A 55,656-nucleotide genomic window follows, 5' to 3' on the forward strand; every position below is an offset into this window, starting at 1 on the left:
TCGGTACGTCCGTCGAGGCCAACAGTCGTCTCGGCGGACGGGCGACAGTCAGCTCGCCCTAAAGTCTGGAACGCTGGAGCCGAAGAGCGGATTCACCGCCTACCCTGATGGGTTCGAGGCCGAGTTCACGGACAAGCCCCTCCCTCAAAGCGCCGAAGGCGCTTAGGGTGGGGTAGTTGACCCGAAGACCTCTTCGTAACCGGACTCAAGCACGCGTACTACACCGAACAGCGACTCCTCGACGCGCTCGAGGAGGTCTCCTCGAGTTCCTCGAGCGAGGAGCTCCGGAGCGGGTTCGCCGAGCACCGCGAGGAGACCGAGATTCACGTCGACCGCATCGAGGACGTGTTCGACCAACTCGACGTCGAGGCCGAAGCCGAGGAAGACCCAGTCGTCGAGGGGATGATCGAGGCCCACGAGGAGTTCATGGGCAAGGATCCCAGCGATCAGGCTATCGACCGATTCAACATCGCCGCGGGCCAGAAGTCCGAACACTACGAGATTTCGGTCTACGGCAACCTCATCCCGATGGCCGACCAGCTCGGGATGGACGACGCCGCCGACACCTTAGAGGAGACGCTTCGAGAGGAGCAGCACGAACTCGAGACCCTCTCGGAGATGGGCGAGCAGTTCGATTACGGCGAACTCGAGGCATAGATCTGGCACTCGAGTATGTGGCGTCCGCGTCAGTCCACGTTCACTTTTTCGCAGTCGGTATGGACTCGAACAGTCGGTCGAGTAGGTATGCGGGTATCGAGTGAGTCTGCTGGTGGCTCGAATGCCCTCTAAAAGTTCGTCCAGACGTATCCAACGGAGAGTATCCTGCTCACGCTGGCGGCGATGCGTGCCACATCCTCCCCAGCTGATTCGTTCGCTCACGGGTCGTTCCTCCCCGTTCGCTTTCCGAGGTTCTCACTCCGCTCGAACCTCGCTTTCGCTCGGTCGGAACGACAGCGCGCGCCACCGCACGTGGTTGGTCTCCCCGTCGACTAGAGTCGATCCGTGCTCACGTCTACGCCCGGCGGCGTCACGAGCAGGAAGCCCCGGAAGTGGACGAGGTTGCCGCCTGACTCCTTGATGTCGCGGGCGAAACCCGACGCTAGTTCGTTCACGTCGCCGTCGACGTTGAGGACGAGCACGTTCCCCTTCGAGATCGCCTCGAGCCACTCCTCGGGCGGCGTCGTTCCATCGAGCATGCCGAGGATGATGCTGCCCTCGATGTCGATCTCTTCGTCGATGTGCTCCTCGACGGTCCGTAAGTCGAGGTCGAAATCGCTCATACCGGGTGGGTCGGACCGGGGTGAGAAAAACGTTCGCCTCCAACCTTTTGCGCTGCAGTCTATTGCGAGCGAGGCACTCTCGCCTCGCTCGCAATGTCCCTCGGCAAAAGGTTGATCAAAAGCCTCCTCCCTCCGTTTCGGCTCGCTACACGACCCTTCACATCGGTCGTCGGCCCGCTCGCTCACTGACTCGCGGCTTCGCCGCTCGTCTTCCCGCGGCGCGTAGCGCCGCGCCTTCGTTCGCTCGCGGAGGCCAGGAGTGTGCCCCGTGGATGGTTTCGCGTACGGAGCGCTCAGTTCTGCGGGAACTCCTTGTGGAACCCGCGGAACTCCGTGTGGTGGGCCTCCTCGTCGGCGAGAATCGTCACCGCGACGTCTTCGGTAACGGGATCGTTCGCCTCCGAAGCGGCCTTGTGGAGCGCGCGGTAGGTCTCCATCGCGTCGTCTTCGGCCTCGAGGACGCCCTCGATGACCGACTGGACGTCCGTCGTGTCCTCGGGCGGCTGGAGGCTGTGCTGGTTGGCCTCGAAGGCTTCCGACCCCGGCGGCGATTCGTCGAGCTGCTTCAGGCGCTCGCCGAGCATCTGTGCGTGCTCGAGTTCCTCCTGGACGTCTTCCTCGAGGCTCGCTTTGACCTCCTCGGCGTGGACGCCGTCGAGGACGATGGCGTTGGTCAGGTAGTTCATCACGGTCTCGAGTTCGTCGATGTAGGCCTCCGTCAGGAGGTCCGTAATCTCGTCGGTTGTCATGCCGAGATGGCTACCACGCGGGGGTCCTAAGTACTCACACCCGCGCATGCCTGTCGTTTTGCTATCGCCGATCGGTTGGACCACCTGCGGTGGCGCGCGCCGTGTCGCGGTGAGCCGAGGGCGAACCGCGAGACGGACGCGCGAGGGATGAGAGAGCGAACCGCGGCGCATAGCGCCGCGGTGGCGCGAGCGAATCGGCTGGGGAGGACGTGGAACTCATCGTTGCCAGTGCAACAGGTTGCTCACCCTCGTACCCCGCTGTCAGCGTCTGCAGTTGATCGACGCCTCACCAAACCTAACTACTTCGAGTTCGTAACTTCGAGTCCACACTCTCGAGACCGTACACTCTTGCCCGCATTGTCCGTATCACCGTTCATGCGCGAACTCGACGACACGGACCTCGAGATCCTCGACCTCCTCCTCGAGAACGCCCGCCGACCGTACAAGGAGATCGCCGAGCGGGTCGATCTCACGCCGCCGGCCGTCTCGGACCGTATCTCGCGTCTCGAAGAGCAGGGCATCGTCCAGGGGTTTACGATCGACGTCGACCGGGAGAAACTGCGCGGCGAGGTGCCCGTCTTGGTCGAACTCGAGGCGAAACCCGAGGCCATCGACGACGTCTACGCGGCCGCCGCGGAACTTCCGGGCGTCGACTCCGTTTCGGAGGCGATGGACGGCCGCGTGATCGTTCGCGCGACGGTGCCCGACGCGACCGCGCGCTCGTGGCTCGAGTCCGAACTCGACCTCGCGTGGCTCTCGGGGTACGACGTCACGCTGCTCGCCCGCTCGGATCGCGTCGCCGGGCTCTCGGCGGCGGGCTTCTCGCTCGAGTGCGTCGTCTGCGGCAAGCAGATTACGGGCGACGGCGTCACGCGAACCGTCGGCGGCGAGGTGAAGACGTTCTGCTGTCCGTCGTGTGAGGCCCGGTACGTCGAGGAGTACGAGTCGCGTTGGGAGGCCCTCGAGTGAACGAGTGCAGGCACCGCTTGGCGGCTCCGCGTTCCCGTTCGATCGGCGTTCGGACGGCCCCCGTGGTGGACGAACGAACAACCGATCCCCATTATTCGTGAGAACCTGTCCTCGAGTGTCACATTTGCCGTAACTTTGTGCCCACACGTCCATTGAGGTGCGCGCGCCAACACTGAGGTGCCCGACCGGGCGACGTTCCGGGTCAAATCGGGCGATGAACGGTTCGGTTTCGAAACGAAAAACAGTATGATACTAGGAGCATGACTCTATATTAGGCCGTTGATGTCGTGCGGTTTTCCGACCCGGACGGCGGATTATGTGATTGTCTCACACCAGTGATCGCCTCTCACAGCGTCAAGTTTATATACGACGTCGCACCTCGGGTTCAAATACAATGTCTTCACCAGACAACCCGTCCTCTGACACCAGTCAGGGGGGTCGAGTTCTTCCAGGGCACGTTAGATTCCACTGACGAAATAGAGTCAGCACGTGTTTTCGATACGACCCTCCGGGACGGCGAACAGTCGCCCGGAACTTCGTTCTCCTACGACGACAAACGGCAGATCGCGTCCATCCTGGACGAGATGGGGACCCACGTCATCGAGGCAGGGTTCCCGGTCAACTCGGACGCCGAGTTCGAGGCCGTTCGTGATATCGCGTCATCGACCCAGACGACGACCTGCGGGTTAGCCCGCGTCGTCGATGGGGACATCGAAGCCGCACTGGATTCCGGTGTCGAAATGGTGCACACGTTCGTCAGCACCAGCGACGTCCAGATCGAGGATTCGATGCACGCGACCAGGGACGAAGTTGTACAGCGCGCAGTCGACTCGGTCGAACGCGTCGTCGAAACGGGAACCACCTGCATGTTCTCGCCGATGGACGCGACGCGAACCGACGAGGCGTTCCTGATGGACGTGATCGAGGCGGTCACGGACGCAGGAGTCGACTGGATCAACATTCCGGACACGTGTGGCGTCGCCACGCCGACGCGGTTTAAGGCCATGATCGAGAAGGTCTGTGCCCACACCGACGCGCGGATCGACGTCCACACGCACGACGACTTCGGGCTGGCCACCGCCAACGCGCTTGCCGGCATCGAAGCGGGCGCGGATCAGGCCCAGGTCTCGGTCAACTCTATCGGCGAGCGGGCCGGTAACGCCGCCTACGAGGAGTACGTGATGGCCGTCGAGTCGCTCTACCAGACCGACACGGGGATCGACACGACGCGAATCACCGAACTCTCCGAGATCGTCGAGGAGAAAAGCCAGATGGAGACGCCGGGGAACAAGCCGATCGTCGGCGACAACGCCTTCTCCCACGAGAGCGGGATCCACGCCGCCGGCGTCATCGAAAACTCCGACACCTTCGAACCCGGCGTGATGACGCCGGAGATGGTCGGTGCCACGCGAAAGCTCGTCATGGGCAAACACACCGGCACCCACTCGGTCCGCGAGCGACTGGTCGAGCGCGGATTCGACCCGTCGGAAGACCAGGTCAGAGCGGTCACCCGCCGCGTCAAAGACTACGGCGCGGAGAAGCGCCGCGTCACGGTCGACGACTTAGAGCGCTTCGCCGAAGAGGCCGGCGTCGAACGCGGACAACAGGAGGAAGAGGAGGTGCGCGTCTGAGGGATGTCCGCCACGTTTGCCACCGGCCGCGAGCCTTTGCTGTCGCGCTCGAGCGGTCGAACGTCCGCGATTCACGGCTCTCGCAACAATTGCAAGATCCGTGGGACTCGCAACCATTATGAGCCTCGAGCAACCTACGGTAACAGTAATGACGGTCCGCGCTTCCCAGTCGGCTCGCACGCACGCAGCCGGCGGCAGCGCGTTCGCTTCGATTCGTATTGTAGGGGCGCTCTCGCCCCACCTCTAGTACCTCGTAGCTCCGGACCGGAATTCGTCGCATCGTTTTCACAGCGACACGTAATCCAACAGATGACAGCATACCACACACCCAGCACAGGCACACCGGATCGCCACACGGCGGCGGGAGGCAATCGATGAGCGAACGCGCAGCAAAAATAACCCCGGCGGATTCGGAGGAAGAGGCGGACGACCAGATCACCGACAGCGCGGCACCGGATGCGGCCACCGAGGTCGACGAGGACGCCGACGCGACGTCGGCCCCCGAGCCGGTCACGACCGGTGCGGAATCCGTCGTTCGCGCGCTAGAGAACGCCGGCGTCGAGTACGCCTTCGGCGTGCAAGGCGGGGCGATCATGCCCGTCTACGACGCGCTCTACGACTCGGACATCACCCACGTGACGATGGCCCACGAACAGGGCGCATCCCACGCGGCGGACGCCTACGGCATCGTCTCTGGCGAGCCGGGCGTCTGTCTGGCGACCTCGGGGCCGGGCGCGACGAACCTCGTGACCGGCATCGCGGACGCCGACATGGACTCGGATCCGATGCTCGCGCTCACGGGGCAGGTGCCGACGGAGTTCGTCGGCAACGACGCGTTCCAGGAGACCGACACGACGGGCGTCACGACGCCGGTCACGAAGGACAACACCTTCTCGTCGGATCCGGACCGCGTCGGCAGCGACGTCAGCGAGGCGTTCGCGCTCGCCCGCGAAGGGCGACCCGGACCGACGCTGGTCGACCTGCCGAAGGACGTGACGAAAGCCGAGACGGACCGCGAACCCGACGCGCCGAAGACGCCCGACACCTACCACGTCCAGGAGCGGGCCGACCCGGAGACCGTCGAGGCCGCGGCCGAACGGATCGAGACCGCTGACCGTCCGGTCATGCTGCTCGGCGGCGGCGTCATCAAGGGCGAGGCCAGTGAGGCCTGTCGCGAGTTCGCCATCGAACACGAGATTCCGGTCGTCACCACGATGCCCGGCATCGGCTCGTTCCCGGAGGACCACGAGCTCGCGATGGAGATGGCCGGCATGCACGGCACCGGCTATGCCAACATGGCGATCACCCACTGTGACACCATGCTAGCGATCGGGACCCGATTCGACGACCGCCTGACCGGCGGCATCGAGACCTTCGCGCCCGACGCGGAGGTCATCCACGTCGACATCGACCCCGCGGAGATCAGCAAGAATATCCACGCGGACTATCCGCTGATCGGCGACGCCGAGACGGTCGTCGGCCAGCTCAGCGAGGCCGTCGACGCCTCGCCGGCAGCCAAGAAGTGGCGCGTGCAGTGCCAGCAGTGGAAATCCGACTATTCGATGGCCTACGACGCGCCCGAGGACAGACCGGTCCAGCCGGAGTTCGTCGTCGAGGCGTTAGACGAAGCCACCGACGGCGACACCATCGTCACCACCGGCGTCGGCCAACACCAGATGTGGGCCTGCCAGTACTGGACCTACACCGAGCCCCGCACGTGGGTCTCGAGTCACGGGCTCGGAACGATGGGGTACGGCCTCCCCGCGGCCATCGGCGCGCGGCTCGCGGCCGACGACGATCAGGATGTCGTCTGTATCGACGGCGACGGTTCGTTCCTGATGACGCTACAGGGGCTCTCCGTGGCCGTCCGCGAGAACTTGGACATCACGGTCGCCGTGCTCAACAACGAGTACATCGGCATGGTTCGACAGTGGCAGGACGCCTTCTTCGAAGGTCGTCACTCCGCGTCGAACTACAACTGGATGCCCGAGTTCGACAAGCTCGCCGAGGCGTTCGGCGCGGCCGGCTTCCGGATTGACGAGTACGACGACGTCGCGGACACCATCGAGGAGGCCCTCGCCTACGACGGCCCCTCGGTCATCGACGTCCACATCGACCCGCAGGCGAACGTCTACCCGATGGTGCCAAGCGGCGGCGACAACGGCCAGTTCGCACTGGAGGATGATCACCTATGAAGCGCGGACTCGACGGCCCGGCCCCGGAAGAGCGCCCGACCCCTGACGGTCGGCGCAACAAGCAGGGTATTCGTATCGACCCGGCGGTCGAGGCGAAACACGAGCCGCGCCGAACCGTCATCTCGGCGCTGGTCACCCACGAGCCCGGCGTGCTCTCGGACGTCTCGGGACTGTTCTCGAGGCGGCAGTTCAACATCGAGAGCCTGACCGTCGGGCCGACGGAAGACGACGAACGCGCGCGGATCACGGTCGTCGTCGAGGAGCCCGACCCCGGTATCGACCAGATCAAGAAGCAGCTCCGAAAGCTCGTGCCGGTAATCTCGGTGCGAGAGCTCGAGCCCGACGCGATGCGCCGGGAGCTGGCGCTGGTCAAAGTCACTGCCGACGAGCCCGCACAGGTCAACGCCGTCGCGGACATGTACGACGCGACGACCGTTGATTCGAGTCCGGAGACGGCGACCTTCGAGATCACGGGCTCCCGCCAGAAGATCGAAGCCGCGGTCGAGACGTTCGGCCAGTTCGGCGTTCGAGAGATTTCCCGAACCGGCACGACGGCGCTCGCCCGTGGCACCGAAGACACAGCCGCGCCCGTGAGCGCGACGGAATCGACCGCCGACGGGGCGAACCAAGACGGAACCTACACACAGACAGCTGACGATGACTGACGAATTCACCACCGAGATTTACTACGACGACGACGCAGACGTATCGACGCTCGACGACGAGACCGTGGCCGTACTGGGCTACGGGAGCCAGGGCCACGCCCACGCGCTGAACCTCCACGAGAGCGGGGTCGACGTGATCGTCGGTCTCCGCGAGGGATCGGCCTCGCGCGACGCCGCCGAGGCGGACGGGCTGACGGTCGCGACGCCCGACGAAGCAGTAAAGCAGTCGGGCTACATCTCCGTGCTCGTCCCCGACACCGTCCAGGCGTCGGTCTACGAGAACGCGATCGAGCCGAACCTCGAGGCGGGCGACACGCTGCAGTTCGCCCACGGGCTGAACATCCACTACGGCCAGATCGAGCCTCCGGAGGGCGTCGACGTCTCGATGGTCGCCCCGAAGAGTCCGGGCCACCTCGTGCGCCGGAACTACGAGAACGACGAGGGAACGCCGGGGCTGCTGGCGGTCTATCAGGACACGACGGGCGACGCGGAAGAGCGCGCCCTCGCGTACGCGAAGGGAATCGGCTGTACCCGCGCCGGCGTCATCGAGACGACGTTCCAGGAGGAAGTCGAGTCCGACCTCTTCGGCGAGCAGGCCGTCCTCTGTGGCGGCGTCACCTCGCTGGTCAAGCACGGCTACGAGACGCTCGTCGACGCGGGCTACTCGCCCGAGATTGCCTACTTCGAATGTCTGAACGAGCTCAAACTGATCGTCGACCTGATGTACGAGGGCGGCCACGCCGAGATGTGGGATTCCGTCTCCGATACGGCGGAGTACGGTGGTCTCTCCCGCGGCGACCGCATCGTCGACGAGCACGTTCGCGAGAACATGGAGGAGACGCTCGAGGAGATCCAGAACGGCGAGTTCACGCGCGAGTGGATCCTCGAGAATCAGGCCGGCCGACCGAGCTACACGCAGCTTCGCCAGGCCGAGAAGAACCACGAGATCGAGGAGGTCGGCGCCCGACTGCGCGACCTGTTCGCGTGGGCGGAGGAGGACAGCACGGAAGACGAAGAAGACGACTCCGTCCGCGTGCAGGCGGACGACTGAGACCGAACACGATTTGGAACCCATGAGCCAGAACGAGAACACGGACACGATGGGCGACGTCAGCCATACGAACCCGCTCACCGGAGAGACCGCCGGGCGGCTCTTCAGCCGCGGCCCGACCGTCGTCACCGACGGAGGGACCGACGATGAAGAGCCGTCGGCGACCGATCCGAACGAACGCACGGACGAAGAACCGGAGACGATGGCGGACGTCGAACATACGCCGCCACAGGACGCCGACGACGCGAACCGCGTCTTCGAGCGGGGCCCCGCAGAGGAGACAGAATGAGCGAGGGAACGCTGTACGACAAGGTCTGGGATCGACACACGGTAACACGCCTACCAACCGGACAGGACCAGCTGTTCGTCGGACTCCACCTCATTCACGAGGTCACGAGCCCGCAGGCGTTCGGGATGCTCCGCGAGCGCGACCTCGAGGTCGCCTTCCCGAAACTGACCCACGCGACGGTCGATCACATCGTACCGACGGCCGACCAGTCTCGCCCGTACAAGGAGGACGCGGCCGAGGAGATGATGAGCGAACTCGAGGCGAACGTCCGCGACGCGGGCATCGACTTCTCGGATCCGACGACGGGCGATCAAGGGATCGTCCACGTCATCGGTCCGGAGCAGGGACTCACCCAGCCCGGCAAGACAATCGTCTGTGGCGACAGCCACACCTCGACCCACGGCGCCTTCGGCGCGCTCGCGTTCGGGATCGGCACCAGTCAGATTCGGGATGTGCTCGCGACGGGCACCGTCGCGATGGAGAAACAGAAAGTACGCAAGATCCAGGTCGACGGTGAACTCGGCGAGGGCGTCGAAGCGAAGGACATCGTCCTCGAGATCATCCGCCGACTCGGTACCGAAGGCGGCGTCGGCTACGTCTACGAGTACGCCGGCGAGGCCATCGAGAACCTCGGGATGGAGGGGCGGATGTCGATCTGTAACATGTCCATCGAGGGCGGCGCTCGCGCGGGCTACGTCAACCCCGACGAGACCACCTACGAGTGGCTGAAAGAGACCGACTACTTCCAGGACAATCCCGAGAGGTTCGAGGAACTCAAACCCTACTGGGAGTCCATCCGCAGCGACGACGACGCGGAGTACGACGACGTCGTCACCATCGACGCGAACGAACTCGAGCCGGTCGTCACCTGGGGCACCACGCCCGGCCAGGGGATCGGCATCACGGATCCGATCCCGGAACCCGAGGACCTGCCTGCGGACAAGCAGGACACGGCCCGACGCGCTCAGGAACACATGCGCGTCGAACCCGGCGAGACGATGGAAGGATACGAGATCGACGTCGCCTTCCTCGGCTCCTGTACGAACGCCCGACTGCCCGACCTGCGCCGTGCGGCGGCGCTCGTCGAGGGCCAGCAGGTCCACGACGACGTCCGCGCGCTCGTCGTTCCCGGCAGCCAGCGCGTCCAGAAGACCGCCGAGCAGGAGGGACTCAAGGACGTCTTCGAGGAAGCCGGCTTCGAGTGGCGAAACGCCGGCTGTTCGATGTGTCTGGGGATGAACGAGGACCAACTCGAGGGCGACGAGGCCTGTGCCTCCTCCTCGAACCGGAACTTCGTCGGCCGCCAGGGCAGCAAGGACGGACGAACCGTTCTGATGAGCCCGGGAATGGTCGCCGCGGCGGCGATCAACGGGAAAGTCTCTGACGTGCGCGATCTGAAGGAGGTGACGACAGCATGACGCACGAGGACGAGCGGAGCGAGTCCTCGGAACGAGCGAACGGGGAGGAACGACCCGTGAGCCACGCCGCCGAGGTTCGGGAGGTCCGAACCGACGGCGGCGACGAAGTCGAAATTCCGGAAGTCAACTACGTCTCCGGCTCGGCCGTCCCGATTCGGGGCAACGACATCGACACCGACCAGATCATTCCCGCGCGGTTCATGAAGGTCGTCACCTTCGACGGACTGGGCGAGTTCGCGTTCTTCGATCTGCGGTTCGATGACGACGACAACCAGAAGGAACACCCGTTCAACGAGGAGCGGTTCCAGGACTCCTCGGTGATGGTCGTCAACAGCAACTTCGGCTGTGGCTCCTCGAGAGAGCACGCGCCCCAGGCGCTGATGCGCTGGGGGATCGACGCCATCATCGGCGAGAGCTTCGCCGAAATTTTCGCGGGTAACTGTCTGGCACTCGGCATCCCGACCGTGACTGCCGACAGCGAGACGATCCAGGCTCTGCAGGACTGGGTCGACGCGAATCCCGACGGCGAGATCGATATCGACGTTGAGGCCGAGACGGTGACCTACGACGAACAGACGATCGACGTCACCGTCGACGACGCCCAGCGCAAGGCGCTCGTCGAGGGCGTCTGGGACACGACGGCGCTGATGAAGTCCAACGCGGGCGAAGTGCAGAAGAAGGCCGAGGAACTGCCGTACGTCGAGGACACGGCGATTCCTGAAGCGGAGTAGACTCGAGTCGACAACCTCGAAATTGAACGCAGTGGCGGTTCGTTTTTCCATCTGTCGCTCTCGTGTAGCACGTTGTTGATCTCAAACTGTGGCTTTGATAACGTGTTTGAGCGCTTCTCTTCCCGGTTCCCGAAGTAGATTTCGTTGAAGTTGAAATGCTCAGAGATACTTCTCATCGCCGCTGCCGCAGCAGGAATCGGTCTCGACTCCGCTATTGCAAAGGCACTCGCCTACATCCTGGCAGGACTAACTGTTAAGCCCCCGGTCGGAATCCCTGTCTACTAGAGACCGTGACTCAGTTTGACATCCTCCTCGGCGTTCACGCGGAGGAATCCCGACCGCAGTTGGGATATTAGGGTTTGCAGTCTACCACTCGTTCCTGCGGTTGGAATCCGCTGGACAAGTCGTGAAGGTAGACTCCGGGCTGTGCCAACCAGCCGGTACTCCTATCCCCACCCAAACTGAGTGTAGACTCGGAGTTACTTTGATTCACGTCGAGACGGATGTTCTCCGCCCCGTTCACGTCAGCATTGAATGCCGCGTCACACTCCTCGCACACGTACAACCCACGTTCAACACGCTGACTGTCGTCTTCCCTACCGCATACGCAGCACGTCTTGCTCGTGTCGCGCTCGGACACCTCTACGACTTCGATACCCTTGACCTTCGCCTTGTAGGTGAGAATCGACGTGAAACGGTCGAACGCCCACCCATGCAAGTCGAGGTTGCCGTGCCGACCCCAGTTTTTCGACTCGCCGTTCTCACCCTCTCGGACACCTGCGAGCTTCCCGACGTTGATTCTCCCAACTCCTTTCTTGACACACTGCCGGACGACATGCTTCGCTAACGAGTGGAAGAAGTGGGTCCGGCGTTCTGACCACGTGTGGTGTAGTCGAGTCACCCGTGTACCGCCTGAATCGTCGCACTTTGCAATTTCTTTCGGGAAGTTCTCGATGGTTAGTATTATGACGTGACGGCGCGTATCCACGGGCTAAAGCCCGTGTATTGCGCCTGCTCCGTATATAATCCCACCCACACTCTCATTGCGAGCTATCCAATAGCGGGTACGCCACGTCATGATGCAATACTATTCAAGGCCATCCAGGCCGCGTCGTCCTCCACAGACCAGCTAGTCCTATTGATCGAGACAGAGACGGTTGTTGACGACTACCCCTCAGTCATTCAACAGTTAGATGACAGCTTTTCACGAACCGATCACACTGATGCTGTGAGATACGAAGCAGACGTGTCTACTAGTTCACTAGAAGCGATCCAGTCACTTCTGGAGATGACTGGGACTGCTCGTGTTTACGGCGTAAGGAAAGTCGAACTTGTACGTGACACAGAAACGTATCTTCAATACGTTCCTGAGCACGAAAAGTTCACGATTGATGATGTGTCGTCTAATGGAATTGTCAACGCTGTTCAGAACGCCATCAACGGTGAACCGGCAGTGGTTCTTCCGAACCGTCCAATAGCGGAATGGGAAGATACCGGTGTGGAATGTAGCATCTCTCCACCGTCCCTCTGTCTTGGAAACGTTTGCCACGACCTCTCCCGACTCGCATCGGTTGAATCGTGTCCAGCACAATTGGCAATCGAACTACAATGGTACGAGTCGGAGCAGGGTCGAGTCGGGACGGCAATCAGTTGGATTTCTTCGCGGACCGGCCTGTCACGACCTGACACACTCCATTTCGAATCGACAGCAGAGTTCTCCGAAGTTGAAGCGGTTCTCCAAGCGGTGACATCTGAGATTGGGCAAGAAACACTCTGACTGCGATCCCGTTTTGTTCGCAGAACTCGGCGAGGTCCGGACGGACGAGTTCTATCGTCGAGTGGTTGCTGCTCGAGTCGTGGCCCCTGCTATCACGCCGGAAGCGGCAGAACGCGGCGTACATCGTCATCGATTTCGGCACCTGTCCGAAAGCCAGTGTATGTCCCCGAACCGTGATGTAGCGATGTTCCTCTCGCTGGCGGTGCTCTGGGGCCTCTCCTTTCCGGCGATTTCGGTCGGACTCGAGTCGCTCCCGCCGCTGCTCTTTGCGGCCGCCCGATACGACATCGCGGCGATCTTGCTGCTGGCGGCGGCGATCGTTCGCGTCGATCAGTGGCGACCGACCGCGCGGAACGATCTGGCAGCGGTCGTCGGCGGCGGGGTCTTCCTCGTCGCTGGCAACGGCTTGCTCTTTATCGGCCAGCAGACGGTCCCCAGCGGCGTCGCCGCGATCTTACAGGGGCTGGTGCCGATCGTCACCGCGCTGTGGGCGATCCCGCTGCTGGGCGAGCGACTGTCGGCGATCGGCGCCGTCGGGGCCGCGATCGGGTTTCTGGGCGTCGGGCTGATCGTTCAGCCCGATCCCGCCAATCTGCTGGCCGGCGATACCGCAGCGCGCTTGCTCGTCGTCGGGCAGGTCTGTAGCGTCGCGCTCGGCGGCGTCCTGATCCAGCGAGCCGGTCCGACCCTGCCGCAGCTGCCGCTCGTCGGCTGGTCGATGCTCGTTGGGGCCGTCGTCTTACACCTCGTGAGCCTCGGTGCCGGCGAGTTCTCGCGCGTCGACGCGATCGGGCCCGCCTCGTTCGGTGCCGTGGTCTACCTCGGCGTGTTCGCGACCGCCATCGCCTTCATGATCTACTTCACCATCCTCGAGAAGCACGGCGCGTTCGAGGCGGCGCTGATCGGCTATCTGGTGCCGATCGTCGCGACGGTCGCAGGCGTCGTCCTGCTCGACGAATCGATCGGCGCGCTAACGGTCGTCGGCTTCGGACTGGTCGCCGTTGGCTTCGCCCTGCTCAAGCGTCGGGCGATCGCGGAGGCGGTCGGGGTCTCGAGCGGTGTGGGGAGTCCCTGAGACGGGATCGACAGTTACTGCTACTGCTGGTAGTCGATGGCCGACCTCAGAGCCGGTCGTTGTACTGTCCGCGAGACGACGGTCTCTCCGTGAGTTTGCGGATCCGAAAAGTGAAAAACTACTGAATTACGCGCTCGAGGCGGGCTGGTCGACCTGTGCCTGCAGCTGCTCGAGTTGGCGCTGGAACTGTTCGAACTGGGTCTGGACCTGTTCGGTGATCTCCTCACCCTGTTCGTCGAGCTGTTCTTGGAGCTCCTCGAACTGTGCTTCGGCCCCTTCGACGGCGTCGAGCGTCTGTGCCTCGACGTCGGTGTGGGCCTCCTGCAGGAGATCGAGCTGTTCGGTGAGCACCTCGAGCTGCTCGGCGAGGACGTCGTTGGAGGCGTCGACGCCCGACTCGAGTTCGGCCTCGACGGTCTCGAACGCTTCGGCGTGGTTGGCCTCGAGCTGGTCGAACTGCTCGTCGACGGTCTGGCGGATCTCCGCGACCGCTTCGTCGGTTCCGGGCACCGACGTTTCGAAGGCGTCGAGGTAGCTGTGCATGGCCGAGCGAGTCAGGTCAAATCCCTGCTGCTGGGCGTCCTCCGTGGATTCGATGCCGTCGAGGAACATCGCGTTCGCGCGCTGCTGAGTCTCAACGGTCTGTTCGATGGCCTGCTGGCTCTGTTCGATGGCCTGGCGCTGCATCTCGAGGGTGACGCTGACGGGAGTACTGAATGCTGTCATACTCACTACTTGGCCGGCCAACGGGATAAGGGTTGCCACTAGATGGTATCTAATACCATCAAACACCATATGACGTCCTCAATTGAGACATCCGGTAGTAACACGCCTCGGGTTGCCGATCTCGAGGCGCGGCCCCGCGACCATTGTGCTATCGATACCCTCTTTTCGGCCGCCACGAGATGGTCGAGCATGACTCACGAAATCGCCGTTATCCCGGGCGACGGAATCGGACAGGAAGTCACCCCCGCCGCGGTCGAGGTGCTCGAGGCGCTCGACATCGACTTCGAGTTCGTCGAAGCGGACGCGGGCGACGCCGTCCTCGAGGAGACGGGCGAGGCGCTGCCACAGGAAACGTACGATCTCGCGGCGTCGGCCGACGCGACGCTGTTCGGCGCGGCCGGCGAGACCGCCGCGGACGTCATCCTCCCGCTCCGGGACGCGGTCGACTCCTTCGTCAACATCCGCCCCGCGAAGGCGTATCCGGGAATCGATGCCGTCCGCCCCGAGACGGATCTCGTTTTCCTCCGCGAGAACACCGAGGGCGTCTACTCGGGGCTCGAGGACCGACTCACGCAGGACGTCTCGACGCTCACCCGCGTCGTCACGGAGACCGCCTCGAGAGAGCTGGCGGAGTTCGCCTGCGACTACGTCTCGGACGGCGACGAGCACGACGGCTTCTCCATCGTCCACAAGGCGAACGTCATGCGCGAGACGGACGGCCTCTTTCGGGACACCGTCAAGTCGGTCGCCGACGAGGAGGGCGTCGAGACGGACGAGGTGCTGATGGACGCCTTCGCGACGCGGGTCTGTCTCGACCCCGAACAGTTCGACGTCATCGTCTGTCCGAACCTCGCGGGCGACGTCCTCTCGGACCTCGCCGCCGGCCTCGTCGGCGGACTCGGCCTGCTCCCCTCGGCCAACGTCGGCCCCGACCGCGGGCTGTTCGAACCGGTCCACGGCACCGCACCCGACATCGCCGGTGAGGGCGTCGCGAACCCGGCCGCGACGATCATCTCCGCCGCGATGTTGCTCGAGTACCTCGGCTACGACGTAGAGAGCGAGGCGGTCCACGAGGCCGTCGAGGCGACGCTCGAGGAGGGACCGCGAACCCCGGATCTGGGCGGCGACGCCTCGACCGAGGACGTGACGAACGCGATCATCGAGCGCCTGTAACGGTCGAGCCGCGTTTTTCCGCTCAGATACGGTCCCCCAGCGAAGGCATCGCTGGGATACAGATTCAAGTGGGATCACTGCTTCTGTCCGCGTATCTTCGCCGTGATACCGACCGTCGTTCGATCCGTCCGAGTACGTTCGAATGCTCTCGAGGAGCGACACGTGGTGTCGAGCCGATGACCTCCGCGAACTTCGGCCGAATCGTCGATGACGGACCGCTCTTCGGGGCCTGTCGGCCCGGCCACCTCGGGGGGAGTCTCGCGGAGTGGACCGAGATTCTCGAGAGCAACGGCGTCTCCGGGGTCCTCTGTCTCCTCTCGGAACGCGAGGCCTCTCGGTGGGGGTTGCCGGCGAGCTACGACGGGACATTCGATACCGCCCACGTGCCGATTCGAGACCGTCACCTTCCCGGCGTTGACCCCCTCAGAAGCGCCGTCGAGTTCATCGAGGGGGTGACGGCGGACGGCGGCCGCGTCGTACTCCACTGTAACGCCGGTCTCGGTCGCACGGGTGTGGTCGCCGCCGGCTGGGTGGCTCGCGACCGAGACTGCTCGCCGGAAGCCGCAATCGACGCCGTCGAGGCGCGACCGTGGCCCCGCGCGCCGCGAGAGGCGATCAGGGACGGAAACGCGACCGAGGAGGAGTTGTACGAGTTGCTCGAGCGGGTATAAGACGGCGCGGTCTGCCGGACGGACAATTAACACGGGTCACGTGGTAGCCGTTATCGATGACTCGAGACGACACCCTCGCCGGCGTCCAGTCCCGAACCGTCGACACCGACCGCCTCGAGACGCACTACCTCGAGTCGGGCGGCGAATCCGGTGCGACCGACGAGACGGTCGTTTTCGTCCACGGAAACGTCTCATCCTCCCGATTCTTCGAGGACACGATGGCCGACCTGCCCGATCGGTACCGCGCGATCGCTCCCGACCTGCGGGGCTACGGCGACTCGGAGACGAAAGCCGTCGATGCGACGAACGGACTCGGGGATTTCGCGGGTGACCTCCGTGCGCTGTTCGCAGAACTCGAGGTTTCGGAGCCGATTACGCTCGTCGGCTGGTCGAACGGTGGCGGAGCCGCGATGCGATACACGATCGACAACCCCGGGATGGTCGCCTCGCTCGTGCTGATCAACCCGCTCTCGCCGTACGGCTTCGGCGCCACGAAAGACGAAGATGGGAAGCCGTGTTTCGACGACTACGCCGGCTCCGGCGGCGGCCTCGGCAACGACGAGTTCGTCGCGGGTCTCGCCGAGCGCGATCGGAGCGAGGAAGGTGAGTCCTCGCCGCGGAAGGTGCTGCGGACGTTCTACGTCGATCCGACCCACGAGTTCGACGCGGACCGCGAGGAGTCGTACCTGACGGGGATGCTCGACACCGCGACTGGGGACGAGAACTACCCCGGTAACGCGACCCCGAGCGAGAACTGGCCCGGCGTCGCGCCGGGCGAACACGGCGTGAACAACGCCATCTCGCCGAAGTACTGCTCGCTCGCGGCGATCACCGACGTCGATCCCGACGAGAAGCCGCCCGTGCTGTGGATCCGCGGCGACTCGGACCAGATCGTCTCCAACGAGTCTTTCTTCGACGTCGGAACGCTCGGACGGATGGGCGAGGTTCCGGGCTGGCCCGGCGAGGACGTCTTCCCACCGCAGCCGATGGTCGAGCAGACGCGCGCCGTTCTCGAGGAGTATGCGGAAGCGGGCGGCGAGTTCGAAGAGGTCGTCTTCAGTAACACGGGGCACACGCCACACCTCGAGGTGCCCGGCGACTTTCTCTCGGAACTCGAGGGCGTGCTCGGCGAGTGACGGCTTCGCAGTAGCGTCGAGTGCGGCCGCGCGTCGAGAAACGGCTTGGAAGTAGCACCGAGCGAGGACCGCGCAGTGGGCTCGAGGCCCCGAGATAGGGACGGCGGAATCGGCGCTACGGCTCGTCCTCGTCGACGGTCTCGCGCTCGCTGCGCATCGTCCGGAGCGTCGAGAGACCGCGCTTTCGGGTGACGCCTTTCGAGATTCTGACGCCGTCGAAAGTCCCCGCTCCGTAGGCCTCGCTGGCGCCGAGATGGTCCATATAGTAGGCGAAGCCCGAAAGCCACAGCAGGACGCCCGAAAGCCCGAGAAAGGCCAGCACCGAGACGAGCAGCGACGGGGCGAGCGCACCGGCGGCGATCCCGGCGACGACGTAGACGAACGCGACGATGACCATGAGGACGGTAATCGTCGCGAACATGTCGTTGACGGCCGTCACCCGCGCGTTGTACTCGATCCAGCGACCGTAGCTCCGGAGCAGGCGAACCCGGAACGGATCGGTTTCCGGATCGGCGTCGACTCGAGCCGATGCGAGCCCGGCCTCGACGACGTCGGCGTCGATCCCGCCACGGAGGTTTGACGCCGTGTAGGTCACGCCGGCGAGTCCCGTCGAGACGAGCAAGAGAACGCCGCCAGCGATCGTAAAGAGGTTGACGAACGGCGCGACGTTCAGGTCGGTCTGGACGACGATCGAGCCGCCCGTCACGACGAGGCCGATCAACAGGAGGTTCGCCTTCAGGATCTCGATGGCTTTCGCGTCGATCTCCTGGAGCCGTTCGACCTGCGAGTCGAACGTCAGCCGGAGTTCCTCACGGAGCAGTTCGAACGTCTCGTCGTCCAGTTCGAGGTCCCCGTCCGTCGTGGCCGCGTCGATCACCCCGCTCTCGAGAACCGAGTCGCCCATCCGCTCCCGTCTACTCATGTGCTGTGTCTCCCACTCGGGCCGTAAATAGCAGGTGGTCGGTCCCTCGAGGGATCGTCCGAACGATCGGGATCAAGCGATATCGAGGTCGTCCCGATCGGCGCCCGCGAGCTCGACCAGTGCATCGGCCTCGAGCAGGTGACAGTCGCCGGGGACGACGAGCAGGTGCAGCGGATCGCCGAACTCCCGGTCGGCGAGGTCGGCCATCGTTCCGGCTTCGACGAGCGGGTCCGGACTGCCCGCGCGGGCGACGACGACGCCCACGAGGTCGGGATACGCCTCGGCGAGGAGTTCGGCGCCGACGTCGGCGGTCATGTACTCCTCGAGCGTCTCGTCCGTGTCGAGGCGATTCGTCGCGGCCTCGTTGTCCACTTTGATATCGAGGTAGACGACCGTGTGGAGGCCGTCCGCGCGGTTATCGTCGATCGTCTTCGTTACGCTCTCCGGAAGCCCGTCCGCGCCGTGAGCGTAGGGAAACGGCAGCGTCGTCGCCTTGCCGAACCGGTAGTTCTGGAGCCCGGTGAGGGCACTCGTAGCCGTCTGGGCCGTCACGCCGTGGATAACCTGCGTCTCGATGCCGCGCTCGTGGGCCCGCAGACGGAGGTCGACGTGGGTCGTCGAGATCATCGTATCGCCCGCGGTCAGGAAGGCGACGTCGTCGGTTTCGGCGGCCTCGAGCATGTCCTCGGGATGCTGTTCGACGCCTGCGCGGTCTCGAACCTCGATCTCGACGTCGTGGTGGGACTCGAGGTCCTCGACGGACGTGCCGATCAGCTCGCTGGTGTAGAACTCGGCGTAGGCGCGGTCGGCGTTTCGGAGCGCCGCCCGACCCTCGACGGTGATCGAGCGCTCGTCGTACAGGCCGAGCCCGATGAAGGTGAGCATGGGCGCTCTAGTTTCAGGCGCTGCTATAAGGTTTCGAGTCGACTCCGGAGAGTGTCACTCGAGGTGTGATCGTCTCGCTCGTCGGTGCCGTCGCGTGGTCATACTGGCGGAAGTGACACCTCTCTTCTTCTGCCAGTAATAATTAGACTTGCCTAATACTATCTCTGGGGACAGAAAATCTATTTAGTTATCCACTCGAAGTCACGGACGATGGATCTCAGTCCGGTCGCAGAGGACTATCTCAAAGCGATCTACCATCTCGAGGACGAGTACGGTCGGCCGGTTCGAACGACCGAAATCAGCGAGGAACTCGACGTAACCTCACCGACCGTGACGTGCATGCTCGACTCGCTCGCCGACCGTGAACTCGTCGACTACACGCCCTACCTGGGCGTCGAGTTGACGGACTGCGGCGAGGAAATCGTCCTGCAACTCGTCAGGAACCACCGGTTGCTGGAGACGTTTCTGATGGAGCATCTCGATTACTCGTGGTCGACGGTTCACGACGAAGCCGACTGCCTCGAGCATCACGTCAGCGACGAATTCACGCGACGCCTCGCGACGTTTCTCGGTGAACCGGCGATGGACCCCCATGGCGACCCCATTCCGGATTCGAATCTAAAAATTCCAGACGAGACGCCGCACACGGCGCTTACCGAGTACGAGACCGGAGAGACGGTGATCGTCGAACAAGTGCCACATCGAGATCCGGACATCCGCGACTACCTGTCTCAGCATCGAATCGGTCCGGGAACGCGACTCGTCGTCGATACGGTGTCGCCTATCGATCTGGTGACCGTCGTTCCGTCGTCTACGGAGACGGCCGTCGCGTTGCCGACCCACGTTGCACGCCGCATCGGCGCTCGAGCGACGTCGCGGGAAGAGGCGGACCGAATTAGACAAGCCTAATTGATAAGTTAGGAGCACAAAAGTCAAATAGGGTTCCCCCGAACGTGCAAGTGATGAAATCCGAGAAAAACGGTTCACGCACTGTCTCGCGCAGAAACTTTACTGCACTCTCTGCGGGAACCCTCGCAACCGGGTTGGCCGGTTGTTTCGGGGAAGCCTCGGAGGACGACGATCAGAACGTCGCAGTCGCGTCGTTCTTTACGTTCTACGACTTCACGCGACAGATCGCCGATGGAACGCCGTTGTCGGTCGACAATCTCGTTCCCGTCGGCCTCCACGGCCACGGCTGGGAGCCGGACCCGTCGATCACACGGGACATCGTCGACGCCGACGCGTTCGTCCACGTCGGGCCGGATTTCCAGCCCTGGGCCGATCGGGCGATCGAAACCGTCCAGGACGACGACGCGGGTACGCACCTGATCAACGCCCGGGAAGGAGTCGAACTGCTCGACCTCGCCGAAACAGTCGAGGACGACGAGGAGATCGACGGCGGAAAAGATCCTCACTTCTGGCTCGATCCGGAGCTGGCAAAGCAGGCGGTCGATAACATCGCGGACGGGCTCACGGAGGTCGTCCCCGATCACGAGAGTGAGTTCGCCGATAATGCCGATGAACTCAAAGGCGAGTTAGACGAACTCGACGCCGAGTGGGAGGCGATCTTCGGGGAGGCGGAGCGAGAGTACGTCTTCCTGGCGGCACACAACGCCTTCGAGTACCTCGGCCAGCGCTACGGCGCGACGATCCAGCCGCTGGTCGCGAACCTCGCCGCCACCGACGACGTCCGAACGAGCGACAGGCAGTACGCAGAGGACATGATCGCCGAACACGATATCCAGTACATCGGGGCGGCGATTTTCGAAAATCGCTCGTGGGCAAAACAGCTGATCGACGAGACCGACGCCGAGGCGTACTACCCCGTGACGCCTTACGCCGGGACGAAAGAGGAGTGGGCTGACCAGGGCTGGGGCTACTTCGACATCGCACGTAACATCAACATGCCGACGTTCGAGATCGTCCTCGACGCGGCGAGCCCGGAAGAGACGGACCTCGGCGAGGAGTGGCGCAACTTCGACTGACACGATTCACACTCGATAGCGATCCATGTTACAATGACACACATAACAGTCGAAAACGTCTCGTTCGGATACACCGCTAGCCCCGTCGTCCGAGACATGACATTTTCCGTCGAGGAAGGGGAGTACGTCGGCGTTATCGGCCCGAACGGCTCCGGTAAGAGTACGCTCCTCCAGTTGATCCTGGGGCTGTACGCACCCGATCGGGGTACCGTCGAGCTATTCGGCCGGCCGTCTCGTGCCTTCGTCGATCGAGACCGCGTCGGCTACGTCGCTCAAGACGTCACCGAGAACACGAAGGAAATGCCGATCACCGTCGCAGAAGTCGTGTTGATGGGACGGTTCCCCCACGCCGGCTTCGGCCGGATTAGCTCCGACGATCGCGAGCGCACGCGAGAGGCGCTCCAGACGGTGGGGATCGACCACCTCGCCGATCGGAAGATCACGAAGCTCTCGGGTGGCCAGCGTCAACGGGCGTACATCGCACGGGCACTCGCCGGCGAGGCCGACCTGCTCGTCTTAGACGAGCCGACCGTCGGCGTCGACGCCGAGTCCATCGAGGCGTTCTTCGACCTGCTTGATCGGCTCAACGACGAGGGCATGACGATCCTGCTCGTCGAACACGATATCGAGGCCGTCCTCGAGCACACCAATCGTGTGCTCTGTCTCAACCGGGAGCTGTACTTCGACGGCCCGCCCGAGGCGTTCGCCGACAGCGACGCACTCGAGCGAGCCTACGGAATCGACACCGGGCGACGGGAGAGGACGACGCCATGACGCCGTCACCGTCGTCGACGCTGTCAATCGCGAGCGGAGACGGTTTCGCCGTTCCCGGTGTAACGGGTGTGCCGAGCGATGCCCTCGGTTGGATCATCGACCGCTGGAGCGACCTGCTGTCGAGCGTCGGCGACGCTGCCGGCATCGAGATGCTCCAGTACGGGTTCATGCACCGGGCCTTTCTGGTCGGGATTCTGATCGCCGTGATGGCGCCGCTGATCGGAACCTTCCTCGTCCACCGCCAGCTCGCGCTGATCGGTGACGCGCTCGCACACACGGCCTTCGCCGGCGTCGCTGTCGGGCTGTTCGTCAACGCCGTCCTCGACGTCGGTGTCTCGCCGTATCTCACCGCCGTCGTCGTCGCGATGATCGCCGCGCTCGCGATCGAGTTGATCTCGGAGGTCACCGACGCCTACAACGACGTCTCGATGGCGATCGTTCTCTCGACCGGGTTCGCACTCGGAGCCGTACTGATCAGCCTCAACGCCGGCGGACTCGCCGTCGGGATCAACCAGTACCTCTTCGGGAACCTCGCGACGGTCTCGCGGTCGAACGCGACGATCCTGATCGGCCTCTTTGTGATCGTCACGCTCGTTGTCGTGACCACGTATAAGCAGCTGCTGTACGTGACCTTCGACGAGACCGCCGCCAGGGTCGCCGGCCTCAACGTCCCCTGGTACAACCGCGTCATGACGATGATCACCGCAATGGTCGTCGTCGGCGCGATGCAGATCATGGGCGTGATCCTCGTCGCAGCAATGTTGGTCGTTCCCGTCGCCGGCGCGGCTCAACTTGCCCGGAGCTTCCGGGAGGCGTTGCTGGCGTCGATTATCCTCGCTGAACTCGCCGTACTCGTTGGAATTACGCTCTCATTCCAGTACGAGACCACGGCCGGCGGGACGATCGTCCTCGTCGCCGTTGCACTCTACATCGGAGCTGTCATGCTCGGAAAAATCCAGTCGAGTCGAGCCACCGAGGACACCATCGACGCGACTGCCGAGGAACGACCGGCCGACTAACTGCATTGACCGATGAGTATCATTACTGCAATCCTCATTTATCTCGGCTCACTGCTTCGTGGAGGCCGTCAGTAATACAAGATTGGTCTGTTGATTCGACGAACTGCCGTGTATCACACTTCTCGAATCGGCTGACTGCCGCTGGTCTCCTTCTATGCTAGTTCTAAAATTAGCTATAACTAAAAGTATATTTTTGTTCCCCTAGTTTTAATAAGTGGTTTGGTGTAGCAACGACTGCACTCCGGGATGACCGGGGTGTCGAATCGGTTCGTGATCTACCATTGGATCACTCGAAACGCCAGGTGAGTTCCTGTAACACGGAAACGGGAGCGTTCGTGGTCAGTCGCTGCTCTCGTCCCTCATCAGACAGCCGGACGGTCTCTCCGCTGTCATCTTCAGTACTCCAACGACGGAATCGATCGCTTCACGAACGGACCAGAACGTCGTCACTCGTCCCCAGTATCGCCAACGGCGACCGCCTCGATCTCAACCAGATGCTCGGGATCGATCAACCGCTGGACTTCGACCATACTGGCTGCCGGCCGAATCTCCCCGAAAACCTCGCCGTGGGCCCGTCCGATCTCCTCCCAGTCGTCGATATCGGTCACGTAGAGTCTGGTTCGGACGACGTCCTCGAGCGACCCACCGGCTTCCTCGAGCGCCTCAGCGACGATCTCGAGGGCGCATTTCGTCTGCGCGTACGGATCGCTTGGGGCGACGACGCCGCCGTTCTCGTCGGTCGCCGTCGTCCCCGCGACGTGGATCTGCGAACCGGCGCGGACTGCTCGGGAGTAGCCGACCGTCGGTTCCCACTCGGTGCCACTCGAGACGTGTCTTCGTTCCATGTGGTAAGCAGACGATCCACCCCCAAAAGCGTCTCTCGGACCGCGGCGCGTCAGAGCGAGATGTGCGACGTCGAGTCCGGACCGCCGTCGTCGTCGATTCCGCCTTCGTGGACGAACGTCGCGTCGTCGTCGGTAAGAAACACCGTGCCGTCGTTGTGGACCGTGATGTCGACCGACGGAAGCGTCGTGTTCGCGGCCTCGCCGTTGTCGCAGTGGCCCGAGCAGGCGTCGAACAGTGAGCCGTGGCGGGGACAGATGAGCTGGCCGTCGCGCATGGGGACGCCGCGGCCCGTGTCGAACCGCTGGGCCTCGTGCGTACAGCGGTTGATCCAGGCCTCGACGCCGTCGTCAGATCGGTTCCCGTTCTGACTGCTTGTCGAGCTCTGCTCGACACCGTCTTCGCAGGGAACGAGGATCACTTCCTCTTTCTCACCGTACTGGTCCTCTACCGTGAACAGCCACGACCTTTCCTCGTGGACCGTTTCCACGGTCGTGAGTTTGTGCATACGCACAGATTGGCTCGAGGCCTGAAAACTGTTCACGGCCGCTGACTCGGAAAACGTCACCGTTACGGCGACCCGGTGGTTTCGTCACGGTATGGAAGTGCCGTGCGTCCGCGTCCCCCGTGAGGAGGGCGAAGCCACGCGCCGCGAACTCGCGGATGCGGACCTGATCGACGACGAGTACGAGATTTCGGTGGCCGACGGCAGTCTCTACGTGCCGATCACGGATCCCGACGCGGTTTCGAACGACCTCGAGGTCGTCGCCCGTCCCGTCGAGGAGCGCGAGACGCAGACGACGCCGGCCGATATCCTGGGGTGGGAGCCGTCCTACGAGCGACTCGGGCGCGCCGCCTTGCTCGACGAGGACGACGACGAGCGCGCCCGCGAAATCGCCGATGCCGTCCTCGACTCTGATCTCCCCCTCGAGACGGTGCTCAACAAGGCGTCGAAGGTCAAAGGCGAGACGCGGACCCGCGACTGGGATATCCTCGTCGGCGAGGACACGGAGGTCGTCCACCGCGAGTACGGCTGCGAGTTCGCACTCGACCTCGCCGCCGTCTACTTCTCGCCGCGGCTCGCGACCGAACGTCATCGGGTCACGGAGCAGGTCGTCGACGGCGAGCGGGCGCTCGACATGTTCGCCGGCGTCGGCCCGTTCGTGATCCCGTTCGCGAAACGCGGTGCGGAGTGCGTCGGCGTCGACGTCAACGCGGACGCGATCGAGTACCTGCGCGAGAACGCGCGCCGGAACGGCGTCGAGGATCGCGTGACGGCGATCTGTGACGATGTTCGTGCAGTGGCCGACGAGTACGCAAACTGGGCCGACCGGCTCGTGATGAACCTTCCCCACAGCGCCGACGAGTTCCTCGAGAGCGCCGTTACCCTCGCCGGCGACGACTGCATGATTCACTACTACGACATCCAGCACGAGGACGATCCGTTCGGGCCGGGCGAGCGGGCGATTCGAGAGGCGGCCGAACCGGAGTACGAGGTTTCCGTCGAGACGCGGCGGACGGTTCGTTCCTACGCGCCACACGAACTGAACGTGTGTCTGGACGTGCGACTCGAGCGTTAAGGCCAGACGCGCGAATTCGTCACACGCTCGCATCGATTCGCAATCCTTATGGCTGGTATCGGTCTTACGAGTAAGTGGACACGGAGCGCCGGTGTAGCTCAGACTGGCAGAGCGAATCCTTCGTAAGGATTAGGTCAAGGGTTCAAATCCCTTCACCGGCTTATTTTTCGGCGAGCAAATTCTCGAGGGGGAAATACGCTCTGGAGGCATTTGAACTAGACGAGACACGCAGCGAAGCGAACAGTCTCGGCGCGGTTCACATTCCCTCGACCGCCAATTCGTCATCGCACCAAATCGTCTACCTGCGGTCCTCGGAACTCCGGGGATTCTGTGGTTCTGCAGTCCGAATGCGAGATTTACCGCCGTTCTTCCAGCGGTACTGCACGGGTGCTCGGTACGAGCGCCCCAACCGACGGGTTCGGCCCGTTCTGTGGTACACTCGGGCATCGATGACGCCGATTTTCGCCTCGGGACCGCAGACAGCGTCGCGGTCGGCGAGTACGGACGGAGCGTTACAGCAGGGATCAACTTCCCTTCGACTGTGGGTTACGACTTCCTCGTTCCGAAAAAACCATACGAGTTATACGTTCAATGAATGTATGATCCGTCCGCCCTGTCCCAACTGCGAGAGACGGCTTTTCGTGTCAAAGATTCGGACGAGCGGGGCGCTCTTTCGACCGGAGAACAAGTACTACCGGTGCTGGCGGTGTTTTCACAAGTTCACGCCGGCCGACGAGGCGGACACGCAGTCTGGCGAACAGGAGACCGGATTCGACCGACGCGCGGAATCGAAGGATCCGAGAGTCGAAATTACCGACGTTCACCTCGAACTCGAAACCGAAGGTACCCAACGTGCCGTCGAGGCGTTTGCCGTGACGGTCGAAAACCGAACCGCGACAGAGCTACCCGTGACGCAGCTCCTCCTCTCGTTCGACGAGGAGGACGAGAAGATGACGCCGAAAAACGAGACCGTCGTCGAGTCGGGCGATTCGGCGACGATCGACGTTCAGTGGAGTTGGATCCCGCTCGAGCACGAGACGATGACGGTGACGCTCCGCTCGCATGATAGTACGGTCGCGTCTACGGATGTTCCGGTTCCTACATCCGGATAGTCCAGCGCGGCTCTGTTGAACCGCCCTTGGAGTGATAGGCTTCGGACCCCAGCAATAAGTACAGGGTACGGCGTTACCGCTGCGGTCAGAACACAAGCGTAGCACCCGCGAACGAGCGAAGCGAGTGAGCGTGTCGTTCACGCGAAACAGATCTGAACACGGGGGAGCAACAGAGCCACCGAACCGTCCTACGGACCGCTATCGAGAACTCGCTCCACGGCGTTCGCTTCGCCGCGACGGACGAGTTCCGACGCCGTTGAGACGGCACACTCGAGTTCCGCCGCAACTGCTTCGATGCCACCCTCGCGCGGAATTTCGTAGAAGCCGACGTCCCAGGCGGCCTGGAGTGCGGCGGCCTGTCGATCGGAGACCGCCGCGCCGGTGACTGTGATCTCCTGGCTGACCCAGCGGATGTCCAGCCCCATTCCGTCGGGCACCCCCTCGACGACGGTGGTCAGCGCCGACGGATGGCCGACGACGGTCAGTCGAACCGTCCGATCGGAGCGAATTTCTATTGGCGGGACGACCACGACGGTCTCCTGTGCGAGCGCGTTTAAGAGGGATATCCCTTCCGGCCCGAGTTCTCGGCGGAGATAGAGGAAGAAGCCGTCGTCGGAGGGCGTGATATCGTACTCGAGAACGCTCTCGAGATCGCACAATAGGGACTCGTAGGCGTCGGGCTCGCCGTAGACGAACGACGTGATCGTCTCGACGCCGTCGACCGACTGTCCGCCGACGATGAACTCCCGATCGATATGGGATGACTCGCAGATTCCCTCGTGTAACGGTGGAATCGCCGCCGACGTGTAGCGGAGTTCGATGCGCATCGACTTCATGGCTCGAGAATACGGTCCGTAGAAGTTAAATTCCCGATAACCATCAGGATTCGTTCCACCGACCGGGACGGGTCTCGGTGCGTCTCGAGCGGTGCCCCGCACAAACGGAAACGCACAATACCGCGAAAACGAACTCAGTCGACGGATCGGGCCGCAGGTAATTACTCGGTGAAGGTGATCCAGCCGTCGGGAGCGTGGGCCTTCACGTCGTTCATCGCTTCGCGGGCGTCGGTGCGGTTCTCGTAGGTCTGCGTGCTCTCGGCCATCGTCGAGCCGTACTCGTCGACCAGCCGCCAGACCCAGCCCTCGCCCTCCTCGTCGGTGTGCAACTCGAAGGAGACGCTATCGATCTCGAGGATGCTCGCTTCTTCGATCAGTTCGCGGACGTTCTCGAGAGCCGCGCGCGCGGCTTCGGTCGAGTCGTGGCTCTCGGAACCGGTCGCGATCGTTCGACCGTCCTCGTCGATGAGCCGCCACTGCCAGCGCTCGTCCTCGTCGGCGACGAGTTCGAAGGAGGCGACGTCGAAGTCGACGCGACCCGCCATCGGCGCGAGTTGACGAACGTCCTCGATGATGCCCATGGCGGCGGCCTTGGTGGAGACGGCACCGACCGCGCTCGCACTGACTTCGCGCTCGCGGTCGATGAGCTCCCACGTCCACCCGTCGCTGCCGTCCAGCCGAATCGCGACGTCCTCGATCGCGAAGATCGGCGCATCGACGGCGTGTGCCTTCAGGCTCTCGGCGCCGGCCATTGCTTCGTCGCGCATGTCGTAGCTGACGGTCGAGTCCGCGACCTCCTCGCGGTCGCGGTCGAGCAGCCGCCAGTGCCAGCCGCCGCTGTCGTACAGCTGGACGGCGACGTCGCCGATCGTGTGCTGGTGGGCCGCGGCGGCCGAGTGGCGGATGTCGTCCAGTTCGTCGACGAGTTCGTCCCGGGTCGGGTGAGCCTCGCCGGCTTCCGCGACGGTCTCGCCCGAGGGCAGCACGAACCGCCACTGCCAGTCCTCGGCCGCGTAGGTCTGGAAGATCGCCTTGTCCATCGTTCGAATGTCGGAGTCTAAGTGCTCGAGCAGTCGGTTCATCGCCTGTCGTGCGGCACCGCGAGTCGGGTGCGTGGCGGGGTCTTCGGCGACGAGTTTCCCGGCCTCGTCGATGAGCCGCCAGCCCCACTCGTCGTCCTCGTTGACGAACAGCTCGAACGCGGCGGTCTCGATTTCCAGTAACTCGGCGTCGGGCGCCTGCTCTTTCAGCGTCATCATCGCCTCGGCGGCCTCGCCGCGCGACGTGTGTTCCTGACCGCTGTCGGCGAGCACGTTGCCGTCCTCGTCGATGAGCCGCCAGCGCCACTCGCCGGAGTCGGCCTCGTAGACCTGGAACGCCGCGTGTTCGAACTCGATGAGGTCGGCCTCGCTGGCCTGTTCGCGAACCCGCTGGATCGCCTCGGATGCCGTCTCGGCGTTCGGGTGGGGTTCGGTGCTACCAGCGACGATTTCGCGGCCGTCGGTGACGAGCCGCCAGTGCCAGTCGGGGCCCGTCTGATCGTCGTACTCGAGCGTCGTGCCGCCGTCGGTCTGGGCGACTGCATCGTCCACCGTCGCCGGGAGGTCGTCGTCCGAGTCGGCAGTCGTCGACGCGGTCGCAGTCGGATACACCTCGTACTCCGCCTCGTCAATCTCGACGATGTCGGCCTCGAGGGCTCCGTTACTGAACCGATCGGCGGCCGACTCGACGTCGGCCTCTTCACTGATCTCGGGGGGACTCCGGGCGACGACGTGCTCGGTCTCGTCGACGAGCCGCCAGCGCCAGTCGCTGCCCGACTCGTACAGTTCGTAGGTCGGCTCGCCGGCCACGGTGACCGACGCGGACTCGAGTGCAGGGAGCAGCGCTTCGGCGGCTGCCTCGGCGTCGCGACGGGAGTCGAACGTGTCCGAGGCGCTCGCGACGACGTCGTCGGCGTCGTCGACGAAGCGCCACGTCCAGCCGCCCGGCCGCTCGACGAGTTCGACGCCGACGTGCTTGATGTCGAGCAGGCGCGCGCGGTCGAACCGTTCGGCGAACGTCTGTGCGGCCTCCTCGGCCCGTTCCTGGGTTCGGAAGCCGGAGTCGCTCGAGGCCAACGGGTTCCGCTCGTCGTCGACGAGTTGCCAGAACCACTGGTCGCGTTTCTCCTCGTAGGTGAACGCGGCGCCCTCGATTTCGATGACGTCCGCATCGGGACCGCGGTCCTTGAGGAAGCTCACGGAGTTTTCGGCCCCGTCGCGCTGGTCGAACTCGCCGGTGCTCGAGCCCACGACGCTGCCGTCGTCGCGGGCGAGCGTCCACTGCCAAGTGCCGTCGCGATCCTCGAAGAGCCGGAACGCGGAGGTGGTCAGCTCCATCAGTCCCGCGGAGCTGATCTGGGACTGGACGCGCTCGATGCCCTCGGTCGCGTCGGGTCGCGTGACGGCGCTCTCGTTGCTCGTCGCCAGCGCCTCGAGGTGGAGGACGTTCCACTCCCAGTCGCCGTTCTCGTCCCGGAAGACGGCGAACTGCGCACCCTCCATTGCGTCGCCGGTCAGAATGTCCGGATCGTCGGTCGCCCCTTCCTCCTCGACGAACATCCCTTTCTGTCCCGTGAGAATCGGCACGAGCGCGGTGACGCCCGCGATCAGGCCGATTCCGAGCGCGTAAACGGAGATGACCTGCACGCTGTAGTCGGTCCCGAGCTCTCGCCAGTTGTAGGGGTAGGCCCACCCGAAGAAGACGACGCCGCCGAGTGCGATCAACAGGCCGAGCACGCTCGCGTAGATTCCGATTCTACGTACGGGCAACATGAGGACGATGCCGAACAGACAAAGTGCGAGCCCCGCCGCCGCCGTGACGCCGGAGATCCGAATCAGCGTGTAGGAGTCCGCGCTCCCGGCGTAGCCGACGACGAACGCGAAGATTCCGGCCGAACCGAGGAGATATCCGGCGATGAATATCCAGTAGCCGTAGACGTCCTTGCTCGAGTCGGGTTCTCCGACGTAGTGTTCGTACAGTCGAAACAGCTTTTGATGAATTTCAGTCGTTGAGGACATTCGTAATCTTGACCGGATAACTGAAACCCATCATAATAAAGCTCCGGCCACAATATCGAGTTCTGATATATTCGGCGTGGCATGTGCTCAGGAATCGAAAGCCTTAGAGACGCAATTAGCGGAGGGTATCGGCCGTGTATAGACGTCTGGACGCTCGGTCCTCGAGTGGCTAGAGTCGTACTGTACGGTAATCGACTGTGCAGGTATACGGAATCGGCCCGCAATCGAGAAGAGCGGTCTTGTTACGTTGGGCGAGTCGGTGTCTATCTCCCTGGCAATGTCTATCCCTTACCTCAACATCGCGCCCGCGGGATGCGTCGCACAGACGGACGGCTCGTAGCCGGCGTCTGATAGCCCCGTGCCGAGCGCGAAGACGGTCTCGCCGAGCATGGCCATCGAGGCCTGTCCGTCGGCTTCCGTCACGTCGCCGATCGTCCGCGCGACCTGCTCGGTCAACAACTCCGCTTCGCGAGCGAACAGCCGAGAGGCGTACATAAAAGAAAGCAGCGTCGGCTCCTCGACGACTCGCGAGAGCGCCTGTTTTCCGGCGGCCGAGAGCTGATCGGTCTCGCCCGAAAGCACGTCCGCCGTCGAGAGTTCGCCGAACGAGACGTATTCCACGCGCGCTCGCGTGGGAATCGCGTCGAGTTTGTTCACTTGCGGCGAACCCGGCTCCAGCCGAATCGGGACGCCCCCGTGAGCCTGCGCGACCACGTCTCCCAGCCCGGTTCCCGCCTGTACTTCGGCCCCGTGTGCGATGGTCACGAGTTCGTTCCACGAGAGTTTGCGCTCGAACACCTGGTTCGCCGCGAGCGCCGTTCCGAGCGCCATCGCGCCCGAGACCCCGAAGCCGGAGCCGATCGGGAGTTCTGATTCGGCCTCGACGCGGGCGTTCACCTCGAGTGTCTCGAGAACCGTCTCGACGGGATCCACGTCGCATTCCTCGCCCTCGAGGACGACCGTCGACGTGTCATCGGTGGCCGGTTCGACCGTCACCTCGACGCCGTCGGTAAGCGTCACTCCCGCGCCTCGGGAGCCCGCTTTCGTCGGATCGTCGTCTGGATGAGCGCTGAAAAAGCCCGTAATGTGCCCCGGTACGAACGCCGTCGACTCCTCACGCATTGGACGGTATTTCGACTCGGACGATATAACAGTGAAGATTCGGTACGGATCGCCTCGAGCGCACCGTTGGGAACGTACCGATGCCTGTTGGGCGGGTCCGGCGGCCGCCGCCCGCGTACGACTTCGGCGAAATCCGACGGGCGTGAGCGGCGAGTCGCAACCGCACGGGTCGCGACCTCAAGGAACGCGACGATTCCAGAAAAAACTAAAGACCGGCAATTGAATACCAGCTGTAGATCTGGTCTCTTTCGCCCCAATCTCGTACAGTGTAATCTCTAATTAGCTAACGTCTGAAAACGCAGACATATAAAGGAGTTCACATCGAAGCGAATAAAATGAAATCTGATAGCCAATACTGTTTGAACAGGTCATGGCAGATAACAACAAACAACGGAACCTGCCGAGGGAATCGACACGCGCGAACCGACGAGCCGTACTCAAAGCGACGGGGGCAACGGTTGTCGGTGCGACGGGGCTGGCTGCGGTATCCGGGTCGGCATCAGCGTACAGCCACGAGATTGAGATCATCGAAATCGACGAGGGCGGCTGGTTCAGCGGCTGGAGCGCGGACGGCAGTCTCCCGGTTGCTGACGAAGTGTTCGTCTTCGTCCACGGCTGGTTCGGCGACTCGACCGTCTCGAGCCAGGCCGACGACGTTCTGGGGTCGCTAGAGGACGGCGGCTACGACCCCGACGAGGCCGTCGCGCTCGAGTGGCCCGCGTCGACGATCAACTTCTTCGGCGCTGAGAGCGACACCGAAGACGTCGGCGAAGTCACCGCCGAACTCGCCGAGGAGTTCTACGACGACGGAGGCGGTAACATCCGCCTCGTCGGTCACTCGCTGGGCGGTCGCTGCGTCCTCTGGGCCGCGACGAAGCTAAGTACGGGCTACGAAATCGACACCGTCGCGCCTCTCGGCGCGGCCGCCGACGGCTCGGAACTTTGCGAGGACCTCTGGATCGACGGCATCGACAACGCCGGCGAGGTCCGCAACTACCATTCCGAGAACGACTCGACCGTCGGGTCGGCTTACGGCGGCTGGGGCGACACTGCGCTCGGAAACGAGGGTGCCGACTGTGACCCAGACGGCTACACGGACGTCGACGTCACCGATAGCGTCGGCAGCCACATGAGTTTCCTGGGTGACGAGACGGTCGGTGCCGACCTCGCCGCTGCGATCGACGGCGACGCCGACGACGGTGACGACGATGACGACGACGGCTGGGGCTGGTGGTAATCCGACGACCGATCGCTGTTCCAGAACCGAGCCCCTGTTCGACGACCGTTTTTTCGAGACGATCACCGTCGAGGGCACGCGTGTAATTCTGCACCCCTCACACCTTCGAAACGTTACTGAAATTGCCCCTCAGTGCAGATTTGACGAACAACCATTCTCTCGATAATTGATTACCAAACCATTGGAAGTAATATTTAACATCTATGCTAACACTAACACCTACTAGCATATAAATAGATTCGTTACTGAGCAAGTAAAATGAATATTCGACTCGGAGAACGATACACTGTCGATGACAGACAACGACTCACCGCGCGAAGCAGACGAATCGACGACGCCGAGCCGACGAACGATGCTGAAAGGAACCGGTGCGGCCATCGTCGGCACAGCGGGCCTGGCCGCGTCGTCCAGTTCGGCCACCGCCGTTTCGAGTTGGGACATCGAGGTTCTCGAGGTCGGGGATAGCGTCTTCGGAATCAGCCCAACGCCATCGATTCCCGTCGGTGACGAAGTGTTCGTCTTCGTCCACGGCTGGTTCGGCGACTCGACCGTTTCGAGTCAGGCGGCAGACGTCGCGACCTCGATGGAAGACGTCGGCTACGAGGCCGACGAGTATGTCGCCATCGAGTGGGACGCGACGACGATCAACTTCCCGGCCGCCGAGAGCGAGACCGAAGACGTCGGCGAGGAACTCGCCGAGATGGTCGAGGAGTTCTACGACAACGGCGGCGGAAACCTTCGACTCATCGGTCACTCGCTGGGTGGCCGCGTCGTTCTCGAGACTGTCAATCACATGGACGACGACTACGAAATCGAAACCGTCGCACCGCTCGGAGCCGCAGCCGACGGCGACATGGTCTGCGAGGGCAGCGACGGACTGTTCAGCGACAACTGGTACGACGGCATCGCGGCGAACGCGTCCGAGGTCCGCAACTACCACTCGAACAACGACTCGACGGTCGGTGCAGCCTACGGTGGCTTCTTCGGTGCCGCACTGGGTAACGACGGCGCGGGCTGTCCGGGTGACACGGCGGACAACTACACGGACGTCGACGTGACCGACAGCGTCTCGAGTCACCTGGGCTTCCTGGGCGACGAGGCGGTCGGTGCCGATCTCGCCGAAGCAGCCGGCGTCGACGTTGACGATGACGACGGCTGGGGCTGGTGGTAACGGCCCCGCCGCTTCCTCGAGCACCGTCCACATCGCTCGCACGTAGCGTCTTCGATAGGCCGTAAACGCGAACGCGCTCGAAAAATCGAATTTTTCGCTCGAGTTATCCCGACTCGAGTCCGTCGCCTCCGGCGAGAGTCGCTGTCGGTCTTGCAAGACTCACTTCGTTCGTCTTGCTGGCTCCCAGGTTTGTCGCCACTCGCGTGTCGCTTTGCTCCCGCTCGCGTCTTCGAGGACGCTCCTACCAGTCGCGTCCTCGTCTACGGCGACAAACGCTGGCGATCTCTCGGGAATAACGCGGGACCGCAGGTCCCGCGAACTCCCACTCGCCGGTCAGCGGCGAGCCCGTTACGGGCTCAGCCGCTGCCGGTCTCGCGGGAAGAGAACCGCCTCTCGAATGTTGTCCAGGCCGAGAATCGTCATCACGAGCCGCTCGCCGCCGAGGCCGAAGCCGGCGTGCGGTGGCATCCCGTACTTGAACATCTTCGTGTAGTACTCGAACTGGTCGGGGTCGAGCCCCTGCTGTTCGAAGCCTTCGATCAGGTGCTCGTGGCGGTGTTCGCGCTGTCCGCCGGAGACGAGTTCCATCCGCGGGTGCATCAGATCGAAACCGGTCGAGAGCTGCTCGTCGTCGTCGTGATCCTTGATGTAGAACGGCTTGATCTCGCTTGGCCAGTCGGTGATAAAGTAGTGGCCGCCGACGTCGTCGCCGAGGGCCTTCTCGCCCTCAGTCGGCAGGTCGTCGCCCCAGACGAGTTGCTCGTCGAGTTCGCCCGTCGCGTTGATGCGCTCGATGGCCTCCTCGTAGCTGAGCCGCGGGAACGCCTCGTCGGGGACCTCGAACTCGTCTTCGAGGCCGAGCGCCTCGAGTTCGTCGCTACAGTTCTCCTGAATGGCCTCGTAGGCCGCCGTGACGACGCCCTCGACGACGTCCATCGCGTCGTTCTGGTCGCAAAAGGCACCCTCGAAGTCGATCGAGGTGGCCTCGTTCAGGTGCCGCGGCGTGTTGTGCTCTTCGGCGCGGAAGATCGGCCCGATCTCGAAGACGCGCTCGACGTTCGAGCCCGCGATGAGCTGTTTGAACAGCTGCGGCGACTGGTTCATGAAGGCCTCCTCGCCGAAGTAGGTGATCGGGAAGAGCTCGGTGCCGCCTTCGGTCCCCGTGGCGACGATCTTCGGCGTGTTGATCTCGGTACAGTCGAACGCGCGGAACTGCTCGCGGACGGCGCGCATGATCTCCGCGCGGATCTCGAAGATGGCCTGCACCTCCGCCTTGCGGAGATCGAGCGTGCGGTTGTCGAGGCGCGTCGAGAGTTCGGCGTCGACCTTTCCGGAGGGATCGAGCGGCAGTTCGGGGTCGGCCGGTGCGACGACCTCGACTTCCTCGGGCGTGATCTCGACGCCCGTCGGCGCGCGCGGCTCCTCTTCGACCGCGCCGGTGACTTTGACGACGCTCTCTCGAGAGACGCCCAGCCCCGTCTCGACGAGCTCCTCGTCCATGTCGTCTTTCTCGAACTTGACCTGGATCTTGCCGGAGCTGTCTCGGAGAATCAGGAAGGCAATCCCGCCAAGGTCTCGGATCTCGTGAACCCAGCCGGCGACGGTCGCGTCGTCGCCCGGCTCGGCGTCGGCAGTGTGAATTCTGTCCTGCATACCATCCGATTCCGGTCGCCGGAACTTAAGCGCAATCGTTCGAGTCCGGCTGAACGCTAGCGGAATTCAGTAGGGTGTTACCGTGGCACTCGTCCGCTGAAACGCATCGACGTTCCTAGTGACGACGGCTTTATTGGCCTCGAGCGCTGTCGCTGCAATCATTACGTCGATAGCACCGATCTGCTCTCCCTGTTTACGGAGCACTCGTTGTTCTTTCAGTGCTCGCCGTGACTCGGTAAGCCCGTATGGAAGAACGTCCACTCGTTGAACGATCGTCTCGAACCGTTCTCGCTCAGTGTCCGAGAGTCCGAACCCAACTTCCGAAACGGTAAGCGTAGATACCGACGCCTCTTGCCAACTGAATTCGTCCAGTTTTGCGATCGCAGCGGCGTCTTCTGCGAAGAGATCTATGAAAAAACAGCTGTCCAACAGAACCATTTACTGGTCCTCGTCAACTCGTTCGCCGCTACCGAATCGGCTATTCACATTTTCTCGGAACTCGTTCGAACGTGTCCGAACGTTCTCGAGTTCGTCTTCATCGACGAGTCCGATGAGCTCCCGAAGCGGATTCGTTTCGTCCGCAACGAGCAGACGGTCGATTGTATCACTGAAGCTTTCGCCGTCCCGCTTTTCTCTGTTGAGCCGCCGGTACGTTTCGTCCTTGAGGCTCACTGTCTTACTCCCCATCTGTGTCTCTACATTTTTTATTCTATGCATATGTGTTTTTCGCAGTTCATCACCACCACAACGAGTTTTGAGTCTGCAGTCCGACCCTCCGATATGGACGACCTCGAGCGACTCGCCGACGATATCCGCGATGCAGCAACCGTCGTCGCCTTCACGGGAGCGGGGATCTCCCAACCCTCCGGCGTCCCGACGTTCCGCGGCGACGACGGCGTCTGGGAGAAGTTCGACGAGGGACAGTTCACGTACGGCCGGTTTCAGCGCGATCCGGTGGGCTTCTGGGCGGACCGTGTCGAACTGCAACGGGTGATGTTCGACGAGGAGTACGAACCGAACGCGGCCCACGAGGCGCTGGCCGAACTGGGACGGGACGGGTCCCTCGAGGCCATTCTAACGCAGAACACGGACGGATTGCACGGCGAAGCAGCCACATCAGCGAGAGAAGGGGGCACGGACGAAACGACCATTCTCGAGCTCCACGGCAACTCCCAGCGAGTGCGCTGTATCGATTGTGGAAAACGCGCGGACGGCGATTCGATCTTCGAGCGCGCCGCCGACGGCGAACTGCCCCCGACCTGTGACTGCGGCGGCGTCTACAAACCCGACGTCGTCCTCTTCGGCGAGCAGTTGTCCGGCGCGGTTATCCAGCGCGCCCGTTCGCTCGCCCAGGAGAGCGATGTCTTCCTCGCCATCGGCTCCTCGCTGGTGGTCGAACCCGCAGCATCGTTGCCCCGACTCGCTACGTCGTCAGGCGCAACCGTCGGCATCGTCAACCTCGAGTCGACGCCGATCGACGGTTCGGCGGACGTGGTCGTCCGCGAGGACGTTACCGACGTGCTGCCGGAGATTCGAGCCCTCGTCGAAAAGTAGCGCTCGTCTTCAGGCGTCGTTCGCCGCCGCGACCGTCTCGTGGACGGCCTCGACGCCCTCGTCGTGCGCGAGGTCGCCGACGACGATCACGTCGGCGTGTCGGGCCATCGTCGCGGCCGAGTCGTAGTCGTGGATGCCGCCGCCGTAGAACAACGTCGCCTCCTCGGTCGCCTCGCCTGCCGCTTCGACGATTTTCTCGTCGCCGAACGTCCCGGAGTACTCGACGTAAACGATCTCCTGGCCGAACATGCGTTCGGCGATTTGGGCGTAGGCCGCGACGTCGTCGGCGTCGAGATCGCAGTCGGCCTCGGTGTACGTCGCGACGTCGGCGTCGGGGTTCATCACGATGTACGCCTCGGTCCAGGTTCGATCCCAGTCGAGACCGTTATCGAGTCGGACCCACTCCTTGTGCGCGCCCGTGATCCAGAACGGCGAGCCGGCGTTGAAAACGGACGGGATGAGATACCCCTCGAGCGCCCGGTTGTCGATGACGACGTCGGGACTCGAAGGCTCCTGATACAGCGGCACGTCGTGTTCGGCGCAGGCGTCGACGACGGCTTCCATGTTCTCCTCGGTGATGCCCATGGTGCCGCCGACTTCGATCGCGTCGGTGCCGGTCGCACAGAGATCGCCGTACGTGACGCCCTCGGGGAGTTCCTTGTCGGGATCGATCTTGAGAATGTGGTTCCAATCGTCCCAGGGGCAGGTAGTCATACCCGTCGTTTCCCGACAACCGGCAAAAACGCTACGAAAGCGACGGGTCGCTGGAATCGTGCTCAAGGATGGAATTAGGTGCGGCTCGAGAGTGCGACAATGAGATTATCAGCGGAAAGTAGTGATGCAGAACTCTGCGGCAGCTCCTGCTAAAATATACTGAAAACATCCAATATTCTATCAATGTATTTGTCATACTTCCCTTCTTTCTCCTCCTCTTCGTCGGGCGGTTTTGTATCCTTCCTGTCGCCAACCATAGATAAACTATTGACATGAAAAGAAATAATCCTTCTGATCATAATAGATATTCACTTTGCGTAGCGAGTGAGCAACGCGTTCGCCGAGCACAGCCGCCGACGGAAAGCAGTTCGAGACCGACTCGAGAATCATCGTCAAGAAAGTCGAGACACCGATACCAACGATCGAACCGTCAGCTCAGACGTACTCGAACCACTCGTCGTAGGCGTCGGTTCGGCGCTCGACGACGTCGAAGAAGCGCTGCTGGATGTCCTCGGTGACGGGGCCGCGGGAGCCGTCGCCGATGACGACGTTGTCGACCTTCCGGATGGGGGTCACCTCGGCCGCGGAGCCGGTGAAGAACAGTTCGTCGGCCGTGTTGAGTTCGCCGCGGGAGATCGAGACGCTGTCGTGGACGGTGTAGCCGAGGTCCTCTGCGATCTCGATCACGGTGTCGCGGGTGATGCCGTCGAGGATCGACTCCGAGAGCCCGGGCGTGTGGATCTCGCCGTCGCGCACGAGGAAGATGTTCTCGCCAGGGCCTTCCGCGACGTTGCCCTCCTTGTTCAGGACGATGGCCTCCGCGTAGCCGTTTCGGCGGGCCTCCTCGCCCGCGAGCATGCTGTTGACGTAGAGTCCCGTCGTCTTCGCGTTCGTCGGAACCTGACTCGAGGCGTGTTTCCGCCACGAGGAGATCATCACGTCGATTCCCTCTTCCAGAGCCTCTTCGCCGAGATACGTGCCCCATGGCCAGACCGCGATGGCCGTTCTCGTCGGACAGTCCTTCGGACTGACGCCGAGGGAGTTGTAGCCGTAGAAGGCGACGGGGCGGATGTAACAGGACTCGAGATCCTGACTCGTGATGAGTTCCTTGGTCGCCTCGGTGAGTTCCTCGACGGTGTAGTCGATGTCCATCTCGTAGGGCTTTGCCGACTGGAAGAGCCGTTCTAAGTGCTCCTCCCAGCGGAAGATCGCCGGCCCTTCCTCGGTGTCGTAACACCGGGCTCCCTCGAAGACGCCGCTGCCGTAGTGAAGTCCGTGGGTCAACACGTGGACCTGGGCGTCGTCCCAGTCGACGAACTCGCCGTCCATCCAGATCGTGTCGACGTCCATCTCATCGAATCCCATGGTCGAGAGTGTTGAAAGCCACCGTACTAAGTGTTCGCGATTTTCAAATCGAAATCGATCGATGGGATCGAAGCGGAAGGTGCCGCGTCCGAAGTAGCCGGTAGATACGATGGATATCCGTCGACCAGCGTGGTAGCCGATCGGCCAGCGCGAGGAACAGCGGACTTCACGCCTACCGGTGACACGGTTTCGGCTGCCGGACCAAAATGGGCTATACGATCGCGGCCATTCGATCGGATATGAACGGTTCGCTCGATCGACGACGGTTCGTACAGGTCGTTGCTGGAAGTTCTGCGATCGCTCTCGCTGGCTGCGTCGGAGGGGACGACGATGGCAGTGACGACGACGGGACCGACGACGACCCGAACGGCGACGACTCGAACGGTGAGGGGAGCGAGGGATTCATTTACGCGTTCGCGCCGAACACGATCGCGATCATCGATCCCGAGGAAGGAGAGGTCGTCGACGAAATCACCGACGGACTCGAGGACGAGGGGTGGGGCGATCCGCGGATCACGGCCGACTACAGCGAGATCTACGTCATCCGGGACTCGCCCTCCCAGGTGCTCGTCATCGACACCGAAAGCCGCGAGATCGTCGACGAAGTCGACGTCGGCCCGGATCCGACGCACATGTACCACCCGAACGACGACGAAATGTGGGCCCACAGCGACGAGGAAGGGACGTTCTACGTCATCGACACCGACTCCCACGAGGTTGCGGAGATCGTCGAGTCTGGCCTCGAGAACGAGGGCCACGGCAAACTGCTCTACCACGAGGACCTCGGCTCGATGGGGTACGCGACGAACGTCAACGACCCCGCGGCGCTGATCATCGACCTCGAGGCGTACGAACGGACCGACTCCGTCGAACTCGAGAACGAGGACGAGGGAACGCACTACAAGGCTTACGCCCCCGAGACGGGCCTCGCGTACTTCGAGCACGGTGACGAGACCGCCGTCGTCGACACCGAGACCGACGAGGTCGTCGATTACCTCGACTTCGCGGGCGGCATGTACCTCTCGCCCGACGAGACGGTGCTCGGCATCCTGGACGGCAACAGCATCCGGTTCCTCGACGCGACGAGCGAAGAGAGCGAGGAACACGGCGTCGTCGACGTCGACGAGGGGCCGGACGCCCTCCGCTATCACGAGGCCGAAGACGGCGCGCTCTACGCCTTCACCGCCCACACGCAGACCGATCAGGCGTCGATCATCGACGTCGATGAACTCGAGATCGTCGAGACGGTCGACATCGGGGACATCGTTCGTCCCGAGGGTGCACCGTTCCTCCACCGTAGCGGCGTGGCTGGCGGCGGCTACTTCATTTCGCCCGCGGACGACGACGGGATCGTCGCGATCGTCGACATGGAAGCCCAGGAACTCGTCGATCACGTCGAGGTCGAGGAGGGCGTCGACACGGTGCAGTTCGTCGGCGACTCCGGCGGCGGATACACCGGAAACCTCCGCTAACCGATGGACACGACACCGTCGGTCGACGGCGGCGGTCCGCCCCCTCGGACGTCGGTGCTCGCGTCGGTGCTCGTCGCGCTCGTCGTGACGGCGCTCGCGGTCGGACTCGTCGCCACCCCGGTCGCGGCCCACGCCTACCTGAGCGATTCCGATCCCGGAAACGGCGAACAGCTCGACGACGTGCCCGAGGAGGTCACCCTCTACTTCTCGGGTGACGGCATCGTCAACGCCGACATCGTCGTCGAGGGCCCGGACGGTGAACCGGTCTCGAGCGAGCCCGAGATCGACGACGAGGACAATCAGATCGTCCGCGTGCCGATCGACGACGCCGGCGGCGAGGACGGGATGTACACCGTCGACTGGGAGATACTCGCCGACGACGGCCACACCACCGCCGGCTCGTTCTTCTTCGCCGTCGGCGACGAACCGCTCGATCGCGACGCCGTTCTCGAGGCCTACGAAGAGGGAGGCGAGGGCGAGGAAGATGAAACGGTCCCGCCGTTCGAGACGGGGGCGAAGGCGCTGTTGCTCGTCGGCGTCGTCGGGCTGATCGGGATTCCGGCGGTCGCGGCCGTCGCAGTCGGTCCAGTGTTCACTCGAGCGGACACCCCACACCGAAAACGGGTCGACGAACGCATCGGCAGACTCCTCGCCGGCGCTGCCGGACTCGCGGTTCTGGGCGCAATCGCGCTCGGACTCGCCCGGGCCACGGCACTCGGGTCGCTCTCAGCGGAGACGATGGCCCAGTTCACGGAAACGCCGCTCGGGCAGGCCTGGATCGTGCAAGTGGCTCTCGCCATCGGTGTCGCCGGGATCGTGGGGGCGCTAGCTCGCGGGCGCCTCCCGCGACGCGGAGCGCTGGCCGGAACGCTCGTCGGGGCGCTGGCCGTCGCGGGAACGATCGCGTGGACGAGTCACTCAGCAACCGCGATCGATCGGCTGAGCGGCACAGTCGTCGATTTCGTCCACATCGTCGGCGCCGGCCTCTGGGTCGGCGGGCTGGCCGTCCTCGCGTTCGTCGTCGTGCCGACGGTTCGGAACGCACACCCCGAGGACCGTCCCGTCTTGCTCGCGGGGACGATCCGCCGGTTCTCGATCCTCGCGCTCGTCGGCGTCACGTTTGTCGTCGGGACGGGGTTCGTCCTGGCGTCGTGGCACGTGCCGACCGCCAGCGGTCTCGCGGACACGTTCTACGGCCTCGTCCTGGCTTCGAAACTGGTCCTCGCCGCCGCCGCGCTCGCGCTCGGCGGCCTCACCCGGTACGTTCTGCTGGGCCGACTCGAGTCGGCTCCCCCGACGGAGACGGTCGACGGTTCGCGCCCGGCGAGTACGGACGGCGGACGGGATCGGAGTGGCCGGCAGTTGACAATCGCGCGGATCGACCGAGCCGTCCGTCTCGAGGTCACGCTGCTGGTCGTCGTCCTGTTGCTCTCGGGGCTGCTCACGTCCGCACCGACGGCCGCGGTCGCGGGTGTAGACGGCGACGACCCGATCGAAGCGACCATCGAGTACGAGTACGACGACGTGCTCGTCGAGGTGACGGCGCTCCCGGCCGCCAACGAGTCGACCGACGAGTCGTTCGAGCTTCGAACGGACGAACCGATCGTCTTCGAGGTCGCCTTCCTCGAGGACGGCTCCCCGGTCGAATCCGAGCAACCCGTTCGGTTGCTGGCGAGCGGCGGGGACGACACGGAGATCGAAGTCGAACTCGAGAAGACCGACGACGGCACCTACGCGACGGTCCAGCCGCTTCCCGACGCGGGCGAGTGGGAGCTTCGCGTCACCGGTGCACCAGGCGGGTCCTACGTCAGTGAGTGGATCGACGTGACCGCGCTTCCCGCCGACGAGCACGCCGAAGACGAACACGAGCCCGGTGCGGACGACCGCGATCACGCAGCCCCCGACGATGGAGGCGATCACGATTACGGAGCGGACGACCACGCAGACCACGACTCCGCTGACGAGGCGTCGCCGCTTCAAACAGTACTCGAGTTCGGTGCCGTCGCGACCGTGATCGCGGGTACGGTTGCAGTCGCCGTCGAAGGCATCCAGTTCCGGAACAGAAAGAGCTGAAACGGCGGTACCGCTCCGCGGATCTCGCTCGAGAAGCCGCGTTCGACGGTTCGACGGTTCGGCCGGCAACGATTCTCGATCCGAATCGTCGCGCCGACGATTACGTCGACCCAGACTTCGAGGGTCCCTCGAGCAAGCCGTCGACGAGTCGGGTGAACCGGTCGACCAGTCGGTCGGGAACCGTCGGGGTCACGTCCGAGAGCAGCGGCGCGGTACGCTCCGGATTCGCGAGCGAGAGCGTGACGTGATTGCGCTTGTCGTAGGTCTTGTCGACGATCTCGCGCTCGACTAGGTGATCGAGGTGGTACTCGAGCGTGCTCCGGGCGATCCCGAGGTCGTCGGCGACCGTGGCGGGTCGACACGGCTCGTGTTCGATCAGGTAGACGACGATCTCCCGGACCGTTTCGCGGCGGAACAGCGCCAGCCCACCGCGTTCCCACGCGTCGTACGCCGGCGGATAGTAGTGCGTCTGGCCGTAGCATTCCTCGCGGACGAGGTCGCCAGCGTCGATCAGTCGGCGGATGTGATACTGGATCTGTCCCGGCGCGTACGCCGACTCTCTGACGAGTTCGTTGAAGTGGATGCCGGCGTTCGCTTGGACGTGGGCCCTGATTTGGTCTCGAGTGTCGCTCATGGGAATCGATCTGTTTCCGTGTTCACCGCTCGTGTGACCGAGCGATGGCTGCTATCTCCGAGTAGCGCTGGAGACCTGATAACGGCTTTTGCTCGTTCCCAACAGGTAAGAACCGGTCATATGACCCGTCTCGTCGAGTCGAACGGATTCTCCGAGCGGGAGACGGAGCCGACCGAAGCACATAGGTAGCTGTCATCCCGATGTACCGTCGTGTAGATGGATCACACGAGTCCCTTCGACATCCCGTGGCTGGATCCGCAGCTGGCCCCGGTGTTACTCGTCGTGCTCGTCCTCGCCGTCGTCGGGACGACGATCCTCTTTTGCTGTGGCGTCGTCGCGTACTCGCGCCGGCGGTCCACTCGGTATCTGCTGATAACGATCGTCCTGGGGCTGCTCGCCACGCGGTCGGTCGTCGGGCTCGGAACCGCCTTCGGACTCGTCCCGATGACGATACACCACCTCGTCGAACACGGTCTCGACTTTACGATCGCCGTACTCATCCTGTACGCGGTCTACCGAAGCGGCCCGACGAACGGCACTGAAACAGACACTGAACGGACGTCGTCCGAACTGGACGACGATTGATTCGCAGTTCGATCCGCAACGCCTCTACCCGAGTCGTTCGAGAACCTCGCTGCCCTCGAGATAGCGAAAGCCGTGCCGGTCCGCGTAGGCCCGGGCGTCGACGGGGGTCAGCGCTTCGCCGGTTTCGTCGTCCAACATCTCGCAGACGACGACGGCGGGCGAGAGATCGGCGGCCTCGGCGAGGGCGACGCCGAGTTCGGTGTGCCCCTCGCGCTGGGCGACGAGATCGGGCGCGGCCTTGAGCAGGTGGACGTGCCCCGGCACGCGGAACTCCGCCGCGAAGTCGGTCTCCTCGGGTGCGCTCGCTGCCGCGCCTAACGCTTGGATCGTCAGCGACCGATCGTTGTCCGTGATCCCGGTGTAGGTGTCGCGGTGGTTGACCGTCAGCGAGAACGACGAGCGCTCGTCGTAGCCGAGTTCGTGGTCGCCGCTTGCGGGGTGGTCGACCTCGTCGGTGTAGAACGGGAGGCCGAATGCTTCCGCGAGGTCGTGGCCGAGGGCGACGCAGACAAGCCCGCCGGCGTCGTTTCGCAGGCGAGCGACGGCCTCGGGCGTGACGCTATCGGCGTGGTAGATCAGATCCGTCTCTCCCTCTCGATCGGCCGCGTCGTGGACGAGAACCGGTTCGCCGGCCCGGAGCGAGTCCAGCGCGTTTTCGACCGAGTCGGCCGTCGCCGTCGCACCGGTTCCGTCGTCCCCGCCGGCGTTTGATCGCGTGCCGGCGTGGTGGCCCGTCATCGGCGATCACCCACGTAGACCGTGACGTGATCCTCGTCTTCGAGACCGAGATCCTCGCGGAGTTTGTCCGGCGCGATGACCTCGAGTTGGTCCTCGTCGTGGTGGGTTCGCTCGGGCGCGATGATGTGCGCATCCTCGTAGCGCTCGCCGTCGGCCGTCTCGATCGTCGCCCGGTGACAGACCGCCGGGCCGTAGGTGCGCTCGTCGTCCTCCCAGCCGTCGATCGGGACCGGCTCGAGCGAGGCGATGGCGCTGCGTCGCCGGACGCTGTCCTCCCGCAGATCGACGTTCAGCGTGCCGGGGAACGGCTCGTAGCCGAGACGCTCCTCGAACTGTCGCATGTAGCCCGGCAGGGAGATGTAGTGGCGGCCCTCGCCCATCCCGCTGGTGACGGTGCCGTCGAGTTCGATCTCCGAGTCCGTCTCGAAGATGCGACGGTAGTCCTCGTACTCGGCGTGGAGCGCGCGCTCGCCCTCGTCGGTGATCGCGACCCACTGGCCGTCGCTGACGGTATCGCGCTCGAGCAAGTCGGCGCTCTCGAGGCGCTGAAGCCGCCGCGATGCGGTCTGGTTCGACGCATTTAGTCGATCCGCGAGGTGAGAACAGGAGATTTTGACGTCGCCCTCGAGGCCGCCCTCGAGCGCGAGCAGTTTGAGCACGGCGAGTTCGTCGTGCCCGACGGCAGACTCGGCTGACACTGACATACCGGAGGCTATGGGACAGCTACCTAAAAGCATACCGAATGTGGCATGCGTAACAGAAATGTGATGGTGTTGGCGAGCGTTTATCGCCGGTATCACATCCTTGGGGAGTCGAGGCAAAAACCCACCGGTAGCATTCGATTACAATCTTCGAGCGATCGCGTCCTCGATCGCCGCGACGCGGTCCGGGTCAGTGGTCCAGAACCCGTCCCAGATTCGAGGATCGGTTTCGAGACAGACCAGTGCCGACGCCTCGGCCGAGTCGGGATCATCGGGCCGAAACACGACGAACCAGCCGTCTCGGTAGTCCGCGTTCGAGCCGGCGTGGACGGTCGCGTCGAGACTGGGTGGGACTTCTCCGTCGTCGACGCCGTAAACGTGGACGTCGACAGCGGTTGCCGATAGTTCGTCGTACACCGCTCGTGTCCCGACCTCGTCGTCGATCCGCGAAAGTGTCTGGAACGAACTCCGCACCGTTCCCTGACCCGTCTTCCAGGCTACCTGTTCGATAAAGCGAGAGACGAGGATCAACAGCAGCTTTTCTTTGTGCGCGAGGGGATAGCCGCGAAGTCGGAGGCGCGTGTCCTCGAGGCTCGCGAGCACGTCCGGTAACTCGACCTCGCCGAGTCCTCGAGCCCCCGTGGTGAACAGATCCGAGTTGATCGCGAGTATCGCATCGTACAGTTCCATCATCGACGATGCAGCGACTGGAACGCCCTCATCGAGCAAAATTGCGATCGCTTCCTCGCTGGCATCGTACGCCTCGAGGCCGTTCCATCCCGCAAGATCGGCTGCCTCGGCTTGAACACCCGTCTCGACGTCGATTGACTGCGTTGCAAACATCTCCGTGAGCATGGCCTCGAGGGGGACTGACCCGTCGCTGCCGAGAACAGCGATCGTCACCGCTGCGGGTTCAGTTTCGTCGATGAGCGATCGGAGCGTCACTGTCGATCGTTCTGTCGTCTCGATCTTAAGCGTTCTCGCCACGACAGAAGCCTCTATTGACGCCTGGTTAGCGTTTTGTAGTTTATTTGTGGCCAATAGAAATAGACCGTGGATCTATCTCTGCTAGTAGTTCTTATCTATGTAGTATATTGAGCAGTATCTTCACTGTTCGAAGATTTCTTATACCATAATGTTGCATGTTGCCATATGACGTGCTACCGGTCCGGTGAAGGAGCCCGACCAGAACTGTGCGAGAGCGGACACCCGATTTCACGACACCACAATCACCGTGTTGACACCCGATCCTGAACGGATACGGCGGAGTATCGAGGTCGAGTATTGGGTTATCGACGGCAAGGGCCGGTTAACCGAACCGGGTCAACTCGTCGACGCGTCACCAGGGGCCGAACGGGAGTTCGTCGAGCCGTTGCTCGAGATCAAGACGACACCCTGCGAGACACCGACGGAATTGCGGGATGAACTGTTCGACCGAGTCGCTGCTGTTCTCGAACGAGCCGACGAACTCGGGAAGGGACTCGTCCCGCTCGCGACACCGATGGCCCACGACGAGATTCGGGAACTCCCATGTGATCGGACGCGGATCCAGAACCGCGTCGTCGGCGAGAACTTTCAGTACGTTCGCCACTGTGCAGGAACCCACATCCACGTCGAACAACAGCCCGGGCGAGCGATCGACCAGTTGAATACCCTCATCGCGCTCGATCCCGCACTGGCGTTGGTCAACTCCTCACCGTTTTACCGCGATCAGCCCCTTGCTGCCGGTGCCCGCTCGAAACTGTACCGCTGGATGGCTTACGACGACGTCCCACATCAGGGGTGGCTGTGGACCTACGTCGACGACGAGACCCAGTGGAATCGACGACTCGAGCGTCGGTACGAGGAGTTCGTCACGGCAGCCACCGACGCCGGCGTCGCCAGACAGGCCGTCGAGGCAAACTTCGACCCCGAAAGCGCAGTCTGGACCCCCGTTCAACTCCGCGAGAAGTTTACCACGGTCGAGTGGCGGTCTCCCGACAGCGCCCTCCCGAGTCAGGTCGTCCAACTGGCCAACCGGACGGCTACTCTCGTCGAACGGCTCGGCGAGGTCGAGGTGCGTATCGAGGGGGACACCGGCGGTCTCCAGGACGAAACGATCGTGCTGCCCGAGTTCGACGCGGTTCTCGAGTACGTCAACGACGCAGTTCGGGACGGTCTCGAGTCGGATGCCGTCCGGTCGTATCTCGAGCGAATGGGGTTCGACGTCGACGCTTACGAGCCGATTTCACACGATCTCGACGGGCAGGGACCGGTCGATTCGGAGACGGCACGACAGCTTCGGCTCGAGTACGCCGAGCGCCTCGAGCGAGACGTACAGCGGTCGACGCCGATGTACGGCGACTGACTGGCGGTTGATTCGCTCGGCGATTCGGATTCTCAGTCGCAAAACTATCGTAGCCACTGAACATCGCTGCACACCCGATCACGGGACGGCGTTTCGATCGGTGCGTAAGTCGTTACGACAGACCGTATCAGTCCCCGGTGACGGGATCGCGCTCCCAGAACTCGCTGTCCTTCTTCAGTTTCGGCACCCAGGTGTCTTTGGTCTTGGAGAGCAAGGCGACGCGGGAGGCTGGCACGTCTTTCACTTCCGTGAACTCGGGCATGTACTCCCCGATCCGTTCCGTAAACTCGACGACCTCCTCGTGGTCGGGCATCGCCGAGCGGTCGAGTCGGCCCCGCGAGTGGCCGACGTGCATGTACGCCTTCATCTCGATAAAGTCCGGATCGGCCTGCTGATAGAAGCCGGCGTACCAGTCGGGATGGTGCATGTTCTCGCCCTTGACGAGGGTCGTCCGAAGCACCGTTCGGGTTTCGTCTTTCTCGGCGAGGACGTCCATCGTCTCGAGCAGTTTCTCCCAGGCGTCGTCTTCCATCGCGCCGACGACTTCGTCGAAGGTGTGGCGTTCGGGGGCGTCGACGCTGACGTACAGTTGCGTGGGATCGCACTCCCGGAGCACCTCGGGCCGAGTGCCGTTGGAGACGAGGAACGTCGTGATGTCGCGGTCGTGGAAGGCGTCGATGAGTTCGGGCAGGTAGGGGTAAAGCGACGGTTCGCCGTCCAGAGAAATCGCGACGTGGCGCGGCTCCATCGATTGTTCGAACACCTCTCGGGGCACCTCGTCGTTGCCGCCGAAGCCGGAGAGGAGTCGCTTCTGGAGTTTCAGCGAGGCGTCGACGACCGCCTCGGGGTCGTCCCACTCGACGTCGTCCATCTCGTAGGAGTGGCCCTGGTGGTCGCGCCAGCAGAAGACGCAGCGTTCGTTACACCGCACGACCGGCGTCATCTGGATGCAGCGGTGAGACTCGATCCCGTAGTAGATGTTCTTGTAGCACTTGCCCTCGCCGCGTAAGGCGTTGGCCGTCCAGCCGCAGGTCTGGGCGGCCGTGTGGTTCTCGCTGTGGTAGTCGGGACTCGAGACCTGCATCGGGCCGCCGTCGTCGCCCTCGTCGGTGTCGGCGTCGGTCCCGGGGTCGACGCCCGTCTCGGCGGAATCGCTCATGTTGCCCTCGCTTGAACGGGGGCGGACAAAAGACGTGTGGTATCAACTTCCCTGGCCTGAAGGCGGGCGTTTGTCGGTGAACTCCCGGTCTGGCCTATGAAGAGGCAGGCGTAAATTCGCCGTTCCCGTTCAGCGTTCCCGACTTCAGGGCGAGTTGATTAGTCGCCCCTCCGGACGGAGACTTCTGCCCCGACCGGAGTAGTTTCGTTGCAACGTTTTTCGCGGCGTTGTAGTCCGCGTGAACCTCGTAGCCACACTTCTGACAACAGAACTCGGCTTGTGACGTTCGGTTCTCGCGGAGCGTCGTCCCACACTTCGAGCAGCGTTGGGACGTGTACGCCGGATCGACTTGTGTAGTCGAGATGCCGAACTCGGCGGCTTTGTACTCGACGTACTCGTACAGTTGACGGAACGCCCATCCGTGAAACTTCTTTTCGCCGGGCATTCGGTCACGAATATCGGTGAGGTCCTCGAAGGCGATGTGAGAACAGTCGTGCGCTATCGCCTCTTGGACGATGGCCTTCGAGATTCGGTGCAGTACGTCGTTGTTCCACCGCCGTTCGCGGTCTCCCATCTGGTCGATGGTTCGGTGTGCCGACTCCGTGCCAGTCTGTTGCAACGATCCACGGATTCGCTCGTACTCGTCTCGGCGGTGATTGAACAGCCCGCCGGAGTAGAACGTCCCCGTGCTCATGACAGCGATATTCTCCACGCCTAAATCCACGCCGAGAACCGTTCCGTTCTCGGCCTCTCCCAACTCCGTTTCCGGTTCGTCGTGTTCTACCGTAACGTGGAGGTAGTACTCGCCGTCGTCGCGGTCGTAGTGCAGTGTCGCGCCCTTCGACCTCCACTCGTCGGTGTCGAGATACCGCGCTTGCGGGCAGTCTTCGCCGGGTGGATAGACGAACTCGGCACGAACCCGGCCGCCGTAGGCCGCGAGCGTGCAGTAACCCGGCTCGTCGCCGTCCGTGAAGTACGACACCGCGTTGGTGTTGTACTCTACAGTTGGCGCAGTAAACGTCGGTTTGCCGACGTTTTTGCCGGCCTTCATCCGTTCGACCGCACTCCGAAGACTGTCGGCCGCGAGGTTGACCGCACCGATGCACAAGTCCGAGTGCAGACCGGTGTCCTCGCGAACTTGTTTGTAGACGAGTGACTGCAGGCGCGTTCTGGATGTGATAACGTAGCCGTCCTCGTCGCGTTCCCAGCCCCGATCTGCGAACCGCTGGGCGACCTCTCGGAACGTCAGCATCGTCCGTTTGAGGTCGTCCCGCCGGTCGTCCGGGATGGCGAGTTTGACGCAGGCGGTACGCTTCAATGTCACATACCACATGTGGTGGTGTAGTATTATAAGGATTGGGGGAGTTGGCCAGCCGTAATACGCCGGTTACGTAACAAAGCGTACGCGATTCCCGCCCGTTGAGCAAACCGAAGGTTTGCGAGGCCCATCAGAAATCAGAGATTTCTGAGGACGCCGTAAACGGCGGGGACTCTCTCGCTGTTGAAAGGTGGGCTGCCAGCGAAAACCCGTGTGCGGGCCGGCAGTGAGACTCGCCGGCTACTCGAGGACGACCACGCCCGTTCTCGTTCCGAGAACGACGACGTCGTCGACGAGCGCGAGCGGATGCCCGGCGGAGGCGCCGTCGGTTTCGATGTCCCAGCGGACGTCGCCCGTTTCGACCTCGAGTGCGAACAGGTGTCCGGTCTCGGTCGCCGACTTGTTCGGGTGGCCCCCGCCCGTGTAGATTACTCCGTTAGCGACGGCGGGCGGGCCGACCGGTTCGGGAACGGCCGTCTCCCAGTGGGGATCACCGGTCTCGAGGTCGAACGATGCGACGGTACTTTCGTCGAGTCCGCCGTTCGACCTGTTGTCGTAGCCGGTGGCGAGCAGACGACTCCCGACCATCGCGGGAGTCGGAACGTACGGTTCGAACGGACGGCTCCAGATCGTCCCCCGTGACGAGAGTGATCTCACGGGAGCCCCGTGCCGGAAGTCTTCGTCGAACCCGCCCAGAGCGATCGTTCCGTCGACGAACGCAGGCTCCAAGGGACGGATGCGCGAATCGTACCCGTCGAGGGGGATCGTCGATCGCTCGCTCGGTCGAGAGGCGCCTTCCGGTTCGAGCAGCCGATGTGTCTGCATTGTCGTCCAGTGAAGCGTGCCGTCAGCGAGTGCGAGCGTCCCGTCCCGGCCCTTACCGTCGACGGTCCATCGGCGGTCACCGGTGTCAGCGTGCAGGCCGTGTAGATCTCCGTCGGCCGTGTAGTAGACCGTTCCCTCGACCTCGAGAAACGACCGAATCCGGCTGTTGTCGGCCAATTCGTGCCGCCACACCACGTCGCCCGTTTCGGCATCCAGAGCCACGAGTGCCTCGCTGTTGGCGACGTAACACCGACCGTCGATCGCGGCGAGAAAAACGACGCTCTCGTCGTCGTCCCAGCGAAGGTCGCCGTCCTCGAGCCGTCGGGCTTCGAGACCGGTCCGTCCACCAGCGAAGACGACGCCGTCGGCGACGACGATACTGGTGGTGGCGCTGTCCCCTGCGGCCCACCGTTCGCTCGGCTCGTCCCGCGGCGGTTGCGCCGTGGTGGAAACCAGATCGTTGGCGAACGAGCGACTCGAGCGGATCCACTCGCCGGCGTCCGGTTCGTACGATGCAGCAACGCGGCGGTCAGCCGGCGACATGTCGTCGGACTCGTCGCTGAAAAGCCGATCCGTACACCCGGCGACGCCGCCCGCTGCGGCGATGGCAACCAGTGCTCGGCGGCGTGTAGCGGGCATACGCTCGTCGACTCGAGGGTGAAAAATAGTTCTTTCGTTGTCACGTCCCCTCCCAGCGAGATTCGATCTGGGCGGTACGGACGGTCGCCCCATCGGAGTCTCGAGTCCGTCTCGGAGGAGACGTGGCTCGTCTCGATCCGCTACTCGAGCAACTCGCCCGGCTCGGCCGGCTCCTCGTCCTCGGTCGAGACCTCCCGTTCGAAGCCGTAGAGCACGAGTCCGGTGTTGGCGGTCATGATGACGCCGGTCATCGGCGCCGCCGGCACGAAGAGATAGAGTCCGATGCCGACCGCGAAGGGAGCCGCCACGATGGCGGCCCACAGCAGCGGCCTCGAGAACTCGACGCGGCTCGCGTCCCAGTGGGCCACGGCGAAGAGTGCGACCGTCGTCACGAGTCCGAAGACGGCGACGAGCGTGTCTGTGACCATACGTGACCGTTCGGCGGCCGGAAGAAAAGCGTTCTGAGTGACGCGGCCGAGCGCGCTCGAAATGTCGTTGGCATCGATGATTGCCACACCCTCCCCAGCCGATTCGTTCGTTCCTTTCAGTCACTCACTCATCCCTCGCGCAGCTTCGAATCGCGGTTCCCTCCCAGTCACCGCGATCCAGCGCGCGCCACCGCACGTGTCGGCTACCGCAGCTTATCCAGTGTCCTTAATCCGCTCGAACACGCTCAACGTTCCGTCGGCGTGACTCTCCTCGAGTACCTCGTCGGCCGCGGCCTTCGCCGTCTCGTCGGCGTTCGCCACGGCGAAACTCCGACCGACTGCCTGGAACGTCGAGACGTCGTTGACCGAGTCGCCGACGGCGACGCACGCCTCGAGGTCGAAACCGACGTGCTCGGCGATCGTCTCGAGCCCGTCACCCTTGTTCGGCGTCGTGTCCTTGACGTGGTAGGCGTAGCCGGTGTCGATCACCTCGAGACCGTGTTCGGCGGCGATCTCGCGCAGCGGGCCGATTGGCTGGTCCAAGTTGACTGCGACCTCGGTCTCGCGCCAGCGGTTGACGGTGTTTTCGGCACCCCAGCCGGGCGAGTAGCCGGCGGCGCGGTAGTCCTCGACGACGGCCTGGGCGGCCTCGCGGTCGGCGGTGAAAAAGACGTCGTCGCCGGTGTAGACGACGCCGCCGTTTTCGGCGACGACGAGCTCCGGAATCCCGATGAAGTGACAGAGCGCGACAGGGTAGGGGAATGCTTTGCCGGTCGCGATCACGACGGGGGCGTCCCAGTCGCGGAGCGGATCGAACACGCGCGGGTCGATCCCCCAGCCGTCGGGGCGGGTGAGCGTGCCGTCGATGTCGAGGGCGAGCGGTGGAGCAGTCATAGCTGGCTGTTGGCGAGTGAGAATAAAGATGCTGTGACCGACGGCGGCCGGATCCCCGCCGGCGTCTGTTCCTCCCTCGGTCAGGCTCGATCAGCGACGTTTCATCTCGCGTTCGGCGCTCAGTAGTCCGGTCCGAACCGGTTGATCGCGACCGTCACCGCGAGAAACGTCACCGCCGTGAGGACGCCACCGAGGACGGCCGCGACGACTCGAGCCTCTAGCGCTCCGTCGGCGACGAAAAACAGGACGGGAATCATGATCGCGAGAACGAGCAGGAGGTTTCGGCCGTCGCGTCTCGCGAGCTCGAGTTGGCTAAACATATGATTCAAAGGCAATCGCACTCGTAAATCAGTTGTGGTCGATTCAGTACCGACGGAGCGGGGAGGTATGCCGACGGAGACGTTTGCAGAGCGAGGATAGACGCCAACGTACGAGTTCGAATGCGGTATCCACACGCCAAAACGAATCCAGCAGCGCACTCGAGTCCAGCGAAACCGTCAGGCGCTGGGGAACGCCTTCGAGAACGCGACGTAGGCGACGACCAGTCCGACCCCGCCCGCCACCAGCCCCGTGGTCGACTCCCCGCTGGCGACCGTCACGACGGCCGCGGCGACGGAACTGAGTATCAGGGCGCCGCCGGCCGCACCGTGGTGAAACTGCACGGCCCTTTGGTCTGCGACGAGCGGCTCGCGTTCGTCGGGAGGACGGGAGATAGTGACCCGGTAGGGGATGACGAATCGTACCCCGATACCCATAGCCGCCGCGACGACCGCACTGAATTCGACGTTGGTCGTGAGCAGTAGCGTCACGAAAAAGAACCCAGCCGTCAGCGCCATCGCGATCCACTTGCTCCACTGATCTGCCCGTTGCATTCGTTCGGTGAACTCCAGTTCGGGCGGGGACGGCGACTCGGACTCGGGCATGTGCCAGAGAAAGTGAGTCTATCCACATAATTGTTCTCGACTGGGGTCGGAGTTCCGGTCGAACGCTCGAGTTTCGCCTCGAGAGCCGGTCTTCCCGTATCGGCGCTTGCAATACACCCCCCAAGCTCTAATGCGCTGGTGCTGGTAGGAAGCGCCCCAGGAGTCCGCTTGGGGACGAACCATGTACACCGATATCCTCTTTCCGACAGACGGGAGCAGTGGCGCTAGCGCGGCGATCGAGCACGCGAGGGACCTGGCGGAGCGGTACGACGCGACCGTCCACATACTGCACGTCGTCAACTCCTCGTACGTCGGCTATACGGGCGGTGGTGACGCCGAACGGTCGCCGTCCGGAATGCTCGGCGGACGCTCCGACGAGACGCGATCCGGAATGCTCGGTGGAGAATCCGACGAGACGCGATCCGGAATGCTTGGCGGCGATCACGAAGAGCTGCATGACGAAGTTCGAGAGCGGGCGATCGAGATCGTCGAGGAGGTAGAAAGCCAGTTCGACGGCGTCGACACGGAAGGGATTATTCACGTCGGCGATCCCTATCAGGTTATCCTCGCGTACGCCGATCACGCGGATATCGATCTCGTCGTCATGGGGACCCACGGCAGACGGGGTGTGGATCGGTACCTGCTCGGGAGCGTGACGGAGAAGGTCGTTCGAATGTCCGACGTCCCCGTCGTTACGGTTCGAGACGACGCCGAGCCGCCGAAGAGCGAAGGGGCTACCTGAGGGAGATCGATCGGGACGACTTCGGCCCGAAAAATAGCCGATAGCGCGGGTATCGCGATCGCGTCTGCGATCGCCAACGCGGGGTCGCGCGTAGAGGAAAACCGAACAGAGCGAGCAGCCGGTGTGGTTGGTGTCGCTATCAGAGGCCGAACGTTGGCCAGATAGACGCGTCGAAGACGCCGACTGCGACCAGCAGGGTCGCGAGCAGCCCCGAGGCTGCGATACCGAACGCCGGCGGGTCGACGTGTGTCTTGCCGTGTGCGTAGAAGACACGGTTACAGACCTCGCCCATGAGCGCTCCGAAGACGCCGAAGCCGAGCGCGAAGAGCATCACGATGGGCTCGCCCATCCCGGCCGAGAGCGCGCCGAACGCACCGACGGACCCGGGGAGCGTGATGTGGTGCGTTACCGGGAAGTTGTCGACGCCGCAGTTGAGGAACACCAGACTGGCCGCACTGATACCGAACACCAGTACGGGACTGTCCGTGACGAGGAAGACGAACCCACCGATGAGACCGCCGATGATCCCGATCGACGCGACGCCGCTCCACTTGTACTGCCACGGCAGCCAGATCCCGGGCGCGTTCTCCTCGTCGCGCTCGGCCGGGCTCATGTCAAAGATGTTGTCCCCGTAGACTTCGCCGATGATGTCGTAGCCGAAGACGACGCGGTGGACGAGCGCCGAGACGAACACTATCAGCGCGATGTTGTCGGTTCCGAACCCGGCGTAATTGAGCAGTTCGGTGGCCGCAAACCCGAAGATGCCGAAAATCGCTCCGACGGCCAGCACGTCGATACGGTGTGTGCCGAG

55 protein-coding genes, 1 tRNA gene and 2 pseudogenes (2 of these 58 running past the window's edge) are annotated in these 55,656 nt (G+C 63.4%); 30 read left to right on the plus strand and 28 right to left on the minus strand.

Going from position 1 to position 55,656, the window contains the following annotated elements:
* On the plus strand, positions 1 to 166 hold the final stretch of the coding sequence (locus ACSFC5_RS04005) for an RNA-guided endonuclease InsQ/TnpB family protein (RefSeq protein WP_440763960.1). The gene continues 1,088 nt to the left of window position 1, outside the view; the window shows 166 of its 1,254 coding nt (coding positions 1,089-1,254); the start codon falls outside the window, past its left edge; its stop codon occupies positions 164 to 166.
* Positions 167 to 183: 17 nt separating this feature from the next.
* Positions 184 to 657 (plus strand): annotated as a pseudogene (locus tag ACSFC5_RS04010) (YciE/YciF ferroxidase family protein); the annotation flags it as partial.
* A gap of 332 nt (positions 658 to 989) precedes the next feature.
* Here the strand turns inward: ACSFC5_RS04010 and ACSFC5_RS04015 are convergent.
* The gene (locus ACSFC5_RS04015; protein ID WP_440763961.1) at positions 990 to 1,280 is read right to left on the minus strand and encodes a DUF5779 family protein; all 291 of its coding nucleotides are present in this window, start codon (positions 1,278 to 1,280) and stop codon (positions 990 to 992) included.
* Between the two features lie 293 nt (positions 1,281 to 1,573).
* Positions 1,574 to 2,029: a ferritin-like domain-containing protein gene (locus ACSFC5_RS04020; protein ID WP_440763962.1), complete on the minus strand. Its 456-nt coding sequence runs from the start codon at positions 2,027 to 2,029 to the stop codon at positions 1,574 to 1,576.
* A 375-nt stretch (positions 2,030 to 2,404) separates the two neighbouring features.
* Here ACSFC5_RS04020 and ACSFC5_RS04025 point away from each other — a divergent pair, with 375 nt between their 5' ends.
* From ACSFC5_RS04025 to leuD, 8 genes are all read left to right on the plus strand, one after another.
* Entirely contained in the window at positions 2,405 to 2,998 is a 594-nt protein-coding gene (locus ACSFC5_RS04025) for a winged helix-turn-helix transcriptional regulator (protein ID WP_440763963.1), read from the plus strand.
* A 389-nt stretch (positions 2,999 to 3,387) separates the two neighbouring features.
* The gene (locus ACSFC5_RS04030) at positions 3,388 to 4,629 is read left to right on the plus strand and encodes a LeuA family protein (protein ID WP_440765019.1); all 1,242 of its coding nucleotides are present in this window, start codon (positions 3,388 to 3,390) and stop codon (positions 4,627 to 4,629) included.
* Positions 4,630 to 5,003: 374 nt separating this feature from the next.
* Positions 5,004 to 6,824, plus strand: a complete 1,821-nt coding sequence (ilvB, locus tag ACSFC5_RS04035; protein WP_440763964.1) for a biosynthetic-type acetolactate synthase large subunit — start codon at positions 5,004 to 5,006, stop codon at positions 6,822 to 6,824.
* Positions 6,821 to 7,489, plus strand: coding sequence for an acetolactate synthase small subunit (gene ilvN / locus ACSFC5_RS04040; RefSeq protein ID WP_440763965.1), 669 nt, complete (start codon positions 6,821 to 6,823; stop codon positions 7,487 to 7,489). The genes ilvB and ilvN overlap by 4 nt, the downstream gene beginning before the upstream one ends.
* Positions 7,482 to 8,540, plus strand: coding sequence for a ketol-acid reductoisomerase (gene ilvC / locus ACSFC5_RS04045; protein ID WP_440763966.1), 1,059 nt, complete (start codon positions 7,482 to 7,484; stop codon positions 8,538 to 8,540). The genes ilvN and ilvC overlap by 8 nt, the downstream gene beginning before the upstream one ends.
* Positions 8,541 to 8,562: 22 nt before the next feature.
* The gene (locus tag ACSFC5_RS04050; RefSeq protein ID WP_440763967.1) at positions 8,563 to 8,829 is read left to right on the plus strand and encodes a DUF7989 family protein; all 267 of its coding nucleotides are present in this window, start codon (positions 8,563 to 8,565) and stop codon (positions 8,827 to 8,829) included.
* A complete protein-coding gene (gene leuC, locus ACSFC5_RS04055; RefSeq protein WP_440763968.1) occupies positions 8,826 to 10,247 on the plus strand; it encodes a 3-isopropylmalate dehydratase large subunit in 1,422 nt (473 codons plus the stop codon). The genes ACSFC5_RS04050 and leuC overlap by 4 nt, the downstream gene beginning before the upstream one ends.
* The gene (gene leuD / locus ACSFC5_RS04060) at positions 10,244 to 10,978 is read left to right on the plus strand and encodes a 3-isopropylmalate dehydratase small subunit (RefSeq protein WP_440763969.1); all 735 of its coding nucleotides are present in this window, start codon (positions 10,244 to 10,246) and stop codon (positions 10,976 to 10,978) included. Before leuC ends, leuD begins: the two co-directional genes overlap by 4 nt.
* 352 nt (positions 10,979 to 11,330) lie before the next feature.
* Here the strand turns inward: leuD and ACSFC5_RS04065 are convergent.
* Positions 11,331 to 11,924: pseudogene (locus ACSFC5_RS04065) on the minus strand (RNA-guided endonuclease TnpB family protein); the annotation flags it as partial.
* Between the two features lie 24 nt (positions 11,925 to 11,948).
* Here ACSFC5_RS04065 and ACSFC5_RS04070 point away from each other — a divergent pair.
* Together ACSFC5_RS04070 and ACSFC5_RS04075 are read left to right on the plus strand one after the other, a co-directional pair.
* Entirely contained in the window at positions 11,949 to 12,755 is an 807-nt protein-coding gene (locus ACSFC5_RS04070; protein WP_440763970.1) for a hypothetical protein, read from the plus strand.
* Between the two features lie 160 nt (positions 12,756 to 12,915).
* Positions 12,916 to 13,830 (plus strand): DMT family transporter, encoded by a 915-nt coding sequence (locus ACSFC5_RS04075; RefSeq protein ID WP_440763971.1) that lies wholly within the window; start codon positions 12,916 to 12,918, stop codon positions 13,828 to 13,830.
* 126 nt (positions 13,831 to 13,956) lie between these two features.
* Here the strand turns inward: ACSFC5_RS04075 and ACSFC5_RS04080 are convergent, their stop codons facing one another.
* Positions 13,957 to 14,556, minus strand: coding sequence for a hypothetical protein (locus ACSFC5_RS04080; RefSeq protein WP_440763972.1), 600 nt, complete (start codon positions 14,554 to 14,556; stop codon positions 13,957 to 13,959).
* 189 nt (positions 14,557 to 14,745) lie between these two features.
* Here ACSFC5_RS04080 and ACSFC5_RS04085 point away from each other — a divergent pair, with 189 nt between their 5' ends.
* The 3 genes from ACSFC5_RS04085 to ACSFC5_RS04095 all read left to right on the plus strand — a co-directional run bounded on the left by ACSFC5_RS04085 (position 14,746) and on the right by ACSFC5_RS04095 (position 17,536).
* Positions 14,746 to 15,729 carry an isocitrate/isopropylmalate dehydrogenase family protein gene (locus ACSFC5_RS04085; protein WP_440763973.1) on the plus strand — a complete coding sequence of 328 codons (984 nt, stop codon included), beginning with the start codon at positions 14,746 to 14,748 and terminating at the stop codon, positions 15,727 to 15,729.
* Between the two features lie 176 nt (positions 15,730 to 15,905).
* Positions 15,906 to 16,400, plus strand: coding sequence for a protein-tyrosine phosphatase family protein (locus ACSFC5_RS04090; RefSeq protein ID WP_440763974.1), 495 nt, complete (start codon positions 15,906 to 15,908; stop codon positions 16,398 to 16,400).
* Between the two features lie 56 nt (positions 16,401 to 16,456).
* Positions 16,457 to 17,536: an alpha/beta hydrolase gene (locus tag ACSFC5_RS04095; protein ID WP_440763975.1), complete on the plus strand. Its 1,080-nt coding sequence runs from the start codon at positions 16,457 to 16,459 to the stop codon at positions 17,534 to 17,536.
* A gap of 115 nt (positions 17,537 to 17,651) precedes the next feature.
* On the opposite strand, the gene ACSFC5_RS04100 is transcribed toward ACSFC5_RS04095, so the two are convergent.
* Entirely contained in the window at positions 17,652 to 18,458 is an 807-nt protein-coding gene (locus ACSFC5_RS04100; RefSeq protein ID WP_440763976.1) for a hypothetical protein, read from the minus strand.
* A gap of 72 nt (positions 18,459 to 18,530) precedes the next feature.
* Positions 18,531 to 19,343, minus strand: a complete 813-nt coding sequence (gene dph5 / locus ACSFC5_RS04105) for a diphthine synthase (protein ID WP_440763977.1) — start codon at positions 19,341 to 19,343, stop codon at positions 18,531 to 18,533.
* A gap of 210 nt (positions 19,344 to 19,553) precedes the next feature.
* Between dph5 and ACSFC5_RS04110 the strand changes: the two genes are divergently transcribed.
* Genes ACSFC5_RS04110 through ACSFC5_RS04125 form a run of 4 tightly spaced genes read left to right on the plus strand, consistent with a single transcriptional unit; the run spans position 19,554 to position 23,121 of the window.
* The gene (locus tag ACSFC5_RS04110; protein WP_440763978.1) at positions 19,554 to 20,252 is read left to right on the plus strand and encodes a metal-dependent transcriptional regulator; all 699 of its coding nucleotides are present in this window, start codon (positions 19,554 to 19,556) and stop codon (positions 20,250 to 20,252) included.
* A 53-nt stretch (positions 20,253 to 20,305) separates the two neighbouring features.
* Positions 20,306 to 21,328 (plus strand): metal ABC transporter substrate-binding protein, encoded by a 1,023-nt coding sequence (locus ACSFC5_RS04115; protein ID WP_440763979.1) that lies wholly within the window; start codon positions 20,306 to 20,308, stop codon positions 21,326 to 21,328.
* A gap of 33 nt (positions 21,329 to 21,361) precedes the next feature.
* Positions 21,362 to 22,102 carry a metal ABC transporter ATP-binding protein gene (locus ACSFC5_RS04120; RefSeq protein WP_440763980.1) on the plus strand — a complete coding sequence of 247 codons (741 nt, stop codon included), beginning with the start codon at positions 21,362 to 21,364 and terminating at the stop codon, positions 22,100 to 22,102.
* Entirely contained in the window at positions 22,099 to 23,121 is a 1,023-nt protein-coding gene (locus tag ACSFC5_RS04125; RefSeq protein WP_440763981.1) for a metal ABC transporter permease, read from the plus strand. Before ACSFC5_RS04120 ends, ACSFC5_RS04125 begins: the two co-directional genes overlap by 4 nt.
* Before the next feature lie 446 nt (positions 23,122 to 23,567).
* On the opposite strand, the gene ACSFC5_RS04130 is transcribed toward ACSFC5_RS04125, so the two are convergent.
* Positions 23,568 to 23,966: a RidA family protein gene (locus ACSFC5_RS04130; protein WP_440763982.1), complete on the minus strand. Its 399-nt coding sequence runs from the start codon at positions 23,964 to 23,966 to the stop codon at positions 23,568 to 23,570.
* A 50-nt stretch (positions 23,967 to 24,016) separates the two neighbouring features.
* On the minus strand, positions 24,017 to 24,472 hold the full coding sequence (locus tag ACSFC5_RS04135) for a Rieske (2Fe-2S) protein (protein WP_440763983.1): 456 nt from the start codon (positions 24,470 to 24,472) through the stop codon (positions 24,017 to 24,019).
* 91 nt (positions 24,473 to 24,563) lie between these two features.
* On the opposite strand from ACSFC5_RS04135, the gene ACSFC5_RS04140 reads away from it, so the two are divergent.
* From ACSFC5_RS04140 to ACSFC5_RS04150, 3 genes are all read left to right on the plus strand, one after another.
* Positions 24,564 to 25,544, plus strand: coding sequence for a class I SAM-dependent methyltransferase (locus ACSFC5_RS04140; protein ID WP_440763984.1), 981 nt, complete (start codon positions 24,564 to 24,566; stop codon positions 25,542 to 25,544).
* Between the two features lie 87 nt (positions 25,545 to 25,631).
* Positions 25,632 to 25,705 (plus strand) — tRNA-Thr (locus ACSFC5_RS04145).
* Positions 25,706 to 26,185: 480 nt separating this feature from the next.
* Entirely contained in the window at positions 26,186 to 26,656 is a 471-nt protein-coding gene (locus ACSFC5_RS04150; RefSeq protein WP_440763985.1) for a hypothetical protein, read from the plus strand.
* A gap of 188 nt (positions 26,657 to 26,844) precedes the next feature.
* Here the strand turns inward: ACSFC5_RS04150 and ACSFC5_RS04155 are convergent, their stop codons facing one another.
* The 3 genes from ACSFC5_RS04155 to ACSFC5_RS04165 all read right to left on the minus strand — a co-directional run bounded on the left by ACSFC5_RS04155 (position 26,845) and on the right by ACSFC5_RS04165 (position 31,673).
* A complete protein-coding gene (locus ACSFC5_RS04155) occupies positions 26,845 to 27,492 on the minus strand; it encodes a helix-turn-helix domain-containing protein (RefSeq protein WP_440763986.1) in 648 nt (215 codons plus the stop codon).
* A 161-nt stretch (positions 27,493 to 27,653) separates the two neighbouring features.
* A complete protein-coding gene (locus tag ACSFC5_RS04160; RefSeq protein WP_440763987.1) occupies positions 27,654 to 30,551 on the minus strand; it encodes a DUF1508 domain-containing protein in 2,898 nt (965 codons plus the stop codon).
* A gap of 288 nt (positions 30,552 to 30,839) precedes the next feature.
* On the minus strand, positions 30,840 to 31,673 hold the full coding sequence (locus ACSFC5_RS04165) for a pantoate kinase (protein WP_440763988.1): 834 nt from the start codon (positions 31,671 to 31,673) through the stop codon (positions 30,840 to 30,842).
* A gap of 370 nt (positions 31,674 to 32,043) precedes the next feature.
* On the opposite strand from ACSFC5_RS04165, the gene ACSFC5_RS04170 reads away from it, so the two are divergent.
* A complete protein-coding gene (locus ACSFC5_RS04170) occupies positions 32,044 to 32,910 on the plus strand; it encodes a lipase family protein (RefSeq protein WP_440763989.1) in 867 nt (288 codons plus the stop codon).
* Positions 32,911 to 33,202: 292 nt separating this feature from the next.
* On the plus strand, positions 33,203 to 34,081 hold the full coding sequence (locus ACSFC5_RS04175; RefSeq protein ID WP_440763990.1) for a lipase/acyltransferase domain-containing protein: 879 nt from the start codon (positions 33,203 to 33,205) through the stop codon (positions 34,079 to 34,081).
* A 348-nt stretch (positions 34,082 to 34,429) separates the two neighbouring features.
* Here the strand turns inward: ACSFC5_RS04175 and aspS are convergent, their stop codons facing one another.
* The 3 genes from aspS to ACSFC5_RS04190 all read right to left on the minus strand — a co-directional run bounded on the left by aspS (position 34,430) and on the right by ACSFC5_RS04190 (position 36,421).
* Positions 34,430 to 35,734: an aspartate--tRNA(Asn) ligase gene (gene aspS / locus ACSFC5_RS04180; RefSeq protein ID WP_440763991.1), complete on the minus strand. Its 1,305-nt coding sequence runs from the start codon at positions 35,732 to 35,734 to the stop codon at positions 34,430 to 34,432.
* Positions 35,735 to 35,800: 66 nt separating this feature from the next.
* Positions 35,801 to 36,172: a type II toxin-antitoxin system VapC family toxin gene (locus tag ACSFC5_RS04185; RefSeq protein WP_440763992.1), complete on the minus strand. Its 372-nt coding sequence runs from the start codon at positions 36,170 to 36,172 to the stop codon at positions 35,801 to 35,803.
* On the minus strand, positions 36,173 to 36,421 hold the full coding sequence (locus ACSFC5_RS04190; RefSeq protein ID WP_440763993.1) for an antitoxin VapB family protein: 249 nt from the start codon (positions 36,419 to 36,421) through the stop codon (positions 36,173 to 36,175). It abuts the gene before it with no gap.
* A gap of 93 nt (positions 36,422 to 36,514) precedes the next feature.
* Between ACSFC5_RS04190 and ACSFC5_RS04195 the strand changes: the two genes are divergently transcribed.
* Positions 36,515 to 37,288, plus strand: coding sequence for an SIR2 family NAD-dependent protein deacylase (locus tag ACSFC5_RS04195; RefSeq protein WP_440763994.1), 774 nt, complete (start codon positions 36,515 to 36,517; stop codon positions 37,286 to 37,288).
* Between the two features lie 9 nt (positions 37,289 to 37,297).
* Here the strand turns inward: ACSFC5_RS04195 and ACSFC5_RS04200 are convergent, their stop codons facing one another.
* Together ACSFC5_RS04200 and ACSFC5_RS04205 are read right to left on the minus strand one after the other, a co-directional pair.
* The gene (locus ACSFC5_RS04200) at positions 37,298 to 38,002 is read right to left on the minus strand and encodes a phosphoglycerol geranylgeranyltransferase (RefSeq protein WP_440763995.1); all 705 of its coding nucleotides are present in this window, start codon (positions 38,000 to 38,002) and stop codon (positions 37,298 to 37,300) included.
* 435 nt (positions 38,003 to 38,437) lie between these two features.
* Positions 38,438 to 39,367, minus strand: a complete 930-nt coding sequence (locus tag ACSFC5_RS04205) for a branched-chain amino acid transaminase (RefSeq protein ID WP_440763996.1) — start codon at positions 39,365 to 39,367, stop codon at positions 38,438 to 38,440.
* A 239-nt stretch (positions 39,368 to 39,606) separates the two neighbouring features.
* On the opposite strand from ACSFC5_RS04205, the gene ACSFC5_RS04210 reads away from it, so the two are divergent.
* Both ACSFC5_RS04210 and ACSFC5_RS04215 read left to right on the plus strand, forming a co-directional pair.
* On the plus strand, positions 39,607 to 40,839 hold the full coding sequence (locus ACSFC5_RS04210) for a beta-propeller fold lactonase family protein (protein ID WP_440763997.1): 1,233 nt from the start codon (positions 39,607 to 39,609) through the stop codon (positions 40,837 to 40,839).
* Between the two features lie 3 nt (positions 40,840 to 40,842).
* Positions 40,843 to 42,912, plus strand: coding sequence for a copper resistance CopC/CopD family protein (locus tag ACSFC5_RS04215; protein ID WP_440763998.1), 2,070 nt, complete (start codon positions 40,843 to 40,845; stop codon positions 42,910 to 42,912).
* A gap of 100 nt (positions 42,913 to 43,012) precedes the next feature.
* Here the strand turns inward: ACSFC5_RS04215 and ACSFC5_RS04220 are convergent, their stop codons facing one another.
* A complete protein-coding gene (locus tag ACSFC5_RS04220) occupies positions 43,013 to 43,546 on the minus strand; it encodes a winged helix-turn-helix transcriptional regulator (protein ID WP_440763999.1) in 534 nt (177 codons plus the stop codon).
* 216 nt (positions 43,547 to 43,762) lie between these two features.
* On the opposite strand from ACSFC5_RS04220, the gene ACSFC5_RS04225 reads away from it, so the two are divergent.
* On the plus strand, positions 43,763 to 44,131 hold the full coding sequence (locus ACSFC5_RS04225) for a DUF7471 family protein (protein WP_440764000.1): 369 nt from the start codon (positions 43,763 to 43,765) through the stop codon (positions 44,129 to 44,131).
* 24 nt (positions 44,132 to 44,155) lie between these two features.
* Here the strand turns inward: ACSFC5_RS04225 and ribB are convergent, their stop codons facing one another.
* The 3 genes from ribB to ACSFC5_RS04240 all read right to left on the minus strand — a co-directional run bounded on the left by ribB (position 44,156) and on the right by ACSFC5_RS04240 (position 46,515).
* Positions 44,156 to 44,869: a 3,4-dihydroxy-2-butanone-4-phosphate synthase gene (gene ribB / locus ACSFC5_RS04230; protein ID WP_440764001.1), complete on the minus strand. Its 714-nt coding sequence runs from the start codon at positions 44,867 to 44,869 to the stop codon at positions 44,156 to 44,158.
* The gene (locus ACSFC5_RS04235) at positions 44,866 to 45,573 is read right to left on the minus strand and encodes a DUF120 domain-containing protein (RefSeq protein ID WP_440764002.1); all 708 of its coding nucleotides are present in this window, start codon (positions 45,571 to 45,573) and stop codon (positions 44,866 to 44,868) included. Before ACSFC5_RS04235 ends, ribB begins: the two co-directional genes overlap by 4 nt.
* Positions 45,574 to 45,711: 138 nt before the next feature.
* Positions 45,712 to 46,515 (minus strand): DICT sensory domain-containing protein, encoded by an 804-nt coding sequence (locus ACSFC5_RS04240; protein WP_440764003.1) that lies wholly within the window; start codon positions 46,513 to 46,515, stop codon positions 45,712 to 45,714.
* Positions 46,516 to 46,807: 292 nt separating this feature from the next.
* Here ACSFC5_RS04240 and ACSFC5_RS04245 point away from each other — a divergent pair, with 292 nt between their 5' ends.
* Positions 46,808 to 47,917, plus strand: a complete 1,110-nt coding sequence (locus ACSFC5_RS04245; protein WP_440765020.1) for a glutamate-cysteine ligase family protein — start codon at positions 46,808 to 46,810, stop codon at positions 47,915 to 47,917.
* Positions 47,918 to 48,044: 127 nt separating this feature from the next.
* Here ACSFC5_RS04245 and twy1 read toward each other — a convergent pair whose 3' ends face one another.
* The 7 genes from twy1 to ACSFC5_RS04280 all read right to left on the minus strand — a co-directional run bounded on the left by twy1 (position 48,045) and on the right by ACSFC5_RS04280 (position 54,103).
* The gene (gene twy1, locus ACSFC5_RS04250; protein WP_440764004.1) at positions 48,045 to 49,076 is read right to left on the minus strand and encodes a 4-demethylwyosine synthase TYW1; all 1,032 of its coding nucleotides are present in this window, start codon (positions 49,074 to 49,076) and stop codon (positions 48,045 to 48,047) included.
* Positions 49,077 to 49,170: 94 nt separating this feature from the next.
* On the minus strand, positions 49,171 to 50,400 hold the full coding sequence (locus ACSFC5_RS04255) for an RNA-guided endonuclease InsQ/TnpB family protein (RefSeq protein ID WP_440764005.1): 1,230 nt from the start codon (positions 50,398 to 50,400) through the stop codon (positions 49,171 to 49,173).
* Between the two features lie 234 nt (positions 50,401 to 50,634).
* Complete coding sequence (locus ACSFC5_RS04260; RefSeq protein ID WP_440764006.1) at positions 50,635 to 51,858, minus strand: outer membrane protein assembly factor BamB family protein; 1,224 nt, start codon at positions 51,856 to 51,858, stop codon at positions 50,635 to 50,637.
* A gap of 140 nt (positions 51,859 to 51,998) precedes the next feature.
* Positions 51,999 to 52,286 (minus strand): hypothetical protein, encoded by a 288-nt coding sequence (locus ACSFC5_RS04265; protein ID WP_440764007.1) that lies wholly within the window; start codon positions 52,284 to 52,286, stop codon positions 51,999 to 52,001.
* Between the two features lie 213 nt (positions 52,287 to 52,499).
* Entirely contained in the window at positions 52,500 to 53,180 is a 681-nt protein-coding gene (locus ACSFC5_RS04270; protein WP_440764008.1) for a phosphoglycolate phosphatase, read from the minus strand.
* A gap of 119 nt (positions 53,181 to 53,299) precedes the next feature.
* Positions 53,300 to 53,500 carry a hypothetical protein gene (locus ACSFC5_RS04275; RefSeq protein ID WP_440764009.1) on the minus strand — a complete coding sequence of 67 codons (201 nt, stop codon included), beginning with the start codon at positions 53,498 to 53,500 and terminating at the stop codon, positions 53,300 to 53,302.
* Positions 53,501 to 53,677: 177 nt separating this feature from the next.
* Positions 53,678 to 54,103: a hypothetical protein gene (locus ACSFC5_RS04280; protein ID WP_440764010.1), complete on the minus strand. Its 426-nt coding sequence runs from the start codon at positions 54,101 to 54,103 to the stop codon at positions 53,678 to 53,680.
* A 181-nt stretch (positions 54,104 to 54,284) separates the two neighbouring features.
* On the opposite strand from ACSFC5_RS04280, the gene ACSFC5_RS04285 reads away from it, so the two are divergent.
* The gene (locus ACSFC5_RS04285) at positions 54,285 to 54,845 is read left to right on the plus strand and encodes a universal stress protein (RefSeq protein ID WP_440764011.1); all 561 of its coding nucleotides are present in this window, start codon (positions 54,285 to 54,287) and stop codon (positions 54,843 to 54,845) included.
* 139 nt (positions 54,846 to 54,984) lie between these two features.
* Here ACSFC5_RS04285 and ACSFC5_RS04290 read toward each other — a convergent pair whose 3' ends face one another.
* Positions 54,985 to 55,656, minus strand: the 3' portion of a protein-coding gene (locus ACSFC5_RS04290; RefSeq protein ID WP_440764012.1) for a DUF7973 family transport facilitator. 291 nt of this gene lie beyond the right edge of the window; only the last 672 of its 963 coding nucleotides appear in the window; the start codon falls outside the window, past its right edge; it ends in the stop codon at positions 54,985 to 54,987.

The sequence above is a fragment of the Natronorubrum marinum genome (assembly GCF_052040125.1).
Classification (GTDB): Archaea; Halobacteriota; Halobacteria; order Halobacteriales; family Natrialbaceae; genus Natronorubrum.

Coding starts and splice junctions, on each gene's coding strand:
- ACSFC5_RS04015 (WP_440763961.1), bottom strand. CDS start 1,280: ATGAGCGATTTCGACCTCGACTTACGGACCGTCGAGGAGCACATCGAC.
- ACSFC5_RS04020 (WP_440763962.1), bottom strand. CDS start 2,029: ATGACAACCGACGAGATTACGGACCTCCTGACGGAGGCCTACATCGAC.
- ACSFC5_RS04025 (WP_440763963.1), top strand. CDS start 2,405: ATGCGCGAACTCGACGACACGGACCTCGAGATCCTCGACCTCCTCCTC.
- ilvB (WP_440763964.1), top strand. CDS start 5,004: ATGAGCGAACGCGCAGCAAAAATAACCCCGGCGGATTCGGAGGAAGAG.
- ilvN (WP_440763965.1), top strand. CDS start 6,821: ATGAAGCGCGGACTCGACGGCCCGGCCCCGGAAGAGCGCCCGACCCCT.
- ilvC (WP_440763966.1), top strand. CDS start 7,482: ATGACTGACGAATTCACCACCGAGATTTACTACGACGACGACGCAGAC.
- ACSFC5_RS04050 (WP_440763967.1), top strand. CDS start 8,563: ATGAGCCAGAACGAGAACACGGACACGATGGGCGACGTCAGCCATACG.
- leuC (WP_440763968.1), top strand. CDS start 8,826: ATGAGCGAGGGAACGCTGTACGACAAGGTCTGGGATCGACACACGGTA.
- leuD (WP_440763969.1), top strand. CDS start 10,244: ATGACGCACGAGGACGAGCGGAGCGAGTCCTCGGAACGAGCGAACGGG.
- ACSFC5_RS04075 (WP_440763971.1), top strand. CDS start 12,916: ATGTCCCCGAACCGTGATGTAGCGATGTTCCTCTCGCTGGCGGTGCTC.
- ACSFC5_RS04080 (WP_440763972.1), bottom strand. CDS start 14,556: ATGACAGCATTCAGTACTCCCGTCAGCGTCACCCTCGAGATGCAGCGC.
- ACSFC5_RS04085 (WP_440763973.1), top strand. CDS start 14,746: ATGACTCACGAAATCGCCGTTATCCCGGGCGACGGAATCGGACAGGAA.
- ACSFC5_RS04090 (WP_440763974.1), top strand. CDS start 15,906: ATGACCTCCGCGAACTTCGGCCGAATCGTCGATGACGGACCGCTCTTC.
- ACSFC5_RS04095 (WP_440763975.1), top strand. CDS start 16,457: ATGACTCGAGACGACACCCTCGCCGGCGTCCAGTCCCGAACCGTCGAC.
- ACSFC5_RS04100 (WP_440763976.1), bottom strand. CDS start 18,458: ATGAGTAGACGGGAGCGGATGGGCGACTCGGTTCTCGAGAGCGGGGTG.
- dph5 (WP_440763977.1), bottom strand. CDS start 19,343: ATGCTCACCTTCATCGGGCTCGGCCTGTACGACGAGCGCTCGATCACC.
- ACSFC5_RS04110 (WP_440763978.1), top strand. CDS start 19,554: ATGGATCTCAGTCCGGTCGCAGAGGACTATCTCAAAGCGATCTACCAT.
- ACSFC5_RS04115 (WP_440763979.1), top strand. CDS start 20,306: ATGAAATCCGAGAAAAACGGTTCACGCACTGTCTCGCGCAGAAACTTT.
- ACSFC5_RS04120 (WP_440763980.1), top strand. CDS start 21,362: ATGACACACATAACAGTCGAAAACGTCTCGTTCGGATACACCGCTAGC.
- ACSFC5_RS04125 (WP_440763981.1), top strand. CDS start 22,099: ATGACGCCGTCACCGTCGTCGACGCTGTCAATCGCGAGCGGAGACGGT.
- ACSFC5_RS04130 (WP_440763982.1), bottom strand. CDS start 23,966: ATGGAACGAAGACACGTCTCGAGTGGCACCGAGTGGGAACCGACGGTC.
- ACSFC5_RS04135 (WP_440763983.1), bottom strand. CDS start 24,472: ATGCACAAACTCACGACCGTGGAAACGGTCCACGAGGAAAGGTCGTGG.
- ACSFC5_RS04140 (WP_440763984.1), top strand. CDS start 24,564: ATGGAAGTGCCGTGCGTCCGCGTCCCCCGTGAGGAGGGCGAAGCCACG.
- ACSFC5_RS04155 (WP_440763986.1), bottom strand. CDS start 27,492: ATGAAGTCGATGCGCATCGAACTCCGCTACACGTCGGCGGCGATTCCA.
- ACSFC5_RS04160 (WP_440763987.1), bottom strand. CDS start 30,551: ATGTCCTCAACGACTGAAATTCATCAAAAGCTGTTTCGACTGTACGAA.
- ACSFC5_RS04165 (WP_440763988.1), bottom strand. CDS start 31,673: ATGCGTGAGGAGTCGACGGCGTTCGTACCGGGGCACATTACGGGCTTT.
- ACSFC5_RS04170 (WP_440763989.1), top strand. CDS start 32,044: ATGGCAGATAACAACAAACAACGGAACCTGCCGAGGGAATCGACACGC.
- ACSFC5_RS04175 (WP_440763990.1), top strand. CDS start 33,203: ATGACAGACAACGACTCACCGCGCGAAGCAGACGAATCGACGACGCCG.
- aspS (WP_440763991.1), bottom strand. CDS start 35,734: ATGCAGGACAGAATTCACACTGCCGACGCCGAGCCGGGCGACGACGCG.
- ACSFC5_RS04185 (WP_440763992.1), bottom strand. CDS start 36,172: ATGGTTCTGTTGGACAGCTGTTTTTTCATAGATCTCTTCGCAGAAGAC.
- ACSFC5_RS04190 (WP_440763993.1), bottom strand. CDS start 36,421: ATGGGGAGTAAGACAGTGAGCCTCAAGGACGAAACGTACCGGCGGCTC.
- ACSFC5_RS04195 (WP_440763994.1), top strand. CDS start 36,515: ATGGACGACCTCGAGCGACTCGCCGACGATATCCGCGATGCAGCAACC.
- ACSFC5_RS04200 (WP_440763995.1), bottom strand. CDS start 38,002: ATGACTACCTGCCCCTGGGACGATTGGAACCACATTCTCAAGATCGAT.
- ACSFC5_RS04205 (WP_440763996.1), bottom strand. CDS start 39,367: ATGGGATTCGATGAGATGGACGTCGACACGATCTGGATGGACGGCGAG.
- ACSFC5_RS04210 (WP_440763997.1), top strand. CDS start 39,607: ATGAACGGTTCGCTCGATCGACGACGGTTCGTACAGGTCGTTGCTGGA.
- ACSFC5_RS04215 (WP_440763998.1), top strand. CDS start 40,843: ATGGACACGACACCGTCGGTCGACGGCGGCGGTCCGCCCCCTCGGACG.
- ACSFC5_RS04220 (WP_440763999.1), bottom strand. CDS start 43,546: ATGAGCGACACTCGAGACCAAATCAGGGCCCACGTCCAAGCGAACGCC.
- ACSFC5_RS04225 (WP_440764000.1), top strand. CDS start 43,763: ATGGATCACACGAGTCCCTTCGACATCCCGTGGCTGGATCCGCAGCTG.
- ribB (WP_440764001.1), bottom strand. CDS start 44,869: ATGACGGGCCACCACGCCGGCACGCGATCAAACGCCGGCGGGGACGAC.
- ACSFC5_RS04235 (WP_440764002.1), bottom strand. CDS start 45,573: ATGTCAGTGTCAGCCGAGTCTGCCGTCGGGCACGACGAACTCGCCGTG.
- twy1 (WP_440764004.1), bottom strand. CDS start 49,076: ATGAGCGATTCCGCCGAGACGGGCGTCGACCCCGGGACCGACGCCGAC.
- ACSFC5_RS04260 (WP_440764006.1), bottom strand. CDS start 51,858: ATGCCCGCTACACGCCGCCGAGCACTGGTTGCCATCGCCGCAGCGGGC.
- ACSFC5_RS04265 (WP_440764007.1), bottom strand. CDS start 52,286: ATGGTCACAGACACGCTCGTCGCCGTCTTCGGACTCGTGACGACGGTC.
- ACSFC5_RS04270 (WP_440764008.1), bottom strand. CDS start 53,180: ATGACTGCTCCACCGCTCGCCCTCGACATCGACGGCACGCTCACCCGC.
- ACSFC5_RS04275 (WP_440764009.1), bottom strand. CDS start 53,500: ATGTTTAGCCAACTCGAGCTCGCGAGACGCGACGGCCGAAACCTCCTG.
- ACSFC5_RS04280 (WP_440764010.1), bottom strand. CDS start 54,103: ATGCCCGAGTCCGAGTCGCCGTCCCCGCCCGAACTGGAGTTCACCGAA.
- ACSFC5_RS04285 (WP_440764011.1), top strand. CDS start 54,285: ATGTACACCGATATCCTCTTTCCGACAGACGGGAGCAGTGGCGCTAGC.